At 60.6% G+C, this 57,671-nt stretch carries 46 protein-coding genes, 2 tRNA genes and 1 other RNA gene (2 of these 49 running past the window's edge); 13 read left to right on the top strand and 36 right to left on the bottom strand.

Going from position 1 to position 57,671, the window contains the following annotated elements; genetic code table 11:
• From ACSBQS_RS20865 to bcsR, 8 genes are all read right to left on the bottom strand, one after another.
• Positions 1 to 143: the start of a dicarboxylate/amino acid:cation symporter gene (locus ACSBQS_RS20865; RefSeq protein ID WP_033645049.1), read on the bottom strand. 1,144 nt of this gene lie to the left of the window's left edge; the window shows 143 of its 1,287 coding nt (coding positions 1-143); the start codon lies at positions 141 to 143; the stop codon falls past the left edge of the window.
• Between the two features lie 271 nt (positions 144 to 414).
• A complete protein-coding gene (hmsP, locus tag ACSBQS_RS20860; protein WP_434991330.1) occupies positions 415 to 2,421 on the bottom strand; it encodes a biofilm formation regulator HmsP in 2,007 nt (668 codons plus the stop codon).
• A 228-nt stretch (positions 2,422 to 2,649) separates the two neighbouring features.
• A complete protein-coding gene (gene bcsC, locus ACSBQS_RS20855; RefSeq protein WP_047025968.1) occupies positions 2,650 to 6,123 on the bottom strand; it encodes a cellulose synthase complex outer membrane protein BcsC in 3,474 nt (1,157 codons plus the stop codon).
• Entirely contained in the window at positions 6,105 to 7,217 is a 1,113-nt protein-coding gene (gene bcsZ, locus ACSBQS_RS20850; protein WP_080273430.1) for a cellulose synthase complex periplasmic endoglucanase BcsZ, read from the bottom strand. The genes bcsC and bcsZ overlap by 19 nt, the downstream gene beginning before the upstream one ends.
• A gap of 5 nt (positions 7,218 to 7,222) precedes the next feature.
• Positions 7,223 to 9,529, bottom strand: a complete 2,307-nt coding sequence (gene bcsB / locus ACSBQS_RS20845; protein WP_047025969.1) for a cellulose biosynthesis cyclic di-GMP-binding regulatory protein BcsB — start codon at positions 9,527 to 9,529, stop codon at positions 7,223 to 7,225.
• Positions 9,530 to 9,591: 62 nt separating this feature from the next.
• On the bottom strand, positions 9,592 to 12,195 hold the full coding sequence (gene bcsA / locus ACSBQS_RS20840; RefSeq protein WP_033645053.1) for a UDP-forming cellulose synthase catalytic subunit: 2,604 nt from the start codon (positions 12,193 to 12,195) through the stop codon (positions 9,592 to 9,594).
• The gene (bcsQ, locus tag ACSBQS_RS20835; protein ID WP_033645054.1) at positions 12,192 to 12,932 is read right to left on the bottom strand and encodes a cellulose biosynthesis protein BcsQ; all 741 of its coding nucleotides are present in this window, start codon (positions 12,930 to 12,932) and stop codon (positions 12,192 to 12,194) included. Before bcsQ ends, bcsA begins: the two co-directional genes overlap by 4 nt.
• A gap of 3 nt (positions 12,933 to 12,935) precedes the next feature.
• On the bottom strand, positions 12,936 to 13,127 hold the full coding sequence (gene bcsR, locus ACSBQS_RS20830; RefSeq protein WP_434991329.1) for a cellulose biosynthesis protein BcsR: 192 nt from the start codon (positions 13,125 to 13,127) through the stop codon (positions 12,936 to 12,938).
• Between the two features lie 189 nt (positions 13,128 to 13,316).
• On the opposite strand from bcsR, the gene bcsE reads away from it, so the two are divergent.
• From bcsE to bcsG, 3 genes are read left to right on the top strand one after another with little or no spacing between them, the layout of a single operon-like run.
• Positions 13,317 to 14,885, top strand: a complete 1,569-nt coding sequence (gene bcsE, locus ACSBQS_RS20825) for a cellulose biosynthesis protein BcsE (RefSeq protein WP_197666739.1) — start codon at positions 13,317 to 13,319, stop codon at positions 14,883 to 14,885.
• Positions 14,872 to 15,078 (top strand): cellulose biosynthesis protein BcsF, encoded by a 207-nt coding sequence (gene bcsF / locus ACSBQS_RS20820; protein WP_033645228.1) that lies wholly within the window; start codon positions 14,872 to 14,874, stop codon positions 15,076 to 15,078. The genes bcsE and bcsF overlap by 14 nt, the downstream gene beginning before the upstream one ends.
• Positions 15,075 to 16,730 (top strand): cellulose biosynthesis protein BcsG, encoded by a 1,656-nt coding sequence (gene bcsG / locus ACSBQS_RS20815; RefSeq protein ID WP_197666738.1) that lies wholly within the window; start codon positions 15,075 to 15,077, stop codon positions 16,728 to 16,730. The genes bcsF and bcsG overlap by 4 nt, the downstream gene beginning before the upstream one ends.
• Before the next feature lie 287 nt (positions 16,731 to 17,017).
• Here bcsG and dppF read toward each other — a convergent pair whose 3' ends face one another.
• The 14 genes from dppF to ACSBQS_RS20745 form a co-directional block, all read right to left on the bottom strand.
• Entirely contained in the window at positions 17,018 to 18,007 is a 990-nt protein-coding gene (gene dppF / locus ACSBQS_RS20810) for a dipeptide ABC transporter ATP-binding subunit DppF (protein ID WP_015376237.1), read from the bottom strand.
• A complete protein-coding gene (dppD, locus tag ACSBQS_RS20805; RefSeq protein WP_033645058.1) occupies positions 18,004 to 18,984 on the bottom strand; it encodes a dipeptide ABC transporter ATP-binding protein in 981 nt (326 codons plus the stop codon). Before dppD ends, dppF begins: the two co-directional genes overlap by 4 nt.
• A 15-nt stretch (positions 18,985 to 18,999) precedes the next feature.
• Entirely contained in the window at positions 19,000 to 19,902 is a 903-nt protein-coding gene (gene dppC, locus ACSBQS_RS20800) for a dipeptide ABC transporter permease DppC (protein ID WP_033645059.1), read from the bottom strand.
• A gap of 11 nt (positions 19,903 to 19,913) precedes the next feature.
• Complete coding sequence (dppB, locus tag ACSBQS_RS20795) at positions 19,914 to 20,933, bottom strand: dipeptide ABC transporter permease DppB (RefSeq protein ID WP_033645060.1); 1,020 nt, start codon at positions 20,931 to 20,933, stop codon at positions 19,914 to 19,916.
• 168 nt (positions 20,934 to 21,101) lie between these two features.
• Positions 21,102 to 22,709 carry a dipeptide ABC transporter periplasmic-binding protein DppA gene (gene dppA, locus ACSBQS_RS20790; protein WP_042783430.1) on the bottom strand — a complete coding sequence of 536 codons (1,608 nt, stop codon included), beginning with the start codon at positions 22,707 to 22,709 and terminating at the stop codon, positions 21,102 to 21,104.
• Between the two features lie 601 nt (positions 22,710 to 23,310).
• Positions 23,311 to 25,002 carry a glycosyl hydrolase family 18 protein gene (locus tag ACSBQS_RS20785; RefSeq protein WP_434991328.1) on the bottom strand — a complete coding sequence of 564 codons (1,692 nt, stop codon included), beginning with the start codon at positions 25,000 to 25,002 and terminating at the stop codon, positions 23,311 to 23,313.
• 427 nt (positions 25,003 to 25,429) lie between these two features.
• Positions 25,430 to 25,558: non-coding RNA, RtT sRNA (locus tag ACSBQS_RS20780), on the bottom strand.
• A 36-nt stretch (positions 25,559 to 25,594) separates the two neighbouring features.
• Positions 25,595 to 25,671 (bottom strand) — tRNA-Pro (locus tag ACSBQS_RS20775).
• Between the two features lie 120 nt (positions 25,672 to 25,791).
• Positions 25,792 to 27,123 (bottom strand): MFS transporter, encoded by a 1,332-nt coding sequence (locus ACSBQS_RS20770; protein ID WP_033645063.1) that lies wholly within the window; start codon positions 27,121 to 27,123, stop codon positions 25,792 to 25,794.
• A 95-nt stretch (positions 27,124 to 27,218) separates the two neighbouring features.
• Entirely contained in the window at positions 27,219 to 28,763 is a 1,545-nt protein-coding gene (uhpB, locus tag ACSBQS_RS20765; RefSeq protein ID WP_033652277.1) for a signal transduction histidine-protein kinase/phosphatase UhpB, read from the bottom strand.
• Positions 28,760 to 29,350, bottom strand: a complete 591-nt coding sequence (uhpA, locus tag ACSBQS_RS20760; protein ID WP_033645065.1) for a transcriptional regulator UhpA — start codon at positions 29,348 to 29,350, stop codon at positions 28,760 to 28,762. The genes uhpB and uhpA overlap by 4 nt, the downstream gene beginning before the upstream one ends.
• A gap of 119 nt (positions 29,351 to 29,469) precedes the next feature.
• Positions 29,470 to 31,164 carry a kdo(2)-lipid A phosphoethanolamine 7''-transferase gene (gene eptB, locus ACSBQS_RS20755; RefSeq protein WP_033652278.1) on the bottom strand — a complete coding sequence of 565 codons (1,695 nt, stop codon included), beginning with the start codon at positions 31,162 to 31,164 and terminating at the stop codon, positions 29,470 to 29,472.
• Positions 31,165 to 31,390: 226 nt separating this feature from the next.
• Positions 31,391 to 31,816, bottom strand: coding sequence for an organic hydroperoxide resistance protein (locus tag ACSBQS_RS20750; RefSeq protein ID WP_004934114.1), 426 nt, complete (start codon positions 31,814 to 31,816; stop codon positions 31,391 to 31,393).
• A gap of 160 nt (positions 31,817 to 31,976) precedes the next feature.
• Positions 31,977 to 32,441: a MarR family winged helix-turn-helix transcriptional regulator gene (locus ACSBQS_RS20745; protein ID WP_033645067.1), complete on the bottom strand. Its 465-nt coding sequence runs from the start codon at positions 32,439 to 32,441 to the stop codon at positions 31,977 to 31,979.
• Positions 32,442 to 32,538: 97 nt separating this feature from the next.
• Here ACSBQS_RS20745 and ACSBQS_RS20740 point away from each other — a divergent pair, with 97 nt between their 5' ends.
• On the top strand, positions 32,539 to 33,138 hold the full coding sequence (locus ACSBQS_RS20740; RefSeq protein WP_033652280.1) for an HD domain-containing protein: 600 nt from the start codon (positions 32,539 to 32,541) through the stop codon (positions 33,136 to 33,138).
• On the opposite strand, the gene ACSBQS_RS20735 is transcribed toward ACSBQS_RS20740, so the two are convergent.
• From ACSBQS_RS20735 to bglF, 3 genes are all read right to left on the bottom strand, one after another.
• Positions 33,139 to 34,509: a carbohydrate porin gene (locus ACSBQS_RS20735; protein ID WP_434093460.1), complete on the bottom strand. Its 1,371-nt coding sequence runs from the start codon at positions 34,507 to 34,509 to the stop codon at positions 33,139 to 33,141. It abuts the gene before it with no gap.
• 150 nt (positions 34,510 to 34,659) lie between these two features.
• Positions 34,660 to 36,063 carry a glycoside hydrolase family 1 protein gene (locus tag ACSBQS_RS20730; protein WP_033645069.1) on the bottom strand — a complete coding sequence of 468 codons (1,404 nt, stop codon included), beginning with the start codon at positions 36,061 to 36,063 and terminating at the stop codon, positions 34,660 to 34,662.
• A 14-nt stretch (positions 36,064 to 36,077) separates the two neighbouring features.
• Positions 36,078 to 37,943 (bottom strand): PTS beta-glucoside transporter subunit IIABC, encoded by a 1,866-nt coding sequence (gene bglF, locus ACSBQS_RS20725; RefSeq protein WP_197666735.1) that lies wholly within the window; start codon positions 37,941 to 37,943, stop codon positions 36,078 to 36,080.
• A gap of 660 nt (positions 37,944 to 38,603) precedes the next feature.
• Between bglF and ACSBQS_RS20720 the strand changes: the two genes are divergently transcribed.
• Positions 38,604 to 39,353: an NAD-dependent epimerase/dehydratase family protein gene (locus tag ACSBQS_RS20720; protein WP_047025973.1), complete on the top strand. Its 750-nt coding sequence runs from the start codon at positions 38,604 to 38,606 to the stop codon at positions 39,351 to 39,353.
• A gap of 32 nt (positions 39,354 to 39,385) precedes the next feature.
• Here ACSBQS_RS20720 and ACSBQS_RS20715 read toward each other — a convergent pair whose 3' ends face one another.
• Positions 39,386 to 40,552 (bottom strand): MFS transporter, encoded by a 1,167-nt coding sequence (locus tag ACSBQS_RS20715; protein ID WP_033645072.1) that lies wholly within the window; start codon positions 40,550 to 40,552, stop codon positions 39,386 to 39,388.
• A 377-nt stretch (positions 40,553 to 40,929) separates the two neighbouring features.
• On the opposite strand from ACSBQS_RS20715, the gene ACSBQS_RS20710 reads away from it, so the two are divergent.
• On the top strand, positions 40,930 to 42,030 hold the full coding sequence (locus ACSBQS_RS20710; RefSeq protein ID WP_033652284.1) for an alkene reductase: 1,101 nt from the start codon (positions 40,930 to 40,932) through the stop codon (positions 42,028 to 42,030).
• Positions 42,031 to 42,415: 385 nt separating this feature from the next.
• Positions 42,416 to 42,586 (top strand): hypothetical protein, encoded by a 171-nt coding sequence (locus ACSBQS_RS20705; RefSeq protein ID WP_162837995.1) that lies wholly within the window; start codon positions 42,416 to 42,418, stop codon positions 42,584 to 42,586.
• Between the two features lie 64 nt (positions 42,587 to 42,650).
• On the opposite strand, the gene ACSBQS_RS20700 is transcribed toward ACSBQS_RS20705, so the two are convergent.
• From ACSBQS_RS20700 to ACSBQS_RS20690, 3 genes are all read right to left on the bottom strand, one after another.
• Entirely contained in the window at positions 42,651 to 43,163 is a 513-nt protein-coding gene (locus tag ACSBQS_RS20700) for a DUF962 domain-containing protein (protein ID WP_016929542.1), read from the bottom strand.
• A gap of 140 nt (positions 43,164 to 43,303) precedes the next feature.
• Positions 43,304 to 44,497 (bottom strand): sensor histidine kinase, encoded by a 1,194-nt coding sequence (locus ACSBQS_RS20695; protein WP_197666734.1) that lies wholly within the window; start codon positions 44,495 to 44,497, stop codon positions 43,304 to 43,306.
• Complete coding sequence (locus ACSBQS_RS20690; protein WP_033652287.1) at positions 44,494 to 45,192, bottom strand: response regulator; 699 nt, start codon at positions 45,190 to 45,192, stop codon at positions 44,494 to 44,496. Before ACSBQS_RS20690 ends, ACSBQS_RS20695 begins: the two co-directional genes overlap by 4 nt.
• 127 nt (positions 45,193 to 45,319) lie before the next feature.
• Here ACSBQS_RS20690 and ACSBQS_RS20685 point away from each other — a divergent pair, with 127 nt between their 5' ends.
• A complete protein-coding gene (locus tag ACSBQS_RS20685; RefSeq protein WP_197666733.1) occupies positions 45,320 to 46,108 on the top strand; it encodes a MipA/OmpV family protein in 789 nt (262 codons plus the stop codon).
• 937 nt (positions 46,109 to 47,045) lie between these two features.
• Here the strand turns inward: ACSBQS_RS20685 and ACSBQS_RS20680 are convergent.
• From ACSBQS_RS20680 to ACSBQS_RS20670, 3 genes are all read right to left on the bottom strand, one after another.
• Positions 47,046 to 47,140, bottom strand: a tRNA-Sec gene (locus ACSBQS_RS20680).
• Positions 47,141 to 47,237: 97 nt separating this feature from the next.
• The gene (locus ACSBQS_RS20675) at positions 47,238 to 48,581 is read right to left on the bottom strand and encodes an esterase-like activity of phytase family protein (protein WP_434991327.1); all 1,344 of its coding nucleotides are present in this window, start codon (positions 48,579 to 48,581) and stop codon (positions 47,238 to 47,240) included.
• Positions 48,582 to 48,656: 75 nt separating this feature from the next.
• Positions 48,657 to 49,856: a cyanate transporter gene (locus ACSBQS_RS20670; RefSeq protein WP_046688013.1), complete on the bottom strand. Its 1,200-nt coding sequence runs from the start codon at positions 49,854 to 49,856 to the stop codon at positions 48,657 to 48,659.
• 126 nt (positions 49,857 to 49,982) lie between these two features.
• Between ACSBQS_RS20670 and ACSBQS_RS20665 the strand changes: the two genes are divergently transcribed.
• The gene (locus ACSBQS_RS20665) at positions 49,983 to 50,837 is read left to right on the top strand and encodes a LysR family transcriptional regulator (protein WP_033645100.1); all 855 of its coding nucleotides are present in this window, start codon (positions 49,983 to 49,985) and stop codon (positions 50,835 to 50,837) included.
• A gap of 6 nt (positions 50,838 to 50,843) precedes the next feature.
• Here the strand turns inward: ACSBQS_RS20665 and ACSBQS_RS20660 are convergent, their stop codons facing one another.
• Entirely contained in the window at positions 50,844 to 51,284 is a 441-nt protein-coding gene (locus ACSBQS_RS20660) for a hypothetical protein (protein WP_033645101.1), read from the bottom strand.
• The gene (locus ACSBQS_RS20655; RefSeq protein WP_033652291.1) at positions 51,235 to 51,855 is read right to left on the bottom strand and encodes a nucleotidyltransferase domain-containing protein; all 621 of its coding nucleotides are present in this window, start codon (positions 51,853 to 51,855) and stop codon (positions 51,235 to 51,237) included. Before ACSBQS_RS20655 ends, ACSBQS_RS20660 begins: the two co-directional genes overlap by 50 nt.
• A gap of 208 nt (positions 51,856 to 52,063) precedes the next feature.
• On the opposite strand from ACSBQS_RS20655, the gene ACSBQS_RS20650 reads away from it, so the two are divergent.
• From ACSBQS_RS20650 to ACSBQS_RS20640, 3 genes are all read left to right on the top strand, one after another.
• Positions 52,064 to 53,452, top strand: coding sequence for an amidohydrolase family protein (locus ACSBQS_RS20650; RefSeq protein ID WP_434991326.1), 1,389 nt, complete (start codon positions 52,064 to 52,066; stop codon positions 53,450 to 53,452).
• Between the two features lie 100 nt (positions 53,453 to 53,552).
• Positions 53,553 to 54,104, top strand: coding sequence for an isochorismatase family protein (locus tag ACSBQS_RS20645; RefSeq protein ID WP_047025975.1), 552 nt, complete (start codon positions 53,553 to 53,555; stop codon positions 54,102 to 54,104).
• Between the two features lie 2 nt (positions 54,105 to 54,106).
• Positions 54,107 to 55,030: a GlxA family transcriptional regulator gene (locus ACSBQS_RS20640; RefSeq protein WP_033652294.1), complete on the top strand. Its 924-nt coding sequence runs from the start codon at positions 54,107 to 54,109 to the stop codon at positions 55,028 to 55,030.
• Here the strand turns inward: ACSBQS_RS20640 and ACSBQS_RS20635 are convergent.
• On the bottom strand, positions 55,025 to 56,017 hold the full coding sequence (locus ACSBQS_RS20635; RefSeq protein ID WP_434991325.1) for an acyltransferase: 993 nt from the start codon (positions 56,015 to 56,017) through the stop codon (positions 55,025 to 55,027). The genes ACSBQS_RS20640 and ACSBQS_RS20635 overlap by 6 nt on opposite strands.
• A 217-nt stretch (positions 56,018 to 56,234) precedes the next feature.
• Between ACSBQS_RS20635 and ACSBQS_RS20630 the strand changes: the two genes are divergently transcribed.
• Positions 56,235 to 57,482: an MFS transporter gene (locus ACSBQS_RS20630; RefSeq protein WP_033633516.1), complete on the top strand. Its 1,248-nt coding sequence runs from the start codon at positions 56,235 to 56,237 to the stop codon at positions 57,480 to 57,482.
• A gap of 179 nt (positions 57,483 to 57,661) precedes the next feature.
• Here the strand turns inward: ACSBQS_RS20630 and ACSBQS_RS20625 are convergent, their stop codons facing one another.
• Positions 57,662 to 57,671, bottom strand: partial view of a type II toxin-antitoxin system RelE/ParE family toxin gene (locus tag ACSBQS_RS20625; RefSeq protein WP_117188038.1) — the 3' portion only. 266 nt of this gene lie beyond the right edge of the window; the window shows 10 of its 276 coding nt (coding positions 267-276); its start codon lies off the right edge, out of view — the gene reads right to left on this strand; its stop codon occupies positions 57,662 to 57,664.

Here is a 57,671-nt window from a genome sequence, read left to right as displayed (position 1 = left end):
ATCATCTTGATCAGTTTGACGAAGCCATCGCCCAAGGGTTTCATCTGGGCGCCGAGGTCAGGGTAGAAGTGGCCAAGCAGGATACCCAGCGTGATCGCCGTCAGCACCTGAAAATAGAGGCTCTTAAAAATTGTTGTTTTCATATGAACATCCTATGGGGGGAAGACACGCACCAGGCGGCAGTCTAAAAATCCAGCCTGTTCATTGCTTGCGCGGAAAATAACACCCACTTAACAACATGGAAATAATTTGTTGCACCCACCCCTCAGGGTTGATGTGAATTTAAGAGCTGAAACGCGTCAGTCCGGGTGCAAAGCTGAAAATTGCGTAAGCCTTTGTTTGCACTAACGCAAAAGAGGTATGAGGGGAATAGCGATTTTCGGACGGGGAAAAGTACCGGAAAGGTAACGCGGCTCACGGCGCCGCGCGGCAAAACTCGGTTTCGAACGCTTCACGCGGTAGCGGCCGAGCGAACAGGAACCCTTGCCCGCTGCGAATGCCGTGCTTCAGCAGCCAGTCGCGCTGCTCGGCGTTTTCCACGCCTTCGGCCATCACCGGCAACGCCAGCACTTCAGAGATTGAACTGACAATGCGCACCATCGCATCGTCGGCCGGCAACCCCTGAATGAAACTGCGGTCGATTTTAATCAAATCGATCGGCAGGGATTTCAACCGGTTCAGGTACTCCAGGCTGGAGTAGCCCATGCCGAAGTCGTCCAGCGCGATCGACAGCCCCAGATCGTGCAGCTCGCGCAGCAGCGCCAGCGCGCGGTCGAGATCGTCGATGCGTACCGTCTCGGTGATCTCCAACAGCAGCTTGCGCGGATCGATTCGATACTGCGCCAGCAGATTTTTCAGATACGGAACAAACGCCTCGTCCTGCATCTGAATGCCGGAAACGTTGACCGCCAGCGGCAGCGCAATGCCGCGCTGCTGCCAGTCCGCCAGGATACGGCAGGACTCTTCCAGCACCCAGTTGCCGAGCGGCACAATCACGCCCAGCTCTTCCGCGAGCGGAATGACGTCGGCCGGCAGGGTATAGCTGCCGTCGTACTGCTGCCAGCGCAGCAACGCTTCTGCGCCAATCACCTCGTTGGACTGCATGTCGATCTGTGGCTGCAGGAACAGCGTGAAATGCCGCTGCTCAATGCCGTGCAGGATCTCGCTCTCCTGCGTCAATCGCTTCTGCGTGCGCTCCGTCAGGCTGGGTTCGAAGAACAGGATCTGATTTTTCCCTTCGCGATGCGCGGACATCATCGCCGAGGTGGCGCTGCGCAGCAGCTGTTCCGCGCTCTCCCCCTGATTGAGGTAGTGGGCGATGCCGATGCTGGCGTTGGGCCGCAGCGCCAGGCCTTCCAGCGTCAACGGCGCGTTGATCTCCGCCATGATGCGCCGCGCCAGCTGCATGGCGTGGAACGGCCGCTCGATGCCCTTGGCCAGGATGGCGAATTCGGTATTGCTCAGCTGTGCCAGCACGCCGTTTTCGTCGATGCAGCCGCGCAGCTTCTTCGCCAGCGCCAACAGCAATGCCTCGCGCATCGCCGGGCTCATCACGCCCGATGCTTCATGCAGCGTCTCGATGCCGATCACCAGCAGGTTAAAACGCTCGGGGCGCAGGCTGGAGGCGATATGCTGTTCCAGCAACGCGTTCAGCAAGGCCGGGTTCGGCAGTTCGGTCACCGGGTGGCGGGTGCTCAGGCGGCTCATGTCGGCATGCGCCTTGGCCAGCGTCTGTTGATTGCGGTTGTAGTTGCGCACCAGCAGGCCGAGCTCGTCGTCCTGGTGCAGCGCCGGCAGCATCAACTGGTGATAAGGCGCTTCGTCCTGCGAGATGTTTTCCAGCTCTTTGGCCATCGCGCGCAGCGGATGCACCATCAGCCGGTTCATGCACCAGGTGATGGACACCGACAGGATCAGCGCCAGCAGCAGGTAGGTCGACAGCATGGTCGACAAAATGCTGAGGATAAACTGGTACATGCGGAACGAATCGGCCTGCAGCACCAGGTAGGCCAGCGGCTGCTGGTTGGCCGGCACCCGTTCCAGCGAATAGAGCGGCACGGAAATTTGGATAGGCAACTCAAACAGCCGGGCGATCAACGTCGGCACCGGCCGCTCCGGCGGGAAATTGGCGTGCAGCGCCTGAAACTCGTTCGGCAAGACGATATCCGCCCGGCTCAGAATGCCGACCGGCAACAGCGTATTCAGCACCTTTTTGGCTTCCGGCACGTCCATGCGCAGCACCGCTTCCGCCAGCGGCTGGCGTACGGAGTGAGCGATATTCTCCAGTTGCTGGGCGTAGTCATCCCTGCGCTGCTGCACAAAATGGAACAACTGAATCACGATAAAGATACAGATCGTGACCAGCGCCACGCCGGACACTGTCGCCATCTGCTTAATCGTTAACGAACGCCTGACCCGCAAACCTGCTCTCCGTAAAATCGGGCTGAAACAAAAAGGGGGCTGACTCTCACCCGCCCCCTCGAACCGGGCTGAGTATACTCGATCATCGGCTGTTTTTATCTGGCTATGCCGCAGGCATAACCAAGAAAATCGCGGGTTTCAGTCTTTTCCTAGAGCGAACAAACACGACCCGGACACAGGGTAACAAAACTCCCCGGTGTCCGACACTCCGAATCTCTCTCCTCCCGGTTACTTGAAGTCGGCATACGGCGTCAGCGGCTGCGGCGGCAAATCGAGGTCCCCCTGCCAGCCGGCCAGGGAATAACGCAGATAAATCAACGCGTGGCTCGGCGTATAGTTCTTCGCCTGCTGAATATCGATGCCGGCGCCGAGCGTCCAGTGCGAACTGAGACGGCGTTCGACGATCGCCCGCAGGGTATAACCGACGCCGCTCGAGGCGCTGCCGTCCTCGACGGCGAACTTATCGGGCAGTGAATCCGGGATCAGGCCTTGCAGCGGATAACGGCGCTGGCTGTCGGTTTTCGAATGCGACAGCGAAACCGAACCGCCCAGCTCCCACGACCAGTTCTCGGTGCGCTGACGATAGTTGACCGGCAGCGACAGCGACAGATATTGCTGCGGGCTGTAATAGCCGCCCTGTCCCAGCGAATAGCCACTCAAGTCTTTCTGGTAGTGCCACAGCATGGTATTGAGCCCAACGCTCAGGCGGCGATTGTCTTCGTTGATCACCTTGTAGTAATAGCCGGCCATCAACCGCTGCCGCTGGTTGTCCGCCACGTTCTTGCCGGTGAGCTGGTGCGCGCTGAGATCGGCCCACACGCCGTTCGCCTCGCCGCGATCGTAGCTGGCGCTCAGGCTGACGCCGGTGGCGCGCACGCCGCCCCAGGTAGTGCCGGTATTCGGATCCTTGGCACCGCCAAACGCCAGCAACGAGCTGGAGATCGGCCGCCGCGAGGCCGCCAGCGTCCAGCCGATGTGGTTCCAGTCGCCGCTGTAGGCCAGGCCGCCGCTCCAGTCGACCACCTCGAAGCCCATCGGCGTCGTGCCGATATCGGCGGCCCAGCGATCGTTTTTCCAACCGGCCGCCACGCTGGTGCCGGTGGTTTTCTGGTGTTCATCGCCGCGGCACCCTTGCGTGTGGCAGGTGCCGAAGGTTTCGTAGTATTTGCCGCTGCCGTCGGTCGAGAAGCGGCCGGCATCCAGCTGCACGGTGTCGGTGCGCAAGAAGGCGCGCCCGTCATACAGCGGCATATCCACCTGCAGCATGGTGTCGTGCGCGTTGAAGTCGGAAATGCCGCCGGTGCCGCTCGAGCGCCAGTAATCGTGATCGAGCGTGACGTTCACGTCCTGCTGCCGATACAGATCCGCGGCATCGGAGCGGATGCCGCGTTTCAGCCAGTCGTCGCCCGGATTATTGCGCGTCAAATAGGTGTAGCGGTCATTATCCTGCGGCAGCGTCGGCGTGATGCCGCCGGCCACCATCGCCTGGCGGTAATCCTGCTGCGCCCGCTCCGGCTGTTGCTGAGCCCGCTCCAGGCGGGCGGCGTCGCGGTAGATCAGCGCTTTGGTCTGCCCGACGGGTTCTGAAGCCGCCGCCGTTTTCAGCCGGCCGAAGAGCGCCTCGGCCTGCTGCGCATCGCCGACCGCGCCCCAGGCATTGGCGACCCGCCGTTGGCTGTTGAGCGAAGCGTCTTGCGGCTGCGGTTCGGTTTTCAGCCGCTGGCGCGCCGCGTCCAGATCCCCCTGCGCCACATAGGCTTCGATCTCGCCCAGCTGCGCATCCGGATTGTTCGGTTCACGGCGTTTCACCCGCTGATAGTCGTCCAGCGCCGCCGCATACTCCCCGCGCGCCAGCGCCCAGTCGGCGAGCAGCAAATCGATGCGCGTGTCCGCCGGCTGCCGGCGCAGATAGGCTTCCGCCGCCGGTTCGTCACCGGCCGCCCGCAGCCCTTCGGCATGTGCGATCGTCGCCTGCATTTTCAGCCGCTGCGCCAGTTCGCGCATATTGTCGTTCCACTGCGCCGCCGGCAGCGTATTGAGCTGCGCCAGCGCCTGACGGTCGCGATCGCTGCCGGAAAGATAGAGCGCATAGGCGTAGGTCAGCTGCGGATTGGCGTGCTGGCGCTGCGCCAGCTGCCGGAATAAGGCGTCCGCCTGTTGCGGCTGCCCGGCCTGACGCAGCGCCTGGGCATAGCGATAGGTCAGCCAGACATCGTCGGGCGCCATCGGCTGGGCGCGCCGATAGATTTCCGCCGCCTGCTGCCACTGTTGCTGCTGCGCCAGCGTCTCCGCCTGCTGTTTCAGCCTGTCGAGCCGCAGCCCATCGAGAGTGCTGCGCAGCTTGGCCTGCTGGCTGCGCGGCAGGCCGTCAAGGTAGGCCAGCGCTTTTTCCGGCGACTGGCGCTGATAGATATTCACCAGGCCGCGCAGCGCGCTGCCGTTGCCGGGATCGCGCCGCAGCGCCTGCTGATAAAACCCTTCCGCCGCGGCGTCATCCTTGCTCGCCACCGCCACATCGCCCAGGCCGATAAACGCGTCGCCGTTGCTGTCGTCGAGCTGGCGCGCCTGCTGATATTTCTGCCGTGCCAGCGCGAGATTGCCGGCCTTGAGCGCTTTGTCGCCCTCGTCGATCGCCAGCCAGTAGCCGGTGCTCTTGATCAGGCTCTGCCATTTGCCGCTGCCGTAGCCATTCTTGTCGGCCGCCAGCGCCTGGCGAAACAGCTTCAGCGCCTGCGGGCGGTCACCGGCGCGTGAATAGGCCTGGCCGAGCGCGCCCAGCACCTCGGCGTCGTTCGGCGTCGCCGCCAACGCCTTTTGCAACTCAGGAATGGCCGCCCGGCTGCCGCCTTTATCCACCTGCGCCAGGCCGCGCACCCGCGCCTGATAAGCCGGATCGGCCAACAGTTTCTGCTGTCTGGCCAGCTCTTCACGGGCGCTGGTCGCCTGATCGCCGGTGTCGAACACGCCGAGGAAACGGTTGAGCGCCGCTACGCTCTGCGCGCTGACCGGCATCGCTTTGACCTTGTCCAGCCACAGATCGGCGGCATCGCCGCGCCCGGCCGGATCGGCGGCGATCTTCTGCAGCAGTTCATAGGCCTGCGCGTCCTGATTCTGGCTGAACAGCATGCGCGCCAGCGACATGCGCAGCGCCGCGTTGCCGGAATATTGCTGATCCAGCGCCTGCAGCTGCTTTAACGCCTTCGCCTCCTGTCCCGGCAAGCGCGCCACCAACCGCCAGTATTCCACCGCCAGATCGAGCGTCGGCGGCTCGCCGTGGAACAACGCATCGTACTGCGCCTTGGCCTCCGGCAACCGGCCGGCGGTCGCCATCAGGCGCGCCTGCTGCAGCTTTTGCCGGGTTTCCGGCTGGGTCAGCAGCATGTTCATTTGCGCCTGGCGATAAGCGCTGGACTGCGGCGCGAGCGTTTTCAGCTTGTCCAACTGCTGCTGCGCCAGCGCCATGTTGCCCTGCCGCAGCGCCAAACGCATGCGCGCGGCGATCACGTCCGGGTTGTTCGGATCCATCAGTTCGAGCCGGTACAGCGATTGGCGCACCAGATCGTCCTTGTTGCCGGCCTCGCCAATGCGCACCTGCTCCAGCAGCCACTGCTCCGGCGCCACGGCCTCCGCAGCGCGCGCCTGCGGCAGCATCGCCAGACTCAGCGGAATCAAATTCAGCCAGTTTATTTTGAAGTTGTGCATTGGCCGTCCCACGAGGGTTGCAGTTCACCCTGACGATTAAAGCGATAACGTTGTTGATCCCACCCCTGGCCGAACAGCGTCAGCGAGGCGCTGAAATAGGCGTCGTCACCCGGCGGGTGTTCGCCGATCCGTTGCCGCTGGGCCGCCAGCGCGTCGGCCTGCGCCGCCAACATCGGCAACATCGCGGCGGAAAAGCCGACCGGGCCGTCGCCGGTGGTTTTGCCGCTGGCGGTATCGGTTTTCTCCGGCGGCACGCCCTGGCTGGCGGTGAGCTGCGCCATCGGCTGGAAGCGTTTGAGCAGCGCCGCCTTGTGTTCATCGTCGTCCGCCAGCATGCCGGCCCACAGATAGACCCGAATGGCGTCGTAGCTGCCGACGTTCGGCTTGACGGTGTCCGGCTGCCAGCCGGCGCCGACCCGCCATACCACCCAGTCCGGCGAGAAGCCGTGCGGCGCGGTCTCCAACCACAGCCGCTGATTGATCTCGCGCATCGCGCGCCACGGGCCGTTCAGCGCCGCAAAACGCGTCAACAGCTGCGGCGGCAGGTAGCTGGGGTTCAGCCGCCAGCGATCTTCCGCCACGAACCCGACTTTGCCCGGCAGCAGCATCAGCCCCAGGCCGGGGATGTCGGCCACTTCCTCGCGGCCGATGCGCTGCAACAGCAGCGTCCCCAGGGTTTGATAACGCCGGCTTTTCCACAGGCGGCCGGCTTCGAGCAGGTTATAAGCGATCCACAGATCGGCGTCCGACGCCGAGTTGGCGTCCAGCACCTTCCACTGCTTGTCGTCGCCCTCGCCCCACAGCCAGGCGGGTAAACGGGCACTGAGATCGCCCGCCGCCAGGTTGTTCTCCGTCCAGGTCAACAGCTGGTCGAAGGTCGGCCGGTCATTGGCCACCAGGGCGAAGAACAGGCCGTAACTCTGCCCCTCCGACGTGGTGATTTTGTTCGGGCTGCTCGGATCGATCACCCGCCCCTGCGGGCTGATGTAGAACTGCTTGTACTGTTGCCAGCCCGGCCATTCGCAGGCCGCCGCCGCGCTGAAAGCGCACAGCAGCAGCATGCCGAGCGACAGGCGTTGCAGCATCGCGTTCACCGCCGTCAATCCCGATCTTCAGGCGCCAGACGCCGCCGGCTGAAGGCCTTCAGGCCGCGCCACAGCATCAACCCCAGGATCACTACCAGCACCACCGCGAGCACCGCCAGCAGGACCGGATGGGTGGAGAGGGCATACCAAAGCCGCTCCCACCAAGGCAGGTGACCGACATAGTAAACATCGCCGACGCGCAGGCTGTTGACCCCCGATTCGCGGATCACCGCCACCGAGCCGAACACCGCGGCGCGCTTGCCGCTGTCCAGCAGGGCATTGTTCAGCAGCTCATAGCCGCGCGGGCTGTCCGCCAACAGCGCCACGATGCTGCGCTGGTCGTTGAACGGCGACTGCACACCAATGATCGCCGACATCGCCCCCTCGGAACTGACGGTGGTCTTGCTGTCCGGCTTGGCGTCCTCCGCCAGCACTTCCGAGCTGGGCAGCGGCGGTTGGCGCGTCGGCTGTTTCACCCAGCTTTGGGTCGCGTCCACCAGCAGGCTGATTTTCTTGTCGTCGCGCAGCTCCGGCGGAATGGTGCCGACCATCAGGATGTCGTCGTCGCGATCCGTGGCCTGCGACCAGTCGTCGCTCAGCGTGAAGGCCAGCGCCGGATAACCGGTTTGCGCGCCGATCACGCCGAGCGCGTTCAGCAGCGCGCTGACCTGCGCCGGCTGCGGTTTCTGGTTCACCAACACCAGCGTTTGTGACAGATCCGCCAGGCGGCTGAACGGGAAGCCGGCGTTGGCGAAGGCGCGCAGGTCCGGCATCGCCATAAAGTGGCGGTAGCCGGAGAAATCGATGGTAGACGCGCCGTCGATCACCGCGTGGTTTTGCGTGAAGGAGTAGGTTTCGCAGCGCCCTTCCGCGCCGCTGGCCAGCAGCGTGGTGTAGTCAAAGTCAAAGCGCAGCTGGTTGGTGGCACCCAGCCGCAGCGCCGGAATGCTGACGTTCTTGTCGGAGTCGAGCAGCCCCTGCGTCAACGGCAGGCGCAGCAGCTGCGCCCCCTGTTCGTGTTCCGGCACCAGCGAGTAGGCCTGCACGAACTGGTTGTTCAGGCTGACGCTCAGCCGCGAACCGTCCTGAATGCGCGGCGCGGTATAACGGTACTTGAGGTGCATGTCGATGCCGGTGCTGCGGATCAGGAACAGATCCGGCGGCAGGTTCATGGTCAATGAAATCGGGCCGGGCTCGATACCGCTGGTTTGCAGCTGTTCGGCGTATTGCTGCAGTTCGGCGAAGGTCATCGGCCGATCGGTGCGCACCCAGTTCGGCGCGTCGTAAGGCTGACGCGGCGCCAGCTGTTCCACCTTGTCCACCGTCACGTTCTGGCCGCGGAACAGAATGTCGCCCTGCGCGATGCCTTTCACCGCGGTGATCAAATCGTTGTCGTCACGCCCCTGAATCAGCAGCAGTTTGACGTAGGGATTGTCCGGGTGGCTGATCATCTCCACCGTCGGGCCGTTGACCGCCGGGTAATCGCGCAGGAAATCCGGGCGCTGCTTATTGGTGGCGAACACCACCGCGTGCTGCGTCGGCAGCGCGTTATACAGCGTCGGGAAGGATTGCCCGCGCCACTGCGCCTTGCTGCCGAACCAGGAAGCCAGAATGCCCGCCGCGCGCTGCTGGGCCAGATCCGGCTGGCCGGCGAACACCATCGGCAGCGTCAGCGGCCGATTGTCGCGGCTGTCGAAGAACGGCTCAGGGAAGTGCGACAGCTCGTTTTTCACCGGCAGCGTCTGGAAGCGCAGCTTCAGCGCGCTGGATTTGCTGACGTCGAGCCACAGCGAAGTGCTGGCCGGGTTTTCGCAGATGTTCTGATAATGGCCGACGAACACCAGCCGGACGCGGTTAAAATCGGTAATATAGCGCGGATCGATCGCCATCTGGATGCGATTGGGCTTGCCCAACTGCTCCTTGGCGATCGTGGTCACGCCCATCAGCTCGTCGTTCAGGTAGACCTTGACGTGCGACTCGACCGGGATCAACGCCGGCGACGGCGTAAATTCCAGGTCGAGCATCGCCTGCGAGACCACCTCATCGCTGCGCACGCCGAATTCGATCTGCCCGTCCGGCCGGGTGCCGCGCAGAACAAAGGTGCCCGGCGGCGGCGCTATCTGCGCAAACGGCAGCGACACGTCGCGCACCGGCGCATTCGGATCCTGCGGCGCGGCGGCCGGCGGTGGCGCGGTCGCCGTATCGGCCGCCGCAGCGATCGGCGGCTGGGCCGCCACGGTCGGCGCGGTGGCGGTTTCGGCCTGCGACAGGGTGCTGATGCCTAAGGCCAGAGCAGTAAACCAGGTTATTTTTCTCGTCATCGTATCATCATCAATGTTGGAGCCTGTTCACCGGGCGAGTGAGCGGGCGGTTGAACTCGCAGCTAACCCACGGTTTCTTGTTGACCCAAGGTCGGATCCCTGCCGACGCCGCGCGGAATAAACGACACTACCCAGGCGGTCAGCGACGTGACCCCGACCAGCAGACCGCGTACCAGCGGCGGCGCGTAGTCCGCCATGCGCACATAGCCGCGGAAGCCCAGCGCCAGCACGTCGCGCAGGCTTTCGATCGGCCGGTCTTCAGGGAACCCGTCCTGCCACAGCGCCCAGGTATCGGCGCGGGCGAAGGTGCACTGAATAAAATCGATGTGTTCGCGGGTGGAAAGACTGACCAGACGCACCCCCACCTTGTTGCCGAAGGCGCGCGTCACCACGCAGGGGAAGCTGTACTCCTGCTGGCCGCGTTTGAGCAGCAGCGAGGCCTTGTCGCCCTCTTTCAACGTGTCCGCCACCCGCATCTCGATGCCCACGCCGCCATCGGAGTAATCGCGCAGCGTGCAGGGGTAGAGGTGGCCGTCGGCACGCGCGATCGCCGCCGGCATGGCGATCTCCACGCGGTGCGCCTGACGCACCTGTTTGGCTTCCACCGCCACCGCCACCGCGCCGCCGAGAATGGTCATGTTGTACAGCACCCACACCAGGCTGATGATCACCGTCATCACCTCGTCCGTCGGGCCATAGGCCAGCCGCCAGGCGCCGAACGCCAGCCCGGCGAGGTTAAGAACCACCAGGAACATGTAAGGCCGGGTGATCACCCAGTCGACGTGCTCCTCCTCCACCAGCCCGCCCTTGGCGGTCACGTTGAATTTGCCCTTGTGCGGATTGAACAGCGCCACCGTCGTCGGCCGCGCGATATACCAGGCCAACACCGTTTCATAGATTTCGCTCCAGAACGAATGGCGGTATTTCCCCTGGATGCGCGAGTTGGTCAGGCTGGCGTGGATCATGTGCGGCAGCACGTAAAGCGCGATCGCCAGCGCCGGCGCGAAGATGATGTAGGCATGCAACAGCAAAAACGCCAGCGGCGCGGTGAGGAAGATCAGCCGCGGGATGCCCGACAGGAAGTGCAGCATGGCGTTGGCGTAGCACAGGCGCTGCGCCAGTTTCAGCCCCTTGCCCAGCAACGGGTTGTCGAGCCGGAAGATCTGCACCATGCCGCGCGCCCAGCGAATGCGCTGGCCGATGTGCGCCGACAGGCTTTCGGTCGCCAGCCCGGCGGCCTGCGGAATGCGGATATAGGCCGAGGTATGCCCACGCCGGTGCAAACGCAGCGAGGTATGGGCGTCTTCGGTGACGGTTTCCACCGCGATGCCGCCGATTTCGTCCAGCGCGCTGCGGCGCAGGATGGCGCAAGAGCCGCAGAAGAAGGTGGCGTCCCACATGTCGTTGCCGTCCTGCACCAGCCCGTAGAACAAAGTGCCCTCGTTGGGCGTCTGACGGAAGCGGCCAAGGTTGCGCTCGAAGGGATCCGGCGAGAAGAAGTGGTGCGGGGTCTGCAGCATCGCCAGCTTTTTGTCTTTGAAGAACCACCCCATGGTCAGCTGCAGGAAGGAGCGCGTCGGGACATGGTCGCAGTCGAAAATCGCCACGAACTCGCCGGTGGCCTGCTTCAGCGCGTTGTTGATGTTGCCGGCCTTGGCGTGTTCGTGAGTCGGCCTGGCGATGTACTTCACTCCCACCTCGGCGGCGAACGCCCGGAACTCGGGGCGATTACCGTCATCAAGGATATAGATGTTCACTTTTTCTTTCGGCCAGTCGATGCCCAGCGCCGCATAGATGGTGGGCTTCACCACCCCGAGGTCTTCGTTGTAGGTCGGCACCATCAGATCGATGGTCGGCCAGGTGGCGCTGTCTTCGGGCAACGGCACCGGCTGGCGGTTAAGCGGCCAGATAGTCTGGAAATAGCCCAGCACCAACACCACCCAGGCGTAGGTTTCCGCCACCAGCAACAGCAGGCCGCATACCAGGCTGAGCGGATCGTCCCAGTTCAGCGTGGCGGTATAGCGCCACCACAGGTAACGGCAGGAGACGGTCAACGACAGCACGATCAGCATCAACGCAGGCAAGCGCCCCGGCACCCGGCGCACCACCATCGCGATCCCCCACAGCAGCAGAACGAACACGAACTGCGCCGACAGATCGAACGGTTGCGAGATGCACAGCATGGCGAGGATCGCCGCCAGCACGCCGACCAGAATGAACAGCGCGCGCCGCAATCCGCGGTTCATGCGGCCGAGTCGCTCTACCGAGCGCTGTTCCACGCCGGCGTTTTTCAGCCGCTGCGGCAAGCCCTGCAGCCAGTCGGCATAGCGCTGCTGCAGCCGCCGCCAACCGGCGAAATAATCGCGCTGCACCGGCGCGCGGCCGCTGCGGAACAGCAGCAGCCACGCCCCCTGCAGCAAATAGCGCAGCGCATCCGCCGGACGGGGGCGTTCGGCGGACAGATGCGGGAACCAGTAAGCGCGGCCGGCGCGCACGCGCCGCCAGGCCGGTGACTCCAAACGCAGCAGCATCCACCCCAGCGCCACCAACAGCGTAGTGAAAAAGGCGGTCAGCGCCGACGCCCCGCTGCGGCGATAGGCGCGGTAGCGCGCCTGCACCGCCTGGCGCACCGGCGGCACCAGCAGCAGGCTCAGCACCCGACTCATGGCGCAATACCCCGTTTGAGGTTGATCAGGCACCAGTTGGCCAGCGTCAGCACTTCATCCGCCGCCAGGCTCTCGGGGCGGTACTCGCCCAGCGGCTGTTTGGCCGCCAGCGCTTCCGCCAACGCTTCATCGCGGTGGATAACCACCGGCAACAGGCCGCTCAGCGTTTGCAGCCACAGCTGATGCAAATCCTGCTGCAGCCGGCTGGCCGAAGAGTAATGGTTAATCAGGAAATGACTTGCGTGCGGCAGCGCCTGCTGATGGAGCCGCACCTGGCAGTTGGCGTCGGGGTTCAACAGCACGAACACGCTGTCGGCCAGTTGCAATGCCTGCTGCGCCAAAACGCCGTCCCCGACCGGGACGTCCAGCAGGATCCAGCGCTGCGGATCGCCGGCCATCAGCTGACGCAAATTATCGCGCCAGCGATCGGGATGCGCCTGACACCGATGTTGCACTTCCAGCCGTTCCGCCGCATTCAGGCGGCCAAACGGTAAAAAGTCGAGGTTTTCGCAATAACGCAGCGCGCCTTCCCGCCAACCGCCGCCGTCCTGTTCCGCGCGTGCCCAGCCGCGCGCCAGTTCGAACGGCGTGTTGAAATGCAGGCGCAGCAGATTGTCCGGCGTAAAGTCTATCGCCAGCACCGACTCGCCAAGCTGGCGCAACGCCCAGGCGAGCGCCGCCGTGACTGACGTCGTCCCCATTCCACCCCGCAACCCTTGCAGCGCGATCGCCGGCATAGATCACTGGCTCCCCGCGTTTTGCGCCAATTCGGCCAGCAGCGGCCAGCGCGTCATCATTTGCGTTAACCGCTCCTGCCGCGAAATATCGACATAGCTTAATTTTGGTAATGAAAAAGCCTGGCTGAGCGCCTGCAGGTCATCCTGGCTCTCCTCCTGCGCCGCTGCACGAAAATGGCTGGGTGCGTTATTCATTCTTCCGCCTTGGCGAAAATAGGCTATGTTAATTAACTATAGCAACGATACAAAAAGAGACAGGCAATAAGATGATTCTCAACAAATATTATTGAAGAGCATCGGATATTTGTTATTGCCAGCGTAAAAATGGCTATCTTTAAATATAAACGCCTTTAGTCGGCTTTCAACGAAAGTAGAACACATCCTATGGCGCACTCTTTTTCTCTAGGCATTCGGCAGATTTGGGAAGAGCTGTCGGTGATGCAGGCCCCCGGGCTTTATTGGATCAATATCGACAGGCAAAGCGACGCCGCGCTGTTGTGTCGCCAGGCCATCGCCGCCCAGCCGGCCACCCGCAAGCTCGCCCTGATCTGCAGCGGAGACAAACCCGATCGCCTGCTGGCCGAGCTGGCTGCGCCCGCTTTGCAGAAGCTGCCGCTGTATCAACTACCGGAGAAAAAAGCCGCGCTGGCGCAGTTGAGCGACGATCTGATGCGCGCCCTGCGGCCGCAAAATCGCTTACTTATCCTGCTGGCCCACGCCAGCCTGTGGCAAACCTTCACCACCGAAGAACTGCGCGAATGGACGCGCACCCTCGCCGCCTGGCTGCGGCGGCAGGGGTGTACGCTGTTGATCCTCAGCCACGGCGGCGGCATCAATAAGCTCAAAGGGCAGCTCAGCACACAGCACCGCATCCTGAACGGCCTGTCCAGCCTGCAATGGCAGCAGGACAGCGCGCAATACCTGGTGAACTGGTGGAGCACCGAAAACGGCATCAACGCCAATCAGCTGCTGACGCTGTATGCGGCGGAAGGCGGTTGGCAGGGCGAGGAGGAAAATAGCCAGCCCTCCCCCACCGCCTTGCGCAGCGACGAAGGCCAGTATCTGGCCGAGCGCAGCATCCTGGAAGGCGCGCCGCCGCTGTCCGCCAACTGGCAGCTGTTGGAGAACAACGACGAACTGGCGCAGCACGGCATGCTGAGACTCTCAGCGACGTTGATTTTCGCGTTGTATCAAAGCGACCAAATCGATCATCTGGCGCACCAGATCCACACCCTGCGCCGCAGCCGCGGCAACGGCCTGAAAATCGCGGTGCGCGAGATGAGCGCCAGCCTGCGCTACAGCGACGAACGGCTGCTGCTGGCCTGCGGCGCCAACCTGATCGTGCCGCACGTCGCGCCGCTGTCGCGTTTTCTGACCATGCTTGAAGGCATCCAGGGGCAGCGCTTCTCACGTCACGTGCCCACCGACATCGATGCGCTGCTGGCCGGGCTGCGTCCGCTGCAGCTGAAAGGCTACATGCGGCCGGAACCGTTTAGCCAGGCGGTGCTTTCGCTGATGGCCAACACTTTGCTGCCCGAGGACGGCAAAGGCGTGATGGTGGCGTTGCGCCCGGCCACCGGCCTGCGCGCCGAACAGGCGATGACCCTGTGCCACCTGCGGCGTTTCGGCGACGTGATGACCGTGGTGCAGGGGCGTCTGGTGCTGTTCCTCTCCACCTGCCGCATCAACGATCTGAACACCGCGCTGAAGTTCATCTTCCGCCTGCCGGTGGATGAAGCCTTCAGCAACCGGGTGGTGTGGCACCAGGATGTCGATATCATTTCGGAAATCAAACGCATGGCTCAGGGGCGCTGGCAGCTTACCGCCACCGGCGCCGGGGGCGTCGCGCCGCCGCCCCCCGTGGTGACGGCCGCAGAGCCCGCAGAACGCCGCCAGCCGATCGCTTTCACGCTGCCGCTTGGCCCGCAGGAGGAAAAGCATGCTGAACCTTAACGACATCCTGCAACTGATCTTGCTGTGCGCGCTGGTCTTCATTCCGCTGGGCTACGCCTTTCACCGGCGTTTTCCGCATTTGCGTCAATACTGGCAAAACCTGTTGTTATCGCCGCGCTATTTGAAATCCGCCGGTTTATGGGTGCGCACAGGCTCATCCTCCCAGATTAAACGTCATAAGAAGCAGCCATGAATCCAAACTCAAATACGCAATCCGATAACGCTCTGTGGCGCTACTGGCGCGGGCTGGGTGGCTGGAACCTCTACTTTCTGGCGAAATTCGCCCTGCTGTGGTTCGGCTACCTGAATTTCCACGCGCTGCCGAACCTGGTGTTCATGGCCTATCTGCTGATGCCGATCCCCTCGCCGCGGCTGCACCGCTGGCGCCATTACCTCGCCATCCCGATCGGCATCGCGTTGTTCTACCACGATACCTGGCTGCCGGGCATCAACAGCATTCTCAGCCAGGGCTCTCAGCTGGCCGGCTTCAGCGCCCAGTACCTGCTGGAGCTGGTCAGCCGCTTTATCAACTGGCAGATGGTCGGCGCCGCCTTCGTGTTGCTTATCGCTTATCTGTTCGTCGCCCAGTGGGTGCGCGTTACGGTGTTCACCGTGGCCGCGCTGGTGTGGCTCAATATCGTCAACATCGCCGGGCCGGCGGTCTCACTGCTGCCCGCCAGTTCCACGGCTGCCGCCGGCGGCGCCGGCACGCCGGCCACGGCCGCGCCGACGGCAGGAGATAATGCGCCCGCAGACAGCCTGCCGCCAACCAGCGCCAACCTGACGGCCTATCTGAACCAGTTCTACGAGCGGGAAAAAGGCCGCGCCACCGCGTTCCCGGCCACTTTGCCCGCCGACGCCCAACCGTTCGATCTGTTGGTGATCAACATCTGCTCGCTGGCCTGGGCCGATATGGAGGCGGTCAACCTGCAGAATCATCCGCTGTGGTCGAAGATGGATATCATGTTCGACAGCTTCAACTCGGCCACCGCCTACAGCGGCCCGGCCTCGATACGGTTGCTGCGCGCCAGCTGCGGCCAGCTTTCGCATCACGATCTGTACCAGCCGGTGAACCAGCAGTGTTACCTGTTCGACAACCTGGCGAAGCTCGGCTTCAAGGAACAGCTGATGCTCGATCACTCCGGGGTGTTCGGCAACTACCTGAAAGAGCTGCGTGAACAGGGCGACATGCAGGCGCCGCTGATGTCGCAGGCCGGCGTCGGCAACGAGCTGACGTCGTTCGACGGCGAGCCGATTTATAACGATCTGGAATTGCTGACCCGCTGGCTGGATCAGCAGCAAAAAGCCGGAGACGCCCGCACCGCCACCTTCTTCAACGTCATCCCGCTGCACGACGGCAACCGCTTCGTCGGCTCTAACAAGAGCGCCGACTATCAGCCGCGCGCGCAGAAGCTGTTCGATCAGCTGAACACCTTCCTCGATCAGCTGGAAAAATCCGGCCGCAAAGTGGTGGTGGTGATCGTGCCGGAGCATGGTGCGGCGTTAGTGGGTGACAAGATGCAAATGTCCGGCCTGCGCGATATCCCCAGCCTGAACATCACCCATACGCCGGTCGGCATCAAACTGATCGGCATGAAGGCGCCGCATCAGGTCAGTCCGCTGCAGATCAAAACGCCGAGCAGCTATCTGGCGCTGTCGGAGCTGGTATCACGTCTGGTGGACGGCAAAGTCTTCAGCGAGTCCAGCGTCGACTGGCAGGCGCTGACGCAAGGGCTGCCGCAGACGCCGGTCATCTCCGAAAACGACAACGCCATCGTGATGCAATATCAGGGGAAACCTTACATTCGCCTGAACGGCGGCGATTGGGTGCCTTATCCGCAATAATCGCGGCCTTATCGACCCAAAGCACGCCGACGGCGTGCTTTTTTTATTGAGCAAGTCCGACAAAAAGCGAGGTTAAACGTCTGGCAAAAATATTATTACTCACCTCCCGTTAAATTTCTTATTCGCTTATTAATTCATTGCGAAAACTCCTATAAAAATAAGCATTCGTCAGATTTTCGTTAAGCATTCAATAACGCCCTGAAAAGCGATTCGATTAACTGATTGATTAAATAATAAAAAACGCCGGCGTGATGCCGGCGTGAATTTAAGCGATGACGTTCGACGCTTTACGCCCCCGGATGTTCGTCCTGATCGACCGCAAAGCAGGCCACCATCTGCTCACCGTACTGCTTCAGCTGCGGCTGCAGCTGTACGCAGGTGCCGAAGGCGCGGCGGCAGCGGGCATTGAACGCACAGCCCGGCGGCGGGTTCATCGGGCTGGGCAGTTCGCCGGTCAGCTTGATGCGCTCGCGGCGCATATCCGGGTTCAACCGCGGCGTCGCCGAGAGCAGCGCCTGGGTGTACGGATGGCGCGGGTTGTTGAAGATCGCCTCTTTGCTGCCCTTTTCCACGCAGCGGCCCAGGTACATCACCATCACTTCATCGGCGATGTGTTCCACCACCGACAGATCGTGCGAGATGAACACGTAGGACAGCCCCAGCTCCTGCTGCAGATCCATCATCAGGTTCAGCACCTGCGCGCGCACCGACACGTCCAACGCCGACACCGGCTCATCGGCGATCACCACGTCCGGATTCAGCATCAGCCCGCGGGCGATGGCGATACGCTGACGCTGGCCGCCGGAGAACATGTGCGGATAGCGATCGTAATGCTCGGTCTTCAGGCCGACCTTCGCCATCATCTCCAGCGCTTTTTCCCGCCGTTCGGCGGCGCTGAGCGAGGTGTTGATCAACAGCGGCTCCTCGAGGATCTGCCCGACCTTCTTGCGCGGGTTGAGCGATCCGTAAGGATTCTGGAACACGATTTGGATCTTCTGGCGCCGCAATTTCTCGGCGGAAACGTCCGGCTTCAGCAGATCCTGTCCCTGGTAGTACAGCTCGCCGCCGGTCGGCACTTCGATCATCGTCAGCAGGCGGCCGAGCGTGGATTTGCCGCAGCCCGACTCACCGACTACCGCGAGCGTTTTACCGCGCTCCAGAGTGAACGACACGCCGTCCAGCGCCTTGACCAGCCGCTCCGGCGCGAACAGGCCCTTTTTCACCGGGTAATGCTTTTTCAGGTCGATCGCCTGCAGTAAAGGTTGATTCTGGCTCATACGGTCGGCCTCCCCGCATCATCCAGCGGTGTGTGACATTTAACCTGACGGCCGGGAATGCTGCGCAGTTCCGGCTCCTCGTTACGGCAGCGCTCGTTGGCGTACGGACAACGCGGATTGAGCAGGCAGCCGGTCGGGCGATCGTATTTGCCCGGCACCACGCCCGGCAGCGAAGCCAGCCGCGCCTTGTCGGCGGCGAACTCCGGCAGCGCGCGCAGCAGCGCCTGGGTGTACGGGTGGCGCGGCGCGCGGAAAATCTCCGCCGCTTTGCCGGATTCCACCACCTGGCCGGCGTACATCACGATGATGTGATGTGCCGCTTCCGCCACCAGCGCCAAATCGTGGGTGATCAGCAACAGCGCCATGTTCTCGCGCTGCTGCAGATCCAGCAGCAGTTCGATGATCTGCGCCTGGATGGTCACGTCGAGCGCGGTCGTCGGCTCATCGGCGATCAGCAGCTTCGGCCGACAGGCGATAGCCATGGCGATCATCACGCGCTGACTCATGCCGCCGGAAAGCTGGTGCGGGTACACGTCCAGCCGCGAGGCCGGATCGGGAATCCCCACCTGTGTCAGCAGGTCGATAGCGCGCTGGCGGCGGGTGCGGCGGTTGCCGCCCTGATGCACCTTCAGCGCCTCCATAATCTGATAACCGACGGTGTAGCACGGGTTCAGGCTGGTCATCGGATCCTGGAAGATCATCGCCACTTCGGAGCCCACCAGCTGGCGGCGCTCTTTTTCGGAGATCTTGCGCAAGTCCTGGCCGTTGAACTCCAGCTTGTCGGCCATCACTTTGCCGGGAAAATCGATCAGGCCCATGATCGCCAGCGAACTGACGGATTTGCCGGAGCCGGATTCACCGACGATGCCGACCACCTGACCTTGATCCACGCTGTAACTGATGCGGTCTACCGCGCGGAACGGGGTGCCTTCGTCACCGAAGTGCACCGAAAGCTTGTCTACATTCAATAACGCCATCTCTCTCGTCCTCTGTTACTGCTTGAGTTTGGGGTCGAGAGCGTCACGCAAACCGTCCCCCATCAGGTTGAATGCCAGCACCGTCAGCAGGATCGCCAGGCCGGGGAAGGTCACTACCCACCAGGCGCTTTGCGCGAACTGCAACACGTCGGAGAGCATGGTGCCCCACTCCGGCGTCGGCGGTTGCGCGCCCATGCCCAGAAAGCCGAGAGCGGCCATGTCGAGAATGGCGTTCGAGAAACCGAGAGAAGCCTGAACGATCAAGGGCGCCAGGCAGTTAGGCAGAATATTGACGAACATCTGACGCAGCGCGCCGGCGCCCGCCACCCGCGAAGCGGTGACGTAATCGCGGTTCACCTCCGCCAGCACCGCCGCGCGCGTCAGACGCACATAGTGCGGCAAGGCGACGAAGGTGAGCGCCAGCGAGGCGTTGACGATCGACGGTCCGAATACCGCCACCAGCACCAGCGCCAGCAGCAGGCTCGGCAGGGCCAGCATGATGTCGACGACGCGCATGATCACCGCGTCCACCGCGCCGCCGAAGTAGCCGGCCAGCAGGCCGAACACCACGCCCATGACCAGCGACAGCACCACCACCAGACAACCGACCAGCAGCGACAGGCGCGCGCCGTACATCAGGCGCGACAGCACGTCGCGGCCCACGTCGTCGGTGCCCAGGATGTATTGCCAACTGCCGCCCTCCTGCCACACCGGCGGCTTGAGCAGCGCGTCGCGGAACTGGTCCGCCGGCGCATGCGGCGCCAGCACCCCGGCGCCGAGCGCGATCACCAGCATCAAAACGATATACACCAGGCCGACCACGGCCCCTTTATTGCGCTTGAAATAGTGCCAGAACTCCTGAAACGGGGTCATCGGCTTCGGCGCACCTTTAACTGCAGACTCAGTGATTTGAGACATGAGAGCGCCCCTTATTTCTTGTGGCGAATACGCGGGTTGACCACGCCGTAGAGCACGTCTACCAGCAGGTTAACCAGAATGATCATACAGGCGACCAGCAACACCCCGCCCTGCACTACCGGGTAATCACGGCGCTGCAGCGCATCGATCAGCCAGCGGCCCAGACCCGGCCAGGAGAAGATGGTTTCGGTCAGAATGGCGCCGGCCAGCATGGTGCCGACCTGCAGCCCGATCACCGTCACCACCGGCAGCAGCGCGTTGCGCAGCGCGTGAACGACGATCACCCGCATGCGGCTCACGCCCTTGGCGCGCGCGGTGCGGATATAGTCTTCGCCCAACACCTCCAGCATCGAGGAGCGGGTCATGCGCACGATCACCGCCAGCGGGATGGTGCCCAGCACGATGGCCGGCAGGATCATGTGCATCACCGCATCGATAAAGTCGCCCGGTTCGCCCCAGATCAGGGTGTCTATCAGCATGAAGCCGGTCAGCGGGTGGCTGTCGTCGAGGAATACCGTGTCGCTGATGCGCCCCGACACCGGCGTCAGGTTAAGCTGCACCGACACCAGCATGATCAGCATCATGCCCCACCAGAAAATCGGCATCGAATAGCCGGTCAGCGAGATGCCCACCGCGGTATGGTCGAAGACCGAGCCGCGTTTGACCGCCGCCAGCACCCCGACCGGGATGCCTACCAGCACCGCGAAGATCATCGCGCACAGGCCCAGCTCCAGCGTGGCCTGAAAGCGCGGAACGAACTCGCTCCAGACGGAGATGCGGCTTTTGAGTGAGGTGCCCAGATCGCCGTGCAGCACGTTGGACACATAGGAGAAGTATTGTTGATAGAGCGGCTTGTCCAGCCCCATTTCCGCCATCAGCTGCGCGTGGCGCTCGGCGGAGATACCGCGTTCCCCGGCCATGATGGTCACCGGGTCGCCGGGGATCATATGGACGAATGCAAAAGTCAGCAATGTAATGCCGATAAACGTTGGGATAACTAACCCCAAACGTCGGAGTATGAACTGCAACATATCCCGAACTCTCTGTATCAATGCCCGGCAGCTCATCGTCCGCCAGGCTTATTAACGCTCACATGCCTTTGAACGATCCAACGGCCATACGCCGGAGACTGGTCAGCAGAGGCGCAAACCTGTTGCGCCCCTGCAAGTCCATTCGTGCATCTCCGGTTTAGGTCGGAATCAGTCTACAGAGACATTCTCGAAGTGATGCTTGCCGAGCGGATCCACGACGTAGCCCTTCACTTCCTTACGCACAGGCTCATACACGGTGGAGTGCGCGACGATCAGCGCCGGAGCCTGATCGTGCATCACCACCTGCGCCTGCTTGTACAGTTCGATGCGTTTGTCGTGGTTGGACTCGGCGCGCGCCGGTTGAATCAGATCTTCAAACGGCTTGTAGCACCAGCGGGAGTAGTTGGAGCCGTCTTTCGCCGCCGCGCAGCTGAACAGCGTGGCGAAGAAGTTGTCCGGATCCCCGTTGTCGCCGGTCCAGCCCATCATCACCGTCTGGTGCTCGCCCGCTTTGGCGCGCTTGAGGTATTCACCCCACTCATAGGTCACGATTTTGGCTTTCACGCCGATCTTGGCCCAGTCGGCCTGGATCATTTCCGCCATGCGGCGCGCGTTCGGGTTGTAAGGACGCTGTACCGGCATCGCCCACAGGTCGATGCTGAAACCATCGGCCATGCCCGCTTCTTTCAGCAGTTCTTTCGCCTTGGCCGGATCGTAAGCGTAATCCTGCACCGCGTCGTTATAGCCCCACATGGTCGGCGGGATCAGGTTCTTGGCCGCCTGGCCCGCGCCCTGATAAACCGCGTCGATGATCGCCTGCTTGTTGACCGCCATGGTCAACGCCTGACGCACCTTCACGTTATCCAGCGGTTTTTTCTCGGTGTTGAACGACAGGTAACCCACGTTCAGCCCCGGCTGCTCCATCAGGTTGATGGATTTGTCCTGCTTCATGCGGGCGATATCGGCCGGGTTCGGGAACGGCATCACCTGGCATTCGTTTTTCTGCAGCTTGGCGTAACGCACGGAAGCGTCAGGCGTGATGGAGAACACCAGACGATCGATCTTCGGCTTGGTGCCCCAGAAACCGTCGAACGCCTTGTACAGGATTTTGGAGTCTTTCTGGTATTGCAGCAGCTGGAACGGACCGGTGCCGATCGGGTTCAGGTCGACTTTTTCCGGCGTACCGGCTTTCATCATGACGTCAGCGTATTCGGCGGACAGGATGGACGCGAAGTCCATGCCCAGGTCAGCCAGGAACGGCGCCTCCGGGCGGTTCAGCACGAAACGCACGGTGTTGTCGTCTACTTTTTCGATCTTGGCGATCAGCTTCGGCATGTCCATGCCTTCAAAGTATTCGTAACTGCCGCCGGACACTTTGTGGTAGGCGTTATTGGCATCCAACTGGCGTTCGAAGGAGAACACCACGTCGTCGGCGTTGAAGTCGCGCGTCGGTTTGAAATCTTTGCTGCTCTGCCACTTCACGCCTTTGCGCAGGTGGAAGGTATAGGTTTTGCCGTCTTCGCTGACGTCCCACTTCTCAGCCAGGCCCGGCTGCAGTTCGGTGGTGCCGACTTTGAATTCGACCAGGCGGTTGTAGATCGGTACCGAACTGGCGTCGTAGGTGGTGCCGGAGGTGAACAGCTGCGGGTTGAACCCTTCCGGGGAACCTTCAGAACAGTAAACCAACGTCTTGGCCTGTACGCTGGCCGCCACGGTCAGCGCGATCAGCCCAATGCCGAATTTCAGAACCCCCGATTTACCCAAGGAACGTGTCATCGTTAGTGCTCCATTGTGTGATGTGATGTGTGTAATTGCCGCCAGACCTGTATTTTTTATTGCGTGGCCTGTGCGGTCAGCGCCCGAAGGCAGAAGGCGTACGATGAGAGGATGCCGGATGGAACGCATCGCGACGGGGACGTCTGAGCGCGTGGAATTCACTCAAACAACTCTCGCTCTTACCCCTGAGGCTATCAAGTTGCCAACTGTTTGGGGTGTCGTCAATATAACCAGTGGGGATTTACGCAGACTGTGAGAAACAGCAAACAAACATAAAAAAAACCTTTTGTTAACAGTTCCAGCATGAAAATTTATGCTAAGCGGTCATTTTTAGCGCATTGGTCTGACCCTGATAAATTTACTGGTTTTAAACTCCGCTAAAAAACCCCAAAACTTTGTTGCTGAACGATGAATATCTGAACGGTTATTTTTGTGATCGCCGTTAAAGACAGAAGGAAATGCTGAAGGATTACCCAAAAGGGTGAGTCCGATGAGCGCATTTTTCGCCGGGCAGGCCCACAATCTGTGCGGCGTAAAAAAACTTTCGGCGGTGAAAAAGCCGGGGGCGAAAGGATATCCCCCGGCAACGCACTGCAACCGATTATTGAACGCCGGCGCTGTTGCCCAGGCTGGCGTTCATGCTGTTGAGAATATCGCCGTTGTCCGCGTCGATCTCCCAGGAGAACAGGCCGCCCAGCTGCTTATCCAACACGTACTTGCCTTTGGCCTGCACCGAGCGGGCATCGTCAAAGGTGATCAGATCGCCGGTGGAAGGTTTGAACACGTAAGGCGCTTCCGCCGTGGCGTCGTAGGTGTACTGCCACTCGCCGCTCATGAACTGGCTGGCGATCTGGCGGTAGTCCACGATGCCGTTCTCCCAGGTGCCTTTGACCGGCCCGGTGGCGGTGCCGGTGAACGGAATGTTGTTCTGGTAGCCGTTCACCCCGGTCCAACCGCGGCCATACATGGCGGTGCCGACGACGATCTTGCCCGGCTTGACGCCCTGCGCCAGCAGCGCATTCACGCCGTTCATCGTGGTGTAGGCGGTGTCCGGTTTCCAGGCCGGCGCATTCAGCGCGGTCTGATGCCCCAGGTTTTTCAGATCGAAGGCGCCGTAGAAGTCGTAGCTCATCAGGAAGATGTGATCCATCGAGTTCTGCGCGACGTTATATGCCACCTTGTCGATCTTGTCCTTGCCGGCGCTGATGGCGGAGGTCAGCTCATACTTGCGGCCGGTTTCCGCCGACAGCTGATCCAGCATCGCCCGCAGTTCTTTCATCAGCAGCACATAAGTTTCCCCGTCCTGAGGGCTGCCCAGATTCGGGTTGGCGCCTTTGCCGCCCGGGAACTCCCAGTCGATATCCACGCCGTCGAAGAACTTCCAGGTCTGCAGGAACTCTTTCACCGAGCCGACGAAGCGATCGCGCTTCACCTTGTCGCCCATGAAGAAGAACGGGTCGGACAGCGTCCAGCCGCCGATCGACGGCAGGATTTTCAGATCGGGACGCGCCTGCTTCAGCGCCATCAGCTGGCCAAAGTTGCCCTTGTAGGGGTCATCCCAGGCGGTGACGCCCTTCTGCGCTTTTTGCAGCGCGGCGAACGGATCGTGGATGGAGACTTTGAAATCCTCGCGGCCCTGGCAGGAGCGCTGCAGCGCCTGGAAGCTGCCTTCAATCTCTTTCAGGCTGTCGTTGATGCCGTTGCCGCCGCAGATCGGGATAAAGCCGTACAGCAGGTGAGTCAGGTTCTGCGCCGGGATCTTGTCGACGGTGAAATTGCGCCCGTAAACGCCCCACTCGACGAAATAAGAACCGACGACTTTGCCGGAATTCTGTTTATACGGTTTGTTCTTTTCCAGCAGCGGCTCTTTCAACGGCGCCAAATGGCTGCCGTCGGTGTCGGCCACCACAATTTCAGTGGCGTCGCTGGCGGTGCAACCGTCGGCATTGCACAATGCCACCTGCATTTGATAACGGCCGCCTTTATTGACTTTAAAATTCGCCGTACCGGAAGAACCGGTTGAAGGGCCGCTCCACGCCTCTTTGCCATTTAATAAAATCTTGGCCGTCGTGCCCGCGTCGCCATTCCATAAATTCCAGGAGACGGAAACATCGGCGGCATTTTTTACCTTCACCAAATTATTATAAGCGGTAGCCGCCTGGTCAACTTCAACGATGGCGAACTTGGTGTTGCCCCAGGCGATGGTCGGCTTGCCCGGCGCGGCGGCCTGCGCCGCGGAACACAGCGTGCTGCCGATCAACAGCGCCAACAGCGGTTTATTAAATTTGCGCATAACTGATTCCTTTATTCCGAGAGGATAAACATAAAAGAGTTAATCGTCGCTACGCATTGCCGAAGCGAAAAAATTCCGCAATAATCCACGAAGATTAAAGTCAACAAATAAAAACAGCGTTTTTCCACGTAACGGAAAAAAATCATTCCCGCCGCGTACATTCAGACTATAAATAAAAAAGGCGTGAAAACAAGAGCGCTATCAACTGGGTTTTATTCAGCAAGCGTGAATTTATTTAAATATGAGAAAAAGAACCTAACTGGAATAAGGAGTTTGAATTAATTAAGCGTAAAGGATAAATATATTTCACGAGGATGGCGGATTGACACGTGCCATAAAGCGAAGCCGGTCGTATCGCAGGAGGTGCTCATCCTCATAAACCGCAGGCGAAAAAAAACCTGCTTTAAAAAGCAGGTTTTTCGAATGGTGGTCGGCGAGAGAGGATTACGCGCATCGTTGATGCGCGCCCTGCGGGCCGTTGCTAAAGCAACGTTGTCTCGCTTCGCGAGGCTCGAACCTCCTGCGGAGGTGCTCATCCTCATAAACTGCAGGCGAAAAAAAACCTGCTTTAAAAAGCAGGTTTTTCGAATGGTGGTCGGCGAGAGAGGATTCGAACCTCCGACCCACTGGTCCCAAACCAGTTGCGCTACCAAGCTGCGCTACTCGCCGATGCGGGGCGCATCTTACTGCTGGCGGTTATAGGCGTCAATCACTTTTTTTCCCCTGCATTTCAAGTGGTGATAAAAGCGCCATAATGCGCTGCGCCGGGGGTTGCGCAGCGCATTTTACTCAGGCTTTGGCGGTTTTCAGCACCGGCGTCTGCGCACGCAGGAACGGCAGCAGGAACAGCGCCGACAGGCAGGCGGCGATGGAAATCACCACGAAGAAACCGTTCCAGTGCCAGATTTCCATCACCCGCGCGATCGGGTAGCCGGACAGCGCCGCGCCCAGGTAGGCGAACAGGCCGACGAAACCGGTCGCCGCGCCCGCCGCATCTTTATGCGAGCACTCCGCCGCCGCCATGCCGATCAGCATCTGCGGGCCGAAGATGAAGAAGCCGATGGCGAAGAAGCAGCAGGCCTGCAGCAGGTAGGTGACGCCCGGCATCAGCCACAGCGCCGCCACCGACAGGAAGATGCCGATGGCGAAGATCAGGTTCATCGGGCCACGGTTGCCGCGGAACAGCTTGTCGGAACCCCAACCGGCCACCAGCGAACCGATAAAGCCGCCCACTTCAAACAGCGAAATGGCCGAGTTGGCGGTCATCAGCGAATAGCCCTTTTCCTGCGTCAGGTAGAGGTTGCCCCAGTCGTTGATCGCGGTGCGCACGATGTACACCAGCACGTAAGAGACCGCCAGCAGCCAGATGTACTTGTTGGTCAGCACGTAGCGCTTGATGATCTCGCGGTTGCTCAGCCCCTGGCCTTCCGATTCCTGCACCAGCTCCATGGCGTCGTTGCGCCATTTGCCGACGCTCGGCAGCCCCAGGGTGGAGGGCTTGTCGCGCAGGCGCCAGCACATCAGCAGGCCGAGCACCACGCCGATGATGCCGGGGATGATCATGCCGTAACGCCAGCTGAAGTGCAGCGAGATAAAGCCCACCAGCAGCGGGATCAGCGCGCCGCCGACGTTGTGCGAAGTGTTCCAAATCGCCCACCAGCTGCCGCGCTCGGAGCGCGAATACCAGCTGGTGAGGATTTTGGAGCACGGCGGCCAGCCCCAGCCCTGGAAGAAGGCATTGAGGATCCACAGCGTGCCGAGCATCAGCAGCGAAGAACTGAGGCCGAAGAAGATATTCAGCACCCCGGTCATGATCAGGCCCAGCCCCATAAAGTAACGCGGGTTGGAACGATCGCTGATCATGCCGGAAATGAATTTCGAGCAGCCGTAGGTGATGTAGAACAGCGTGCCGAGGATGCCGACGTCGGACATCGTCAGGCCCAGATCGCTCAGCATCGCCGGCATGATGAAGTTGAAGCTTTTGCGCGTGAAGTAAAACGCGGCGTAGCCGATGTACATGGTGCACATCAGCTGGATGCGCCAGTATTTGTAGCTGGCGTCGATCTGCCGTTGATCGGTGACCTGCGGCGCATCCGGGCGGCTTTTAAGGAAAGACCACATGTGGAACCTCAGAGGATTGAATAAAGTGCCGCTATGATGCTCCCCGCGCGCGCGGGAGGCTTACGCCGGATTCCCGACGCGGTTAGGAGTTTTTCCTAGTTTTGCGCTTGCGCCGGTGAAACTGTGGGCAAGATCACACTCAAACAGGCGCCCCGCTCAGAGGTGAGCCGCAGGCTGCCGCCGAGAGCGCTGATGCGCTCCTGCATGCCGCGCAGGCCGTACCCCGGCTGATGGTGGTCCGCATCGAAGCCCACGCCGTTATCGCGGATGGTCAGGGCAATCTGCGGCGCAGCGCCTTTGCGCGGCTGCAGACGCGCGTCCAATTCCAGGCGGCTGGCGCCGGCGTGGCGGCACACATTGGTCACCCCTTCCTGACACACCCGGTACAGCGTGATTTTCAGCGTTTCATCCAGCAGTTCGTCCGGCACCTGCCACTGCATGCTGCTCACCAGCGAGGCGTCCTGCGGCAGCGACTCCCGCAGCATCGCCGCCACCGCCGCCGACAGCGGCAGGTTGTTCAGCGCCGCCGGCCACAGCTGGGTCAGCACATCGTGCACCCCATCGTAGACCCGCAGCGCTAACGCATCGATGGTGTCGGCGCAGCCGATCACCGCCGGCTCCGGCGCCAGGCGCTTGACGATGCTGGCCTGTGTGCGGATCACGGTGATGGTCTGCCCCACTTCATCGTGCAGCTCGCGCGCCACCTCGCGCCGGGTTTGTTCCTCCGCCGTCACCAGCGCCCGCGCCAGCTGCCGGTTCTCCGCCAGCCGCAGCCGCAGCTGCTGATTCAGTTCGCGCTGGCGCTGAATACCGGCGCCCAGCAGCAGCCCGGTCAGGCTTTGGGCCAGCAACGACAACAGCAAGTCGCGGTGCGACTCGGGCTGCGGCGGCTCGTTGACCATCAGCGCCACGCCGTTGAGCAGCGTCGCCAACAGCGCGCCCTGCCAGCCATAGCGGTAAGACATGAACACGATCGGGATCGCCAGGCAGAAAGGCGCAAAGCGGCGCAGCTCGGCGGCGTTAACCTGCTGCTGCAGCCAGATGCTGAATGCAAACAGCAGCAGATAGCTGGCCAGGTGGCCCAGGCGCAGCTCCACCGGCTTGTGGATCAGCCCCGGCTCCAGCGGCACCCAGATTTGGCGCGCCAGATAGTGCCACAACAGCAGGCAGGTCGGCGCGATGGTGAAACCGCCGGTCAGGCCGAGCAGCAGCGCGCGGGCGCCTTCGCCGCTCACCAGCTGCCACACAAGCGCCTGCAGCAAAGCGGCGGCGGCGACCACCGCGCCCTGCAACAGCGGCCAGCGCCATTCGCTGTCGCTCTGCTGATGGCGCAGCAGCCACGGCGAGGCCAACAGGCTGAGCAGCACCGTCAGCACCAGCACCGCCACCGACGCCCACAGCGCCGGGCCGTAGCCGTACTGGTCCGCCAGCAGCGCCATCAGCAGCAGGTCGGCCAGCAGGATCCCCGGCCAGAAACGGTACGGGCTCTGCAGCAAAATGCCCATGCGCAGGCCGAACGGGAACAGCAACAGCGCCTGCCAGGGCGGGTCGATCAGCGCGGTGCCAATGCCCCACAGGCAAAATGCGCTGGCGGCATAAATGAAGAACAGCGCCAGCTGGGTGATCAGACGCTGCGTCACAGGTTCAGCATCCGTCTGGCCAGCTCGACGTTATTGGTGATGCCCAGCTTGGCGAACAGGTTGGCGCGATGCACATGCACCGTCTTTGGCGACAGCCCCAGCGCGGCGGCGATCTCGCGCACCTCCTGGCCCTGCGCCAGCAATAGCGCGATCTCGCGCTCGCGGCGGGTCAACGGATCCACCTTCACCCGCGCCAGCTGCTGGGCGATTTCCGGCATCAGATAGACGCCGCCGCCGGCGACGGTGCGCACGGCGGTGATCAGATCTTCCGGCTTGCAGCGCTTGGAGAGAAAGCCGCTGGCGCCGCGTTCCAGCGCCATTTCCACCAGCGCCGGATTATCGTGCATCGACAGCATCACCACGCGGATGCCGGAGGGAATGTCCGCCAGCAGATCCAACCCGCTGCCGTCGGGCATCGAAATGTCGCAAATGCAGATTTCCGCCTCCAGCCCCGGCAGGCCGGCGCGCGCCTGCGCCGCGCTGCTGAACTCGCCCACCACCTGAATATCGGCCTCCAGCGACAGCAACTGCACAAAGCCCGAACGCACAATGTCATGATCGTCGATAAACGCCACGCGCAGGGTCATGGAAATCTCCGGTTAGAAGGGGAAGTGCGCAAGTATACCGTATGCACACACCGGAATAATTGATGAAGAGAATGTATTGGCGGAAATTACCGGGTGCGCAAGGCACCCGGCGGGAGGGATTACAGGCTGGCAGGTGCCGTTTTATTCTGCGGGAGATGGCACCAGTTGTTTTTATCCACGATGCCGCCGTTCGGCGAGGTGTAGCCGAGGCAACCGAGGATAGTGTCAAACAGCTCGACGTGGCGATGCGTTTTGCCGATGCGCTGCTGCGCCTGCAGTTGCTCAAAGGCGCTGAGGTGCTGCGGGTTCTCGAGGAACTTGTCCGACGCCCACACCATCATCGGCACGCGGAATTGTTCCGGCGGCGCCATTTCGCGCGGCGTGCCGTGCAGGTGCGTATTCTCGCCGATCGACTCGCCGTGGTCGGCGGCATAGAACACGATGGCCTTCTTGTCCCGCACCTGGTCGATCACATTACTGATAAAGCTGTCGGTATACAGCACCGTATTGTCGAAGGCGTTGATCAGCTGCGCCTTGGTGCAGGAGTCATCCACCCCCATGCACTCCGGCTGATAGCGCGCATAGCTGCGCGGATAACGCTGCGAGTACAGGTAGTGCGAGCCTTTGGTATGCAGGATCACCAGGTGTTTGCCCTTCGGATAACGCGCCAGCGACTCCTTCATTTCGTCCACCAGCAGCATATCGTCGACCGCCTTGCCGTCGTTGCGCTTCTCGGACGCGATCATCTCGCGGAACGAATAGTTGTTCACCTCGGTGTTGTTGTAGAACCACACCTCACTCTGCATGGCGAACAGCTCGGAAGAGAAGCCCAGTTCCTTCATCACCGCGAACACGTTTTGCTCTTTCAGCGTGCGCTGCGGGTTGTCCTCGGTGCCGCCTTCGCGCACGAACATGCAGCGCAGCGACAGCTTGGTGGCGGTGTCGCACGACTCGCCGCGGAACGCCACCAGATTCTTCTCTTTCGACAGGCGCGGCGTAGTATCGCGCTCGTAGCCCAGCATGCCCATGTGATCCCAGCGCGTGGTCTCGCCGATGATGAACACCACGTAGGTATCGTCGATGTCCGCCGGCGGCACATAGGTAAAGTGTTTGCCCGGATCGAACAGCGTGCTCTGATCCTGACTTTCGTCATAGCGGGTATAGGCGAACAGCCCCAGTGCCGACAGCCAGTTAGACGGCAGGTACGAGTGCGCCACCACGCCGCCGTAGCTCGGCAGATCGACGTTGGCGAGCTTCTCCTGCACGCTTTGCTCGTCGTCCAGCATGCGCAGCGGCAGCCAGACCAACGCTACTACCGCCAACAACACCAGCAGCGGTTTGATGCGGTGACCGGGGGTTTTCAGCTGTTCGATCAGGGTGAAGCGCAGGCTGTTTTTCCAGATCAGCAGCAGCGGCAAGGCGCTGAGCGCCACCATCCACAGCACGAAATGCAGGCCGACCACCTCTTTCGACAGATCGATATCGGTGGTCATCACCGACACCACGATGCCGTAGCCGATCACCACGTTGAAAAACGTCATGTAGTAGCTGGCGGCAACCGAGATCAGCACCAGCAGCGAGGCGACGATGCGATAAAACAGCCGGCCGCCGAGCGACACCAGCCGCATGATGAAGAACGTGAACAGGACGATAGCGATGACTTCCGTCACCGCCGAAATAAGCTTAATTCCCTGAATGCCGTGCGCCAGCGAATCAAAACGGCGATAAAAAACGGACAGGTTTAGAAAGATGCCGATATAGATCGCTAACAATAACGATAAATTCTGCTGTGATAGCGATTTAACTTTGTTCATGTAACGCGGTGGCTCCGGGGACGGTGTAGCGGTTCTGACTCAGTCAGACACTGATTGCGGCTTCTGGTTCAGCCAACCGGCAATAAGCGTTATTTTGCGAGTAATAATCAAGAGAATTCTCACAAAACGGGCAAAATTTACCGCTTTTTTGAGCACTTTTCAGACGGGATATCAAAGAAAATGGAGGGATAAACCCTCCATTTTTTCCATGGTGTCGGCAAAAAACTTACTTAACGTTCAGCGTGACGTCGATATTGCCGCGGGTGGCGTTGGAATACGGGCACACCACGTGCGCCTTTTTCACCAGATCTTCCGCCACGCTGCGCTCGATGCCCGGCAGCGAAATATCCAGCTGCACTTCGATGCCGAAGCCGTTCGGGATTTCACCGATGCCGACGGTGCCGTCGATCTTCGCTTCGGCCGGGATTTTGACCTTTTCTTTCGCCGCGACAAACTTCAACGCGCCGAGGAAACAGGCCGAGTAACCGGCGGCGAACAGCTGCTCGGGGTTGGTGACTTCGCCGCCGGCGCCGCCCATCTCTTTCGGTACGCCCAATTTCACGTCCAACACGCCGTCGGAGGAGGTCGCACGGCCGTCGCGGCCACCGGTTGCGGTGGCGTGAGCGCGGTAAACCACTTTCTCAATAGACATCGTTCATTCCTTCTTGCTGGTTGGCGAGATGACAACAGCCCCCGCGAGGGGTAGCCGGTCACATATATATCTTTTACGATTAAATCGTGCACTACTTATTTTTGACGCTTATTAACCAGTGTAGACCACCCCTGCCGTTCTTGCGTCCGGCGTCGGTGGGTCAAATCTGATCGATCAGGCTGCCGCGCAGCTTTTCCAGCTGCTGTTTGAGCGAGACGATCTCGTCCAGGCTGCAGTCGGTGGCGCACATCACCGCCTCGGGCACCGACTGCGCCCGTTCACGCAGCGCGCGGCCGGCTTCGGTGAGCGCGATGATCACCTGGCGCTCGTCGGTAGTGGCGCGATAGCGCACCAGCAAACCGGCGGTTTCCAGCCGTTTCAGCAGCGGCGTCAGCGTGGCGGAATCGAGGAACAGCCGCTCGCCGATATCCGATACCGTCACCCGATCGCGTTCCCACAGCACCATCATCACCAGATACTGCGGGTAGGTGAGCTCGAGCTGATTCAACAGCTTGCGGTAGACTTTGTGCAGCGCCAGGTTGGCGGAGTACAGCGCGAAACAGAGCTGCTGATCGAGCAGCAGCAGGTTCTTCGCGTTGGGTTGTTCGGTATCGGTGCTTTTCATGTGAGTGAATATAGATAGCGCACGATGTAATCGCAAGCTATTTCTTGTGAGGTATGCTACATTTTTTTCATGCAGAGGATGCCGGGAGGGAAAGGAAATGACGAATACGCTTGCAGAACGCGCGCGCCGCTACGCCACCAAGGCGCATGCGGCCATCGATCAGCGCCGCAAATACACCAACGATCCGTACATCGTCCACCCGCAGGCGGTCATGGAGCTGGTGCGCAGCGTGCCGCACACCGAAGAGATGCTGGCGGCCGCCTGGCTGCATGACACGGTAGAAGACACGCCTACCACCCTCGGCGATATCGAAAGCCACTTTGGGCCGCAGGTAGCGGAGCTGGTGCGAATGTTAACCAACGTCAGCCACGCCGAGGACGGCAATCGCTTCGAGCGTAAAAACCGCGATCGGCGCCACAGCGCCGGCGCATCGCCGCAGGCCAAAACCATCAAACTGGCGGATCTGATCGACAACACCCGCTCGCTGCTGGACTACGACAGCCACTTCGCCCAAACCTATCTGATCGAGAAACAGCGCCTGCTGGAAGTGCTGACCGAAGGCGACCCGACGCTGTGGCGCCAGGCCAGCCATATCGTCGAACAGGGGCTGCTCAGATTACAGCAGCCGCCGCACAACGTGCCGGCCAGCTGGTTTGAGCACGCCCGCCGGCGCTACCGCGAGAACGACGCGGCCTGATCAGAAGGTCACCACCGTTTTCAACGCCGTCACCCAGGCGTCCTGCGTCTCGCTGACGCCCGCCGGATGATGCCAGTATTGCAGGCCCGGCTGCAGCTGCAGCCACGGCGTGACGTTAACGCGGTAGTACAGCTCCGCCGTCACCGAGTGGCCCGGCACCGGCCGGTAGTTCGGATCGTGATAATCGCTGATGCCGCTCATCTCGTTGAGGTAACGCTGATTGTCTTTATAGCGGTCGCTCAGTTTCACCACCGAAACGCCCAGCCCCAGCCAGTCGTCCGGCCGCGCATCGAACAGCCCGCGATAGCGGATGCCGGTCGAAGTGGACCAGTGCAGGTAGTTGCTGCGCTGATCCCCCAGCCCCAGGCTGTAGAACACGCTCAGGCCACGGTTGACGTCATCCGCATGGCGCGTCATCTGCTGGTTGAAACCGGTATACAGGAACCAGGTGCGATCGTGGCTGCGATAGCCCTGCGGATCGCTGGCGCCCGGCCCACCGGACACCCCTTCATAAAGATCGCGCTGGCGCGCGTTGGTGAACAGCACGCCCAGGTTATACACCCCCGGCAGCTGGTTGACGGCGTGGGTTTTCAGCTCCAGCTCCATCGGCAACAGGAAGCCTTTGCTGCCCTTGGTGGACCAACTCCAGGCGTGGCTGCGGCTGGGGGCGCTCGGGTTCTGCTCCATCACGCCGCCCTTGAGCGTCAGGCCGTCGGTCAGCTTGTATTGCAGCGTGGTGCCCCAGTAATGCACGTTCCAGTTGTACCAGGTCAACGAGTTGGCGGACTTGCCGCCGCACAGCGTCAGCGTCTGAAAATCGCAGGGGATGATCTGATCGAAATCCTGCACCTTGTTCATCATGCCGATACGCCATTGCAGCCGGCTGTCGAGGAAGGAACGGCTGAAGGTCAACCAGCCCAGCCGGGTGATCGACTGCCCGCCAAAGCTCTCCTGCGACAGATCGGTCAGGCCGACGCGCGGATCCTGCAGCCGATCGCGGGTCAGGTTGTTGTCATGGTTGCGGTTGACGATATTGCCTTCGATCGCCGCATCCGGAATGCCGGTCAGCGCCTGCAGATCCTGGCTGAAGGTCAGCGAAAATTGGTCGATGTACGACGCCTGTTTATCGTGGTTGTAACCGCCGCCGGCGTTATACGACAGCTGGCTGAGGTAGCCGAGATTATAGTGGAAACCGTGATCCTCCAGGATCGGCCTGATCCCCAGCATATCCCCCAACAGCCCAGGCTGCGGCGGTTCAAAGCCGAGCGCCACCCCTTCCCATTTGGCGGTGGGAGCTTCAACGTCCTTGCCGGTTTGCAGCGTTTCCGCCTGCGCCTGGCTACAGAGCAGCGCCAGCGCCGCCAGGGTCATGGAACGAGGTAATAAGCTTTTCATCATTATTATATTTCTCCGCATAACGGCTGACTGCGGGCAACAGCATTCCCTGGGAGAGAATTTCCCATCATGAACAGCAGCGAATAAGGTTAGTTAACGCCCGGCGTTTGCCGCCGGGCTGAAGGGTTAGCGTCGGTCTTTCAGGCTGGCGCCGTTGCTGTGGATCACATCGCGATACCAGTAGAAACTCTTCTTGCGGCGGCGTTCGAGACTACCGTTGCCGGCATCGTCTCTGTCGACGTGAATGAAGCCGTAGCGCTTCGACATTTCGGCCTTCGAGGCGCTGACCAGATCGATCGGCCCCCAGCTGGTGTAGCCCATCACCTCGACGCCGTCGTCGATCGCCTCGGCCACCTGCACCAGGTGGTCATTGAGGTAGTTGATGCGGTAGTCGTCGTTGATGCTGCCGTCGGCCTCGACGCGGTCTTTGGCGCCCAGCCCGTTCTCGACGATGAACAACGGCTTCTGATAGCGGTCGTACAGCACGTTGAGCAGGTAGCGCAGCCCGATCGGGTCGATTTGCCACCCCCACTCCGAACTGGCCAGGTGCGGGTTCGGCACCATATCGAGAATGTTGCCGCGCGCCGTTTCATACTGCTCCGGGTCGGCGGTAACGCAGCCGCTCATGTAGTAGCTGAACGAGATGAAGTCGATGGTTTCACGCAGCGTTTGCCGATCTTCCTCGGTGATCGCCACCTGAATGCCGTTTTCACGGAAGAAGCGCTGCATGTAGGCCGGGTAATAGCCGCGCGCCTGCACATCGCCGAAGAACAGCCAGTCGCGGTTTTGCCGCTGGGTTTCCAGCAGATCTTCCGGCTTGCAGCTCAGCGGATACAGAATGCCGCCCAGCAGCATGTTGCCGATTTGCCCCTCCGGCACGATCTCGTGACAGGCCTTCACCGCTCTGGCGCTGGCCACCAGCTGATGGTGGATCGCCTGATAGACGGCGCTCTTGTCGCTCTCTTGCGGCAGGCCAACCCCGGTGAAGGGCGCGTGCAGCGACATGTTGATCTCGTTGAAGGTCAGCCAGTGTTTAACCTTGTGCTTATAGCGTTCGAACACGGTGCGCGCATAGCGCTCGAAGAAATCGATGGTGCGGCGATCGCCCCAGCCGCCGTAGCGCTTCACCAGACCGTAAGGCATCTCATAGTGCGACAGCGTGATCAGCGGCTGAATGCCGTATTTCGCCATCTCATCGAACAGCCGATCGTAAAACGCCAGCCCGGCTTCGTTCGGGGTCTCTTCATCGCCCTGCGGGAAAATGCGCGTCCAGGCGATCGAGGTGCGCAGGCACTTGAAACCCATCTCGGCGAACAGCGCGATATCCTCCGGGTAACGATGATAGAAATCGATCGCCACGTCCTTGATGCCGCTGTCGCCCGCCGTGCGCGGCGTGATGGCGCCGAAGATGCCCTGCGGCTGCAGATCGGAGGTCGACAGCCCCTTGCCGTCGGCCTGATACGCGCCTTCTACCTGGTTCGCCGCTACCGCGCCGCCCCACAGAAAATGTTGCGGAAACTTGCCGTTCATCGCTTGCTCCTCAATTAACGTAATAAAGTCAGCAGCGGCGCCTGTTCCTGCACCGGAGACAGGCCGCTGGTCAACACGTCCACGTAGTCATCGCTGTTGCTGATGATGATCGGCGTGGTGGTGTCATAGCCGGCGGCATGGATCGCCGCCTGGTCGAACTCGATCAGCAGATCGCCCGGCGCGATCCGCTCGCCTTCCCGCACGTGGGCGGTGAAATGCGCCCCGTCGAGCTTCACGGTATCGATGCCGACGTGGATGAGAATCTCCGCGCCGTCGTCCGATTCGATGCCGATGGCGTGTTTGGTTTTGAACAGCGACGCCACGCTGCCGCTCACCGGCGCCACCACTCGCCCCTGCTGCGGCGCGATCGCCACCCCTTTCCCCAGCAGGCCGCTGGCGAAGGTCGCGTCGTTCACCTGCTCCAGCGGCACGATGTCGCCGGCGATCGGGCTGAGAATGGCCTGCTTGCGGTTAAGCGGCGCGGCGGCTTCAGGCTGCGCCGTCTCTTCCGCCGGCGCGACGCCGAACAGGTAGCTGGCCAGCGCGGCGAACACAAACGACAGCAGAGTGCCGCCGATCGCGCCCCACACCGTGGCGTCGATGCCGCCGTTGGGAATGATTTGCGCGAAGGTGAACACGTTCACCAGGCCGAACGAGTAGACCGAGGTATGGAAGTAACCGATCACCGCCCCGCCCAGCGCGCCGCCGATGCAGCCGAAGATAAACGGACGCTTGTTCGGCAGGGTGACGCCGTACACCGCCGGTTCGGTGATGCCGAAAATCCCGGCGCCGATGGCCGAACCGGACAGCGCCCGCAGCTTGGTGTCGCGGGTGCGCAGCATCACGCCCAGCGTGGCGCCGACCTGCCCCATCACCGCCGGCAGCAGCAGCGGCACCATGGTGTCGCGCCCCAGCACGCTCAGGTTGTTGATCATCAACGGCACCAGCCCCCAATGCAGGCCGAAGATCACGCACACCTGCCACATCGCCCCCATGAAAGCGCCGGCGATGATCGGGTTGAAGGCGTAAATGGCCTGATAGCCGTTGGCCAGCAGATGGCTGAGCCAGGTCGCCGCCGGGCCGATCAGCAGGAAGGTCAGGGGCACGGTGATCGCCAGACACAGCAGCGGCGTGATGAAATTGCGCAGCGCGCTGTGGATCACCCGGTTAAACAGCGGCTCCAGACGGCAGGATACCCAGGCCGCAAAGATGATGGGGATCACCGACGAGCTGTAGTTGATAAAAGTCAGCGGAATGCCGAAGAAATATTCGCGCACCGCGCCCGGCTGTTGCGCCGCCTCGAACGCCGCCATCATCAGCGGATGCGTCAACGCGCCGCCGATCGCCATGGTGACGAACGGGTTGCCGCCGAATTTTTTCCCGGCGGTGTAGCCGAGCATGATCGGGAAGAAATAGAACAATGCGTCGCTGGCGGCGAACAACATTTTAAAGGCGCCGCTGCTTTCCAGCAGCCAGCCGCAGGCCAGGCTCAGCGCCAGCAATCCCTTCAACACCCCCGAGGCAGCCATCACCCCGAGCAATGGGGTGAAGATGCCGGAAACCACGTCGATAAAGCGGCTGAGCAGATTGTCTTTTTTACCGTCCGCATCGCTGCCGCTCGACGCGCCTTCGGCCAACCCGCCGACCCGGTTGACCGCGTCGAACACCTCGGCCACGTGGTTGCCCACCACCACCTGAAACTGGCCGCCGCTCTCCACCACCATGATGACGCCCGGGTTTTTCTTCAGCGCTGCCGCGTTGGCGCGGCGGTCGTCACGCAGCTTGAAACGCAGGCGGGTGGCGCAATGCACCAGGCTTTTCACATTGTCGCGGCCACCGACGCCGGCCAAAATCTCACTGGCTAATGTGTCATATTTCATACGGTTATCCTTAGACTTCACGTTCTGCCGATCCCGCCTTTGCGCTGGCCTGGCGCAGGAGCGAAATTCGGCGCAAAAAAAAACCTAAACCTCGCGGTCTCTGCCCCATCGGGGAACAGAAACGCGAGGTTTAGGTTTTGCCTGCCGCAGCAGTAACAACCCTAAATCGGTTGAGTTATGACGTTAACACCGCAGATTTTAGCGGAGCAAGGCTTGGCGACGACAAATTGCCGAACTGTGATCGCAAAGGCAAAACGGCCTCAATGCGCGAAATAATGCATGCCGCCCTCTACCGGGATCACTGCGCCGATGATATATCGCGCGAGCGATAGAGAGGGATGAGAGAGTATCGCCCGGCTTCACGTCAAAAAAACATAAGATTAACTAACCTAATAATTCACTATCAAGCTAAAGCGAAACACGTATTTTCCAGCGGCCAATCGCCTTTTCTGGCAATATTCGCAGCCATTAAGGCAAATACATCGCCAAATCTCATCGAATATTGTTAGCATTCCACGATATTCACCCGCGCAAAAATCACCGTGCGCAATTGAATACGGCGAAAAAACATCAGAATAACTAATTAAAACAACTAGACAAAAATCACACGGGGGATTATTACTGGTCAACGCTTAATCGAGAGTAGGGATGACAGTCACCATGGTGTTGCGTACTGATGTAGGACGGATTTTGATTACCGGCGCCGGCGGCCGAGTCGCCACCGCGTTTCGCCAGGCAGTGGGCGATCGCTATGCATTGCGGCTGGCGGAACGAGATCTCGCTCTGTTGCGCGATCGCCGGCCCGACGATGAGGTCATCAGCTTCAACATCGCCGATCTCGACGCCTGCCGTGAGGCCTGCGCCAATATCGACACCGTGTTGCACCTGGCCGCCGATCCGGCTCCCGACGCCGATTTTTGCGGTTCGCTGATGGACAACAACATTCTCGGCACCTTCAATATCTTCCGCGCGGCGAAAGACGCCGGCTGCCGCCGGGTGGTATTCGCCAGCAGCGCGCAGGCGGTGGAAGGCTACCCGCTCGATTATCAAATCCGCCCGGATGACGCGCCGAAGCCGAAAAATCTGTACGGCGCCAGCAAGGCGTTCGGCGAAGGCATCGCCGCCTATTTCGCCCATCAGGAGGGGCTTTCCGCCCTGTCGGTGCGCATCGCCAACTTCACCACTCTGTGCCGGGGCGAACAGCTTAGCGCCCGCGACATGAGCGCTTTTCTCAGCCATCGCGACGCCACCGATCTGCTGGATCGCTGCATTCGTGTCGAAGGGGTGCAATATGCGGTGGTGCACGGGGTTTCCAATAACCGCTATACCCGTTTGTCGCTGGAAGAGACCCGTCGCCTGCTCGGCTACGCCCCGCAGGACGATGCGTTCAGCCTGCTCGGCTTTGAGTGAGCGCGGCGGGGAACCCCGCCGCACGTTATCGTTTAACCGTTGGCGTAGGCTACTTTTTCGGCCTGACGGTGGGTGAACAGCACCAGCAACAGCGCCAATCCGGCAATAATAGCCCCCATCACCGGCACGAAGCTGTATCCCAGCCCGGCGGAGACTACCGCGCCACCGGCGGCGGCGCCCAGCGCATTGCCCAGGTTAAAGGCGCCGATGTTGACCGAGGACGACAGGCCCGGCGCTTCGCTGGCGACACGCATCACGCGCATCTGCAGCGGCGGCACCACGGCAAAGGTCGCCGCCCCCCAAATCACCATGCTGACCGCGGCGCCGATTTCACTGCGCGCCAGGAACGGGATCACCAGCATAATGACCACCAGCAGCAGCAAGAAACCCTTCAGCGTCGCGCTCTCGGAACGGTCGGCGAATTTGCCGCCCAGGTAGTTGCCGATGGAGAAACCGACGCCGATCAACACCAGCATGACCGTCACGAACAGCGGCGTCGCATCGGTGATGTGCTGCAACACCGGCGAGATATAGGTATAGAGCGTGAACATCGCGCCGGCGCCCAGCACGGTCGTCAGCAAGGCGGATAGCACCTGCGGGCGCACCAACACCGACAGCTCGCGTTTCACATCCGGACGTGCGCCGGCGCTGCCTTTCGGCAACGAGAACCACAGCCCCAGCATGGCGATCACGCCCAGCCCGGCCGTCGCCAGGAACGACATGCGCCAGCCGATGGTTTCACCCAGCCAGGTCGCGGCCGGCACCCCGCCGATATTGGCGATGGTCAGGCCCATAAACATGGTCGCCACGGCGCTGGCCTGTTTCTCTTTCGGCACCACGCTGGCGGCCACCACTGAACCGAGGCCAAAGAACGCGCCGTGGTTCAGGCTGGTGATGATGCGCGACAGCATCAGGGTGGTGTAGTCAGGCGCAACCGCCGACAGCACGTTACCCAGGGTAAAGATCGCCATCAGGAAGATCAGCGCGCTTCTGCGCGCCCGGTGAGAAAGCAGCAACGTCATCAGCGGAGCGCCGACCATCACGCCAACGGCGTAGGCGCTGATCAACATGCCGGCCATCGGGATGGAGACGTCCACCCCTTTGGCGATCGTCGGCAGCAACCCCATCGGGGAAAACTCGGTCGTGCCGATGCCGAACGCCCCCACCGCCAGGGCTAATAAGGGAAAGTTAATTTTCATTCAACAACTCCGGTTAACCGCTGCCGAAGCGCGGGAAAGTTAAGATGCCAAAAGTATGACATTGATCACACCAAAGATAAGCAGGCGGAAGGCTAAAAGACTTTTGCGATTTTGTTAAAAATCGTGGGGAAAACAGCAGCCGACTCTATCTCAGCCACGCGCCGACAGGCAATAGCCGCCATCGCCCGTGCGCACATCGGGTTCATTCTCGCCATCTGGCCCACCCGCCATACCGGCTCACCGGCGGCTGCCGCGACTATTGAACACAGAGCAAAAGTGTTTTGTTATTGTGCGCGTTTTTAGAATTAAACGACGAAATATAATGGCCTCAGCAAAACATCATCGCCCCACGGCCTAATTCACATGAGGGAAGCGCCATGCTTTTTGACTCGTATTCTTTAAACGGTTTATTGCTGAACAATCGCATCGTCATGCCACCCATGACCCGTTCACGGGCCGGCGCCGGCGACGTCGCCACCGACATGATGGCTGAATATTATGCCCAGCGCGCCAGCGCCGGGCTGATCGTCAGCGAAGGCACGCAGATCAGCCAGCAGGGCCAGGGTTATGCCTGGACGCCCGGCATTTACACCCCGGAACACATCGCCGGTTGGAAAAAAGTCACCGACGCCGTACATCAGGCCGGCGGCAAGATCTTCGCGCAGCTTTGGCACGTCGGCCGCGTGTCGCATACCATTTTACAGCCTGGCCACGCCGCGCCGGTCTCCTCCTCCGCCATCCAGGCCGACGGGGTCAAGGTGTTCGTGGATGTCGAAGGCCGCGGGCCAGAGCATGGCGTGGGTGAAATGGTGCAGCACTCCGCACCGCGCGCCTTAACGCGGGAAGAAATTCCGGCGATCGTCAACGACTACGCCCAGGCGGCCCGCAACGCCATTGCCGCCGGTTTCGACGGCGTAGAGCTGCACGGCGCGAATGGCTATCTGATCAATCAGTTTATCGACTCGCGGGAGAATCAGCGCGACGACGAATACGGCGGTTCACTGCAAAATCGCCTGCGTTTCCTGCGGGAGGTGGCGCAGGCGGTGGCGGACGCCATCGGCAAAGAGAAACTGGGCGTGCGTCTGGCGCCGCTGACCACCCTGATGGGCTCGCAGGACGATACCCCGGAAGCCACCTATCTGGCGGCGGCCAGCGTGCTGAACGATATCGGCGCCGCTTACATTCACATCGCTGAAGCGGACTGGGATGACGCTCCGGTGATGCCGGCGGCGTTCAAAGAGTCGCTGCGCCTGATTTTCCGCGGCACGCTGATTTACTCGGGCAAATACACGCGTGAACGCGCTGAAGAAGCGCTGGCCAAAGGCTGGGCGGATCTGATCGGCTTCGGTCGCCCGTTCATCGCCAACCCGGATCTGCCTCACCGCCTGCAACACGGGCTGGCGCTGAATGCGCCAATCAAAGAGAAATTCTTCGGCGGCAGCCGGGAAGGCTACACCGATTATCCGACGATCGGGTAAATATGTTCAGCCCCCCGAGCCTGCAAGTGCGGGGGGCTTCGCTGGCTTGGTAAACAACGCTCTTCTGAATAAGCGACATAACCCAGATTTTCTGGGTCCGCACGATAAATAAAAAATAAATCGAAAACCTTAGATATAAAATAATAAATTAAACATTTTCATTGCAATTTTTTATTAGAATACAAAAAAACAAAACATATAAAAACAATATAATTTGAAATAAAAATAATGAAACCAAGAAAAATGAAAACTTAAAACACAATATTTAATCAAAATTTAAACACATAACCCGTATTTCCCGAACAGGGTTGAATATATATGCGAACGTGTAAATATCTTTCCGAACAGCGCTATTGTGGCGCTGCGTTGATTAAGGAAAGATCTTATGTCTAAATCACCTATTGGCACTACAGCCACGACAGGGCAAAAATGCCCGGAAAGCGGCGTCTGGGAAGTGGTTGGCAAACCCTCAACCACAGCGCCAATCGCTAAAGGCAATATCATGCCGCCTTATGGCGGCAAAGGGGTCACCTGGAAATTGATCCAATACGCATAATCCGTCATCTTCAGGCCTCTTTTTTCAAAAGGGGCCTCGCAGAAAAATCCTATGATGCCTTATTTCATTCCCTCCCATTGCGCACTTTGCCCGCGCGCATTTCGATGCTCCGCTGCAATGCGCGCAGCCCGCCGGCCAGGAAGCAGGCTTCCGCCAGCACGAACAACGGGCCGATGATCAGGCCCGTCACGTCGTCCATAAACGCCGGCTTTCGTCCCTCCCAGAAATGCCCGACAAACTGAAACAGCCAGCCGATGACGAAACCGCCGATGCCGACGCTCAGCCACGCCGCCGTCGACAGCGACGCCACCCAGGCGCCGAACGCGAGGCACAGCAGCAGCAACGCCAACATCATGACGCCAAGACGCAGGCTCAGCCGCAGGTAATAGAGGGCCGACACGATAACCGCCGCGCAGGCCGGCGAAAACGGCAGCCATCCCGCGCCCCATGCCGGCCGGGAGAGCAGCGTCAGCAGGCTGACGACGATCAGCGGGATGCCGATAAAGTGCGTGACGATATTGCGCGCATCGCGGTGATAGGCGGCATAAGCGGCAAGGTGATCTTCCAGACTTCGCATGTTGACCTCCGGTATGTGCGGCCTTCGTCGCCGAGCGCGCGCAGCTGCAACGGGCCCAGTGCTTAGATCATAGACGATACGAATGACATCAAGCGCCGCCGAAACGCGCTCGGCGAAAATGTTGGCTGTGACGTAAACCATTACCCTCTACTGCTGGCGCCCCCCTGCACCGGCAGGGGCAAGTTTATGGTGATTAACAACCCTTGGTCGACCGGCAGACTGGCTTTTATCGTTCCGTGATGGGCAGCGCAAATCGCTTTCGCAATAGAGAGCCCGAGCCCGCTGCCGCCGGAATCGCGCGCGCGGGACGTTTCACCGCGAGTAAAACGCTCAAACATTTGCGGCAAATAATCCTGTGCAACACCAGGCCCCGTATCTTGAAACGCCAACACGATTTCCTGCGCGGTCTGTTCGAGACGAATGCACATTCGATCGCCCTGACTACAATAACGAAGCATATTCTCGATTAGTATGCTGAATACTTGGCCGAGTCTGAATTCATCCCCAATAAAATGAAGCGGCCCGCCCTCCTCGATAGAGATGGACATGCCCGCAGCCTCCAACTGAGGTTTGAGCCAGGCCACCCTCTCCTTTAACACACTATTGATAGTAAAAACGTTTTTACTTAATTTCAGTTGGCCCGCACTGGCCAGAGAGAGGAAATACAGATCGTCGGTAAGGTAACTCAGATTTTTTAATTGCGTCATCACCATATTCAGCTGTTCCTGACTCGCAGGAAAAACGTTGTCTATCATGCCCTGAAGGCGGCCCATAGCCCCGGTCAACGGTGAACGCAACTCATGGGCCAACGCCACATGCGACGCTTTTATTTCGCGTTCGTATAAAGCGAGCTTATTGACCATCTCATTGAAGTTTATCGAGAACCTGATGATTTCATCAGGACACGCCTGAACCAGCTCGGCTTCGTGCTTAAAATTTCCCCGAGCCACGGTTTCCGCAACGTCGGTGAGATTTCGAAATTGGGCAGTAAGAGGGCGTGCGATGCGCACGCACATTAACGTTATCAATGGAACGACGACGATCAGAAAAATAAGCAGCCATCCCCAATTTAAAGAAGTCAGCGAAGGCGTGCTGTAATCCAGCCCCCAATACGTATCGACGATCTGATGGAACGCCTCTATGTCCAGGCTGGGGTTCTCTCGCAGCACCAAGAATCTTTCGTAAACCGATGCCGGCATTTCATGAATGACGTAAAAATACTGGGCAGCAAAAATGCCCCACATCGCCAGAATAATGGTAAAAAGCGTCACGATGGCGACGATGACGATGCGAACAGACACCCAAAACAAAAGAGATTTATTTTTCCTTTTCATGATTTGCAGAACCTATAGCCGACGCCGCGCACATTAAAAATCACGTTATCAACGCCTGCCGCTTCAAGCTTCCGTCTTAAATTATAAACATGCGTATCCACCACTCTTTCGAGCGCATCGCTTTCAGGTAAACATTTTTCAAGCAAAAACTGACGGCTTAACGGCCTCGTTGAGGCTTTCATCAACGTGCCGAGCAGGGAAAACTCGGTTAATGTTAAATCCAGCGTGAGAGCGCCGCTCGCGCTCGTTGCCACCCTCGCCACCATATTAGCGAGATCCAGTTCGAGCCGTTCCCAGCGCAATATTTCTTCGCCTGCCAGCTGATTCCCGCCGCTTCGCCTTAACACTGCCTGCACGCGTGCCATAACTTCGCCGGGGTTATAGGGTTTAACGATATAATCATCCGCACCATAGCGAAGAGCGCCAATTTTATCATGAGGTTCCCCCATGGCCGTGATCATGATAACCGGCGTATTCACCTTGCGCCTGAGCGCCGCCAGGATTTCAGTTCCATTCATATCAGGCAACATCACATCTAATAATATGAGATCGGGCTTCCAGCTCAACGCCGTATTTAAACCCATCAGCCCATTTCCCACCACCGCGACCTGATAACCTTCACGCTTAAGATAAGCCTCCAGCACATTTGCCGCATCGACATCGTCTTCGATGACTAGAACCCGTTTATTTTGCATCTCATCCCCCTGAAGGATCTTCGCTATTTATTGATTATTCGTTGACGGTTAATTGACAAATCATCGGCATACTCCGCCTTGCGTGAACAGTCTTATCATACCGATACACATAATACTGAGGCTCATAATGTTAGAAAAGAAAATCATTAAAAACACGTTGGCGCTGCTGATAATATCCAGCATTCCACCCAGCCATGCAAGTAATAACGATAACAGCGGAACGGCATTTACCGTGAGCCTTGGCGCGGTGTCATCGCCAAAATACAGCGGTTCAAATGAACAAACCTGGGGAGCCGCACCGCAATTTCATTTCCAACAGGATAATTTCTTTGTCGATTCAATGAATGGCGCAGGTTTTCGTTTCCAAAGCGAGAACGGTTTATATTTCATTCCAACAATAGGCTATGATTCTGGACGAACCGATGAAGATTCAGGTTGGCGTAAAGGCTCTGACGCACTTAAAGGCATGGGAGATATTTCAGCAACCGTTAATGCGGGCTTAGCCTTGGGATGGGCGATAACGCCCTGGCTGGTGTTGGAAGGGAAAGCCACTCTGCCGCTGAGTGATGGCCAAGGGATATCTTACGCGACCTCCGTCGATTTCATTCCTGTTCTGGATGAAGAGGATACCGTTGCTTTTAAAATCAGCGCATTATTTGCAGACTCTCGTTATATGAACACTTGGTACGGCGTGACCAGCACGCAAAGCGCAAACTCGGGTTACTCCCGCTATAACAGCGCAGGCGGCTATTATGGCACCGACGTGAACCTGACGTGGGCGCATCAGTTTAACGAAAACTGGGGGGCATGGTTTGGCATTAACCATACCTGGCTGGGGGATAACGCCGCCAATAGTCCTATCGTTAAACAAAAGGAGGAGACAACAGGTGTCGTGGCAATAAGTTATACGTTCTAAGCCAGTACAAAAAACCTGAAGCCGCAAAGTGACGTTCAGAAGAGTAATGGGACTTTAAATATCCCCCACTCAACAGCTTGCTGTAATTAAAGTTTCATTACTCTTCAACCGACAATTCAGGAACTTGACTAATGAAGTTAAAAACAGGGGTTTTAACGCGGTTTTCAAACGTTTTAGCAATGGCTTAAATATATAAAGCCTGGGGAAATTAACGCATTGCGGTACATCATGAGAAGAGCACGACTTGAAATCACAGGTTATTGCTCTTGCTCCGTTGCCGAACATGGCAATACCGCTTTGAATGCCGGAGCATTGCCTTTCATGGCAATGAATCGCGGTGATGAATATTGATACCAGTAAAAAAATTAACGACAGGGTTTTCACGATGGCCTTCCTCATTACAGTTTAACTGTCTTTAATGGTTTATTCACCAAAAAGGAAATCATGCCAAAAAATCATCAACCCAGTGTCAACCCACTGCAAAGAAACGCTCAACATGGCACCAAAGTAAAACTATGTCGGCCTTTCATTCCATGGCAGCCGGATTAAATATCAGCCAGTTATTTTTACAGAACGTAACGAACACAATCAAACCGAAAGTGGAAACCCAGTAAAACAGGATGAATTTATGTTTATAAAGATCGCGTATTGCCTTTTCACTGTTTCATCGACGCTTGCGTTATCCGGCTGCGTTTCGCTTTTCTAACCGTCAGAGGCCTGAATGAAGTCACTCATTTACATTTCTATTCTGTCATCCATTTTTTTACTCAGCGGCTGTTTATCCATCGGCACGCACCTGTTCAATAAGTAGCCGTAATAATCCCTCGCGCAGCCGGACAATCTCATTGTCTGGCTGCAAGATCTCATATCCACCCAGATGGACGGTCATGTAAGTTGCAAAACTCGGCTAACACAGAAGAGCAAGGGAGACGATGATTGGCGGAAGATCACAGGAGTCGAACCTGCCCAGGACCGCTGGCGGCCCCAACCGGATTTGAAGTCCGGCCGCCCCACCGGGGACGAGGATCTTCCTTGGAGAAGAGGGAAGCAAGGCGCTGATTATAGCGCAGTTTGTTCGCTGCGCTAAGCGGGAAATGGCGGCCGCCGGCGATTCGGCGGCCGGGGGGAGCTACTTCAGGAAATCCTTCACGTCCAACAGGATGAACTCGTTGTCATCCGCCATATTGGGCTGGCGGCTGGAGGAAAACGGGAAGTTGTTGTCGTTGCCGACGATGATGTGGTTGGCGTCCACCACGTCCACGTTCTCGATAGTGAAGAACGGGAAGGTCAGCACGCCGTCGTTCAGCGGCTTGCGCGCCAGCTTGTTCGGATCCTGAATGTTCATCAGGTCGATATAACCCAGTTTCTCGACCGATTTGCCGACGTTGGCGTCCGAGAAGGCGATTTTATACACCCGCTTGAACTTGGCCACCTGGCTGAAGCAGTTGTCGGTTGGCGCGCCGGCGGCGCAGGCTTTATCCGGCGTGCCTTCGCCGTTGTCGCGCTCGATCACCAGCCCGTGGGTGGCGTCGATCATGTTGAAATCGCCGATGGCGTTCTGGTTGTCTTCCAGCACGTACTGCCAGCTGCGGCCGGTCCAGGCCTGCTGTTTGACGTCGAACTCCAGCACCCGCAGGTAGCGTTTGCCGCCGACGTTCTCGAACTGCTCGCCATCCCACAGCGCCCCTTCCAGCAGCGGGTACAGCTTGCTGCCGTCCGGCGAGGCGGCCATGCCTTCAAAGCCTTTGGAACGCGCCACCTGGAAGTTTTGCTTGCCGTCCGGCGCGCCCGGCAGGGTCAGCGTCGGGTTGTCCGGCGATTTCACCACCTTGCCGTCCACCTGGGTGTCGAACACCGCCAGCACCTTGCCGTTCAGGTCGGCCTTGATCAGGTAAGGCCCGAACTCTTCACCGATCCACAAGGCATCATCGGCAAACTGGAAGCTTTCCGGATCGAAATCGCTGCCGGTCAGATAGCGCTGCTCAGTGCTCTCGTTGATGATGTGGAACGGCACCTTTTTATCCGGATCGTGCAGGAACACCGTCTTCAGCGGCGCGACCGTGCCGTCTTTGAAATCGATTTTGTAGTGGTTGAGGTACAGCATGGCGTCCGGGGAGTTGGCCTTGCTGCCGAAACCGTTGTCGGTCAGCACCCAGTAGGTGCCGTCGGGCATATGTTTGATGCCGGAGTGGCCCTGCAGCGGTTGGCCGTTGATCGGCAGGCCGATGCCGGTCAGGCGATCGGCGGATTTGCCCGCCACGCTGCCCAGCTCGGTGACGCGTTTGCCGCTGGTGTATTTGCCGCTCTGCTGCAAATCGCTCGGCGCGTCCTTCGGTGTGGAAACGGCGGATTTCACCGGCAGCAGCGCATGCCCCGCCAACGTCGCCGGCACCGGCTGCGCGTCGGCCCACAGGTTGGCGCTCAGCGCCATGCAGCCGACCAGCAGCGCCAGCCGGGTTTTGGTGTTGTGCATGTCATTGTCCCTTTTCGTTGTTATCGCCCAGAAGTAAAAGCAACGTCACTATAGGGAGCGGCAATGACAGAAATATTATTCGGCGAACGCCCGCCGGTAGCTGTGCGGATGGAAGCGCCAGGTGATGGCGATCAGCACCACCACCAGCAGCGCGTGGATCTGCCAGTCCAGCACGAAGCCGCCGCTGTAGTCGCGCAGCAGGCCGGAAAGGTAAGGCGTGACGCCCGCCAGCAGGAAGCCGACACCCTGCATAAAGGCCACCAGCCGCCCGGCCGCCGCCGGCTGGTGCAGGTGATCGAGCGCCAACACCAGGCACAGCGGGAATGCGCCGCCCAACCCCAGCCCGGAAAGCAACACCCACAGCCACGGCAGCGTTTGCGGCAGGTAAATCAGGCCGATAAAACCGATCAGTTGCATCATCAGCGCCAGCAACAGCAGCGGCCGCCGGTCATGATTGCGCGCCAGCGCCGGCAACAGCAGCGCCCCCACCACCTGGCCGAAGGTCATCAGCGCCAGCAGCGAACCGCTGGCCTGCGGCTGCCAGCCGAGCTGCATGTAATACGGCGGCAGCCACGCAATCAGGCTGGTATAGCCGCCATTGATCAGGCCGAAATAGGCGCCGAGCAGCCAGGCGCGCCGGTTGCGCAGCAGGCTTGGCCCGCGGTTTTCGCCCGCCGCGCCCAGGCGAGACAGCCCACGGCTGACCGGCCACCAGGCCAGCAGCGCCACCAGGGCCGGCAACGCCCACCAGGCCAGTGCGCTGTGCCAGTCGTGCCCTACGCTCATCAGCCACGGCGTGATCGCCGCCCCCAACCCGCCACCGCCCATCAGCGCCGCCGACCACAGCCCGGCCACCAGCGCCATGCTTTTGAGGAAGTGATGCTTGATGATGCCGGGCATCACCGCCTGGATCACTCCGATGCCGAGCCCGCCCAGCACCGCGCTCATCAGCAGTTGCACGCTGCCGGGGGCCAGTTCGCGCCAAAGCGCGCCCAGCCCGATCGCCAACAGGCTCAACGCCACGGCGCTGCGTTCGCTGAACAGTCGGTTGATGGCGCCGCCCGCCAGCGCCATCAGGCCCATCATCAGCACCGGCAGCGTGGTCAACAGCGCCGCGCCGCCAAAACTCAGCCCGGTGGCCTGGCGCAACGTCGGCAGCAACGGGCCGATCGAGGTCAACAGCGGCCGCATGTTCAGGCCGATCAACACCAGCGCCAGCAACAGGGGGTTGAGCCAACGGCGTGGAGAAGGTGAATTAACAGAATGGTTTAACACGGCATATTCCTGGTACTGCGAAATGAAGAGTGCGGCGTCACAGCGCGATCGCCGCAGCGTTGCGTTACTGTAGGCAACGCCGCTAGTATTGGGAAATTAAATAATAAAATAGCCAACAGTGGGAAAATGAATCGCTACCCGATGTTCAATCCGCAGCTGCTGCTCAGCTTCGTCGCCGTGTGCGACAGCAACAGCTTCACCCGCGCCGCAGAGCGGGTGTTTTTGTCGCAGTCCACCGTCAGCCAGCAGGTGCGCCGGCTGGAAGAGATGCTGGGCAAGCCGCTGTTTGAGCGTTCCTCGCATCAGGTGCTGCTGACCGAAGAAGGCGTCAAGCTGTTGAGCTACGCGCGCCGCATTATCGCGCTGAATGAAGAAGCCCACGATGCGCTGACCGGCATCTGGCGCGACGGCGTGCTGCGGATCGGCATGCCGGAAGATTTCGCCGTGCCCACCACCGGGCTGCTGGCCGAATTCAGCCGCGAGCACCCGCACCTGCGGCTGGACGTCGCCAGCGGCCTGAGCGCCGATCTGCACAACGCCTACGCGCGTGAAGAGCTGGATCTGATCCTGGTGAAGCAGCGCCGCCGGCAACCGCCGCGCGCCGCGCGGCCGGAACCGCTGCTGTGGCTGGACAGCCTGGCCTTCCCGGCCATCGAGCAATCGCCGGTGCCGCTGGCGGTATTTCCACTGAACGGCCTGTACCGCGACGAGCTGTGCCAGGCGCTGGACACCCTCGGCAAACGCTGGCGCATCGGCTACAGCAGCGCCAGCCTGGCGGCGCTGACCGCCGCCTCCGCCGCCGGGCTGGGCGTCACCCTGCTGCCGGCCGGCTGCCGTCTGGCGACGCACCGGGTGCTGGGCGCGGCCGAAGGATTGCCGCCGATAGACAGCTTCGAACTGGCGCTCTACTACCGCGACGGCGCCCCCGCCGCCACGCTGGCGCTGGCCCAGCGGCTGGCGGCGTTTTGCGGGCTGAAGTAAGGCAGCTTACGCCACTATCTGCGGATGTTCGCGCTGCAGCCAGTCGATAATCCGTACCCACAGCGCTTCTGTCTGCTCAAGGCAAGCCTGTACCGCCGCGTCCGTCACCAAGTCGCCGGAATAATCCGCCACGTTGCGCTGTTTTCGCAATGCATCCAGGCAGATCATTTCCTCTCGCGGCAGCCCTACGGTGAGCGGCAACGATTGGATCATGATCTGGTGATGGCCGGGTTTGCTGGTCAGCGTGCGGTATCCTTTGGCTTGTAAAGCGGCATTCGCCATTTGCATGACCGCCTTATATGCCGTGTCGAAACGGCTCTCATTGCTAAGCTGAGTGATACCCGCATCGCGTCGGTTGCGAGCGGCGGCGGCCAGCAATTTTTTAATCGCCCCCGCGTCAGGCGTTATCACCTCCAGTCCCAGCCCGACCAGATTGTCCAGCGTCATCCTTGTCTCCCACAATCCAGAGTTGGGGTTTATCCATAATGTCCTGAATAAACGCGGAGTTCTCGGCCAAAGCCGCTCGCCACTCTTCAGGCGAATACAGTTTGGGGTTAATTTCCCGACCCAGCGTTGCCTGCAGCGGGTAAACCGCCTGAATCACCTCCGCAAAAGACAGTTTGCCGACGATCAGAACATCGATATCACTGGCCGCCGTCGCTTTGCCACTGGCGACAGAACCAAAAATAAAAGCGCGTTCAATAGCTTCGCCAAACGCTGCCAATGTCTGCCTTAAGAACTCCGCCGGCCCGCAAACCTTGCGGAAAATCGCCGCCAGCTCAGGGAAAATCAGGCAATCGGCGTTGGCCTGATAGCAAATTTGGTTGCCCTGCCGCTGCCTGAGCAAGATGCCGCTCTCCGCCAACCTGCTCAACTCTTTATGTAAAGTGCCGGCCTGAGTTGCGGTGCGCCGCGCAATTTCTCGCACATGAAACGCACGCCCGGCTTCAATAAACAGCAGGCTTAGCACTTTTCTACGGTATTCGCTGAACAGCAACTCGAGCATCGGATCGTGCATAACGCTGACCTCAATGTAGCTTTAATGGCTACAAATGTAGCCATTAAAGCTACGAAAGAGCAAGCCAGGAAAATCCTTGCCCCGGCGCACGCCGGTCATTACCAAATCGAATAGTCACCAGTGGCAAATGTCGCTGCCAACCAGCCGGTTCCTCTCCTAAATTGGGGGATGTTTTCACCCACCTCACCTCTGGATTAAGGAACCGAACGTGGAAAACCCTCAGCAACCGGGCCGCAGAGCCTTCCTCAGCCAAACCGGCAAACTCACCACCGCTTGCGCGGTGATCGGCCTGACTGGCGGCATCGCGCAGGCCGCTTCGCCTGGCGGCGAGCCGTGTGCGCCAACGCCGATGACCCTGACCGATCGTCACTACTACCTGAGCGAGGTGCGGCTGGAAGACGGCTTTGAATACGACGGCGAAACGGTGATCGGCACCCGCACCGCGCTGTACACCCTGGAGATCAAAGACGGCAAGATCGCCGCCATTCACGCCGCCAACGCCGCGTTGCCCGCCGGCGTGCCCCGCTATAAGGCGCAGGGCCGGCTGCTGCTGCCGGCATTTCGCGATATGCACATCCACCTGGATAAAACCTTCTACAGCGGCCCGTGGCAGGCGCCGCGCCCGCGCCAGGGCAAAACCATCATGGACATGATCGCGCTGGAGCAGACGCTGATCCCGACACTGCTGCCCACCTCGCAGCAACGGGCGGAAAACCTGATCGCCCTGCTGCAATCCAAAGGCAGCACCGTGGCGCGCAGCCACTGCAATATCGATCCGGTCAGCGGCCTGAAAAGCCTGGAGCACCTGCAGCGCGCGCTGGAAAACCACCGGGCGGACTTCAGCTGTGAAATCGTCGCCTTCCCGCAGCACGGCCTGCTGCACTCCAGGGTCGATGCGCTGATGCGTGAAGCGATGCAGATGGGCGTGCAGTACGTCGGCGGGCTCGATCCGACCAACGTCGACGGCGCGATGGAGAAATCGCTCGACGCCATGTTCCAAATCGCCCTCGATACCGGCAAAGGCGTGGATATCCACCTGCATGAAACCAGCCCGGCCGGGGTCGCCGCCATCAACTACATGATCGCCACCGTGGAGAAAAACCCGGCGCTGCGCGGCAAGGTCACCATCAGCCACGCTTTCGCCCTGACCACGTTGACGCCGGGCGAACTGGCGGAAACCGCCACCCGGCTGGCGGCGCAGCAGATCACCATCGCCTCCACGGTGCCGATCGGCGGCCTGATGATGCCGCTGCCGCAGCTCAGTGAGAAAGGGGTGTTCGTGATGACCGGCACCGACAGCGTGATCGACCACTGGTCGCCGTTCGGCACCGGCGACATCCTGGAGAAGGCCAATCTGTACGCCCAGCTGTACCGCGGTTCCGACGAGTATCACCTGTCGCGCGCCATGGCCATCTCCACCGGCGGCGTGCTGCCGCTGGACGATAAGGGGCAGCGCGCCTGGCCGAAAGCCGGCGATGCCGCCGAGTTCGTGCTGGTCAACGCCAGCTGTTCCGCCGAGGCGGTCGCCCGTCTGCCGGCGCGCAGCGCCACCTTCCATCAGGGGCGCCTGGTCGCCGGCCAGGTGAGCAAAGCCTAAGGTCGGTCCGTTGTTGTCATCATGATGGCCGTTTTTGGCCTTCTGCCAGAGTAAGGCGCGGCGCAAGATGGTCGCTACACACACTGGCGGAGGGCCGAAAATGTCACAGAGCGCGTTATTGATCATCGATGTCCAGCAATCATTCCAGCACCGTCCATTCTGGCAGGAGGACGATTTGCCGGCGTTTCAACAGGCGCTGACCCGCCTGATTGCGGGCTGCCGACAGCGCGGCGCGGCCCTGGTCGACGTGTTGCACGTTTCGCCGCAAGGGCCGTTCTCACTGGCTTCGGGCTATGTGCAGCGCCTGCCGTTCCTCACCCACCAGGCGGATATCACCGTACACAAGCATGTGCACAATGCGCTGACCGAATCCGGCCTCAACGCCTGGCTGCGCGAGCGGGACATCAACCACCTGATCGTCTCCGGCATCCGCACCGAGCAGTGCTGCGAAACCACCACCCGGGTGGCGTCCGATCTCGGTTATCGGGTGACTTTCGTCACCGAGGCGACGTTAACCTTCCCGATGCGCCATCCCGGCGGCGAAGTCTTTACCCCCGCGCAGTTGAAGCGGCATACTGAAACCGTACTGGTCGATCGTTTCGCCCGCATCGCCAGCGTGGATGAGGCGCTGGCGCAACTCGCACAGGAGTAATCATGTCGCAGGCCGTCTATTTTCTGCTATTGCCCAACGTGCTGTCGCTGGACGTCAGCGGCCCGGCGGAAACCCTGCGCCTCGCCGGGCAGTTCAGCCTGCGTTACCTCAGCCCGGCGCCGCAGATCGTCTGCTCCATCGGCATGACGCTGAGCGGCCTGCAGCCGTTGCCCGAGCGCCTGGAAGACGGCGCCATCCTGGTGCTGCCGGGCGTCGGCGATTCGCAGCGCTATTTCGCCGGAGAGGAGGCCGAGCAGGCGCGCCGCTGGCTGGCGACGCTGCGGCCCGATCTGCAACGGCAGCGCATCACCCTGGTGTGCATCTGTTCCGGCGCGCTGCTGGCGGCGCAGGCCGGGCTGCTCGACGGCTATCAGTGCACCACCCACCACGACGTCATCGAACGTATCCGCCTGCAGGCGCCGGCGGCGCAGGTGAAAGAGAACCGCATCTTCGTCGAAGACCGCGGCGTCTACACCAGCGCGGGCATCACCACCGGCATCGATTTGGCGCTGCACCTGGTCCACCGCCACTGCGGCTCCGGCCGGGCGCGCGACGTCGCACGCGACATGGTGGTCTATTTCCGCCGCGCCGGCGACGATCCGCAGCTGTCGCCCTGGCTGCGCTACCGCAACCACCTGCACCCGGCGGTGCACCGCGCGCAGGACGTGATGGCCGCCGAGCCGGAGGCCGACTGGTCGGTGCCGCAGATAGCGGAGAAGGCGCACGTCAGCAGCCGCCACCTGGCGCGGCTGTTTCGCAGCCACGTCGGCATCAGCGTGCGGGAGTATCATGAGCAGCTGCGGCTGGCGGTGGCGCAACAGCGCCTGCAGCAAGGATATGGCTTGGAGAAGGCCGCGCTGGCGGCTGGGTTTTCTTCCGGGCGGCAACTGCGCCGCGCCCAGCAGCGCCAGCGCTCGCCGCTATGACACCAGCCGGCGGGTATCCAGCCGCTGCAGGCCGACAGACAGCAGCAGGCTGCCCCCCAGCGCCACGCCGAACACCCAGAAGATATCCAGCAGCGGGTGGCCGGTGAAATCCAGGTGCCGATTGCGCATCACGTTGACGATAAGGGCGTGAAAACCGTAAATCGCCAGCGAATGACGGGAAAATACGCTCAGCCAGCCGATTGGCTGCGGCAGACAGTGTTTCACCCACACCAGCAGCGCCACCGCCGCCATAAACACCAGCGGGCCGCTGTAGATGTAATAGGTATCAGCGAAGTTGCCGTTGATGAACAGCTGATGCTTGGTGCCGCGCGCGATCAGCGCCACGCACAGCGCAAATCCCAGCGCCGCCAGCCAGCCCGCGGCGCGCCCGCGCGCCTCCATCATGCCAATCGCCCGTCCGGCCAACGCATACAGCAGGTAGTAGAAGGTATCGCCGTAGATATACAGGTTAACCGGCAGCAGATGCGCGTTGCCGAAGGTCAGCTTATCGGTATTCGGGTTGGCGATCGCCGCCAACACCACCAGCGCGGCGGCCAGGTAGCGGCGCGATATCGGTTTGACGCTAATCAGCGGCGACAGCAGGTAAATAACCGCGATGGCGTAGAAAAACCACAGATGATAGAACACCGGCTTTTGCAGGATGCCGCGCAGCGACGGCCAGAAACCGATCTTGGTGAAAGCCGCGATATAGATCAGCGCAATGGCGCTGTAGAACAGAATGCAGCAGAGGATGCGGGTGAAATGCCGCCGGCCGGCGCTCTTTTCGCCGAAGAACAGGTAGCCGGAAATCATGAAGAACAGCGGCACCGACACGCGCGACAGTGAGTTCAGCACGTTGGCGATGTCCCAGTTGTGCAACCCTATCGCCGCGCCGTTGGTGACGTAATAGGTGGTGGCGTGGATCATCACCACCATCATGCACGCCATCGCCCGCAGGTTGTCTATCCAGCCGATTTTCTCGCTCAAACGCTCGCCCGATCTTGTGTCATATTGATATGTTAAGAAGAGGTTATCGGGCACGGCGTTCGGCGACAACCCAAAAGCGAAATATCAGAATGCACTTAAACAACACCTTATGATTGCGAAGGTGAACAATTGGCGGCAAAATAGCCGCCATAACTCGCTGAGTTTGCGCTTCCCGCCCTGGCAGTTCCTTTTTCTCTTTTACTATCAGTACAATAATATGAAAACAACATTACCCCCTGCGGCACGTTTGGGCCGGCAGGCGCTTTTATTCCCTCTTTGTCTGGTGCTGTTCGAGTTCGCCACCTATATCGGCAACGATATGATTCAGCCCGGCATGCTGGCCGTCGTGGCGGATTTCAACGCCGGCGAAGAGTGGGTGCCCACCTCGATGACCGCCTATCTGGCCGGCGGCATCTTCTTGCAGTGGCTGCTCGGGCCGCTGTCGGATCGCCGCGGCCGTCGCCCGGTGATGCTGGCCGGGGTGGCGTTCTTTATCGTCTCCTGCCTGGCGATCCTGCTGGTCACCACCATCGAGCAGTTCATCGCCATGCGTTTCCTGCAGGGCATCGGCCTGTGCTTTATCGGCGCGGTCGGCTACGCCACGATCCAGGAGTCGTTCGAGGAGGCGGTGTGCATCAAAATCACCGCCCTGATGGCTAACGTGGCGCTGATCGCCCCGCTGCTGGGGCCGCTGGCCGGTGCGGCGCTGATCCACGTGGCACCGTGGCAAAGCATGTTCGTACTGTTTGCGGCGCTGGCGGCCATCGCCTTCTACGGCCTGTGGAAAGCCATGCCTGAGACCGCCACGCTGCAGGGCGAGGCGTTCTCCGCCGCCAACCTGTGGCGCGACTACCGCCAGGTGCTGGGCAACCGCCGCTTCCTGTGCGGCGCCCTGGCGATCGGTTTCGCCAGCCTGCCGCTGCTGGCCTGGATCGCCCAGTCGCCGGTGATCCTGATCAGCGGGGAGTCGTTGTCGACGCTGGATTACGGCCTGCTGCAAATCCCGGTGTTCGGCGCGCTGATCCTCGGCAACCTGACGCTGGCGCGCCTGACCGGCAAAAACAGCGTGGAGCGCCTGATCAAGCTGGGCGCAGGCCCGATGCTGCTGGGGCTGCTGATCGCCGCGCTGGCGACTCAGTTCTCCAGCCACGCCTACCTGTGGATGACCGCCGGCCTGAGCCTGTACGCCTTCGGCATCGGCCTCGCCAACGCCGGGCTGTACCGCCTGACGCTGTTCTCCAGCAATGTCAGCAAAGGCACCGTGTCCGCCACCATGGGCATGCTGAGCATGATGGTGTTCACCGTCGGCATCGAGCTGGCCAAGGTCGCCTACGTCTGGGGCGGCAGCGGGCTGTTCAACCTGTTCAACCTTATCAGCGGCCTGTGCTGGCTGACGTTGGTGGCGCTGTTCCTCGCCAAACGCCGCAACGGCGATCCCACCCCGCAGCCGAACGGCGCGGCATAAGCGCGACGATAAAACGCCGGTCTGGTTTCCCGACCGGCGTTTTTTATGCGGCTTCAGCCGAGCAGCCCCCCAGCGCATACCCCGCCCCCACCACCGCTACCGCCAACAACAGCAACGCCGACAGGACGGAGATCGCCCGCCGGGCACGGCGTCAGGTTTATCGGGTAGGGGAATTCCGCCTATCGCTCT

Origin of the sequence: Serratia sp. H402Y (assembly GCF_051172415.1) — a bacterium.
Lineage (GTDB): Bacteria > Pseudomonadota > Gammaproteobacteria > Enterobacterales > Enterobacteriaceae > Serratia > Serratia ureilytica.
Note: the sequence above shows the minus strand (reverse complement) of the source record. Positions and strands in the feature narration are given on the sequence as shown.

Excerpts from the sequence above, each read along its gene's own strand:
- bcsC (WP_047025968.1), bottom strand. The coding sequence starts at position 6,123 with ATGCACAACTTCAAAATAAACTGGCTGAATTTGATTCCGCTGAGTCTG.
- bcsB (WP_047025969.1), bottom strand. The coding sequence starts at position 9,529 with ATGACGAGAAAAATAACCTGGTTTACTGCTCTGGCCTTAGGCATCAGC.
- bcsA (WP_033645053.1), bottom strand. The coding sequence starts at position 12,195 with ATGAGTCGGGTGCTGAGCCTGCTGCTGGTGCCGCCGGTGCGCCAGGCG.
- bcsQ (WP_033645054.1), bottom strand. The coding sequence starts at position 12,932 with ATGCCGGCGATCGCGCTGCAAGGGTTGCGGGGTGGAATGGGGACGACG.
- bcsR (WP_434991329.1), bottom strand. The coding sequence starts at position 13,127 with ATGAATAACGCACCCAGCCATTTTCGTGCAGCGGCGCAGGAGGAGAGC.
- bcsE (WP_197666739.1), top strand. The coding sequence starts at position 13,317 with ATGGCGCACTCTTTTTCTCTAGGCATTCGGCAGATTTGGGAAGAGCTG.
- bcsF (WP_033645228.1), top strand. The coding sequence starts at position 14,872 with ATGCTGAACCTTAACGACATCCTGCAACTGATCTTGCTGTGCGCGCTG.
- bcsG (WP_197666738.1), top strand. The coding sequence starts at position 15,075 with ATGAATCCAAACTCAAATACGCAATCCGATAACGCTCTGTGGCGCTAC.
- dppF (WP_015376237.1), bottom strand. The coding sequence starts at position 18,007 with ATGAGCCAGAATCAACCTTTACTGCAGGCGATCGACCTGAAAAAGCAT.
- dppD (WP_033645058.1), bottom strand. The coding sequence starts at position 18,984 with ATGGCGTTATTGAATGTAGACAAGCTTTCGGTGCACTTCGGTGACGAA.
- dppC (WP_033645059.1), bottom strand. The coding sequence starts at position 19,902 with ATGTCTCAAATCACTGAGTCTGCAGTTAAAGGTGCGCCGAAGCCGATG.
- dppB (WP_033645060.1), bottom strand. The coding sequence starts at position 20,933 with ATGTTGCAGTTCATACTCCGACGTTTGGGGTTAGTTATCCCAACGTTT.
- dppA (WP_042783430.1), bottom strand. The coding sequence starts at position 22,709 with ATGACACGTTCCTTGGGTAAATCGGGGGTTCTGAAATTCGGCATTGGG.
- ACSBQS_RS20785 (WP_434991328.1), bottom strand. The coding sequence starts at position 25,002 with ATGCGCAAATTTAATAAACCGCTGTTGGCGCTGTTGATCGGCAGCACG.
- ACSBQS_RS20770 (WP_033645063.1), bottom strand. The coding sequence starts at position 27,123 with ATGTGGTCTTTCCTTAAAAGCCGCCCGGATGCGCCGCAGGTCACCGAT.
- uhpA (WP_033645065.1), bottom strand. The coding sequence starts at position 29,350 with ATGACCCTGCGCGTGGCGTTTATCGACGATCATGACATTGTGCGTTCG.
- eptB (WP_033652278.1), bottom strand. The coding sequence starts at position 31,164 with ATGAACAAAGTTAAATCGCTATCACAGCAGAATTTATCGTTATTGTTA.
- ACSBQS_RS20750 (WP_004934114.1), bottom strand. The coding sequence starts at position 31,816 with ATGTCTATTGAGAAAGTGGTTTACCGCGCTCACGCCACCGCAACCGGT.
- ACSBQS_RS20745 (WP_033645067.1), bottom strand. The coding sequence starts at position 32,441 with ATGAAAAGCACCGATACCGAACAACCCAACGCGAAGAACCTGCTGCTG.
- ACSBQS_RS20740 (WP_033652280.1), top strand. The coding sequence starts at position 32,539 with ATGACGAATACGCTTGCAGAACGCGCGCGCCGCTACGCCACCAAGGCG.
- ACSBQS_RS20735 (WP_434093460.1), bottom strand. The coding sequence starts at position 34,509 with ATGACCCTGGCGGCGCTGGCGCTGCTCTGTAGCCAGGCGCAGGCGGAA.
- ACSBQS_RS20730 (WP_033645069.1), bottom strand. The coding sequence starts at position 36,063 with ATGAACGGCAAGTTTCCGCAACATTTTCTGTGGGGCGGCGCGGTAGCG.
- bglF (WP_197666735.1), bottom strand. The coding sequence starts at position 37,943 with ATGAAATATGACACATTAGCCAGTGAGATTTTGGCCGGCGTCGGTGGC.
- ACSBQS_RS20720 (WP_047025973.1), top strand. The coding sequence starts at position 38,604 with ATGGTGTTGCGTACTGATGTAGGACGGATTTTGATTACCGGCGCCGGC.
- ACSBQS_RS20715 (WP_033645072.1), bottom strand. The coding sequence starts at position 40,552 with ATGAAAATTAACTTTCCCTTATTAGCCCTGGCGGTGGGGGCGTTCGGC.
- ACSBQS_RS20710 (WP_033652284.1), top strand. The coding sequence starts at position 40,930 with ATGCTTTTTGACTCGTATTCTTTAAACGGTTTATTGCTGAACAATCGC.
- ACSBQS_RS20705 (WP_162837995.1), top strand. The coding sequence starts at position 42,416 with ATGTCTAAATCACCTATTGGCACTACAGCCACGACAGGGCAAAAATGC.
- ACSBQS_RS20700 (WP_016929542.1), bottom strand. The coding sequence starts at position 43,163 with ATGCGAAGTCTGGAAGATCACCTTGCCGCTTATGCCGCCTATCACCGC.
- ACSBQS_RS20695 (WP_197666734.1), bottom strand. The coding sequence starts at position 44,497 with ATGAAAAGGAAAAATAAATCTCTTTTGTTTTGGGTGTCTGTTCGCATC.
- ACSBQS_RS20690 (WP_033652287.1), bottom strand. The coding sequence starts at position 45,192 with ATGCAAAATAAACGGGTTCTAGTCATCGAAGACGATGTCGATGCGGCA.
- ACSBQS_RS20685 (WP_197666733.1), top strand. The coding sequence starts at position 45,320 with ATGTTAGAAAAGAAAATCATTAAAAACACGTTGGCGCTGCTGATAATA.
- ACSBQS_RS20675 (WP_434991327.1), bottom strand. The coding sequence starts at position 48,581 with ATGCACAACACCAAAACCCGGCTGGCGCTGCTGGTCGGCTGCATGGCG.
- ACSBQS_RS20665 (WP_033645100.1), top strand. The coding sequence starts at position 49,983 with ATGAATCGCTACCCGATGTTCAATCCGCAGCTGCTGCTCAGCTTCGTC.
- ACSBQS_RS20660 (WP_033645101.1), bottom strand. The coding sequence starts at position 51,284 with ATGACGCTGGACAATCTGGTCGGGCTGGGACTGGAGGTGATAACGCCT.
- ACSBQS_RS20655 (WP_033652291.1), bottom strand. The coding sequence starts at position 51,855 with ATGCACGATCCGATGCTCGAGTTGCTGTTCAGCGAATACCGTAGAAAA.
- ACSBQS_RS20645 (WP_047025975.1), top strand. The coding sequence starts at position 53,553 with ATGTCACAGAGCGCGTTATTGATCATCGATGTCCAGCAATCATTCCAG.
- ACSBQS_RS20640 (WP_033652294.1), top strand. The coding sequence starts at position 54,107 with ATGTCGCAGGCCGTCTATTTTCTGCTATTGCCCAACGTGCTGTCGCTG.
- ACSBQS_RS20630 (WP_033633516.1), top strand. The coding sequence starts at position 56,235 with ATGAAAACAACATTACCCCCTGCGGCACGTTTGGGCCGGCAGGCGCTT.